We start from the raw sequence: 55,028 nt of genomic DNA, 5'->3' as shown, positions 1-55,028 counted from the left end.
AGCACGTTCAACCGGACCGCGGCACGGTCCCGGTCGCACCGCTCCAGCAGCCTTCGCAGCACGCCCGAGCCGATGCCGCGGCCCTGGAGGCGAGGCTCCAGGTAGAAGTGCTCCAGCCAGTGGGAGTCGGCGGCCGGCCGCAAGGCCACGCAGCCGGCGAACACCCCGCCCACCTCGATCACCCAGGTGTGCGCCGGATCGAACCCGTCGCGCAGCCGCTGGCGCACCCGCTGCGCGTCGTAGCGCCCCAGTCGCTCCAGATCGGCCCGCAGCACCGTCGCACGCAGCGCGGCGACGGCTTCCACGTCCGCCGCTGCGGCCGGCCGCACGACCCAGTTCCCCGCAATCCCTGCCATCCCCGTGATCCTCACGGTACCGCCGAGGAACGGGCGGACCACGGGGCGGTCTGCCGACGGGGCGGTCAGAAGGCGAAGACCGGACTTCCGTTCAGGGTCTGGGACATGGTGCACGCGTTGGAGAAGGTGTGCTTCCAGGAGATCCGGGTGCCCTGCCAGACGCCGTCCGCGGTGACGGTGACGGGGTCGTAGTGCATCGGGCAGGCGCGGTCCGGGTCGGGGGAGGCCAGGAGTGTGTCGAGGGCGCCGGCCGTGGTGGCGAGGGAGGCACAGGCGGCCCGGGGGTCGGGGTGGGTCCCCTGGGCGGACGGTGCGCAGCTGAGCGTGACCGCCCGTACCGCGGTGGCCTCGTCCTCGCCCTGGTAGACCGCGAGGACCACCGCGGAGGGGGCGTACAGGCTGGACGGCTGAGCCTGGGCGAGGCCCGTGGCGCCGGCCAGGGCCAGGAGGGCGGCGGCGGAGACGGTGGCGATGCGGTGACGCACGACAGACTCTCTTTCAAATCGAAGGTGAATTCCGGCAGTTGGCTGCGAAATGCCGACTGCATGTCCCTGATTCTGGATGCTGCGTAGGGTGTGCGCACATCGATGACCGATTTACAGACAAGCCGTTCGATTATCGGAGTCCGTACGGTCGTTCGGGCAGCTCAGGGGAGGGGTGCACCGCACGCGAGCGCGCACCGATGCCGGGCGACACCCGGCGCGGCGGCCCGCAGGAGGGCCGCTGACCTGCTGCCGGCCGCGCGCGGTTCACCGGACGTCCATCCAGGCTGACCGGATTGCGCGGGTCCGGCTTCCGCGGCGGCCGGGGGCGGGTGCCGACGAGGGTGCCGGCGTGCGTGCCGACGAGGGTGCCGGGTGCGGCGACCGACCACCCCCGCGGCAGCAGGTGACCCGAATGGCCGTCTCGTCATGATGGAAAGCGCCTGCCGTCCGGTCCCATGCTGAAAGAGTGATCAACACCAATCCGGCCCCCGTCCCCCTCGGCCGCGTGCCCCGCAACCTGGCGATGTCGACCGACGGGCGGTCCCTGTACGTCGCCTGCGAAGGCGGTACGTTCAGCGTGGTTGACACCCTCACCCGCGCGGTGGTGGGCACGTTCGCCTGCTCGGCCCATCACGTCGAGCCCGCTCCCGACGGCAGGCGCCTGTACACCATCGACGGCAGCACAGGCACCGTGTCCGTCGTCGACACCGGGACGAACACGGTCATCCGTACGATCGGCACCCCCGGCGGTCCGGTGTCCCTGCGCATCACCCCCGACGGCCGACGCGTGTACGTGGCCCTGCGGGACGCCCAGGGCGTGGCCGTGATCGACACCGCATCCGACACGGTGATCCGCACCGTGGCGACAGGAGGCCACCCCTTCGCCCTGGCGATGGCGCCCGACGGCCGCAGCCTCTACCTGGCCGACGGGGGCGCGAGCACCGTGTCGGTCATCGACACGGCCACGGACACCGTGGTCGGCACCCCCATCCCCGTGGCCAAGGCCCCCATGAGCCTGGCGGTCTCCCCGGACGGCCTGCGGGTCTTCGTCCCCGGTACCGGCGCGAACGCGGTGTCGGTCATCGACACCGGCAGCCGTACGGTCATCGGCACCGTCCCGGTCGGCGGCTTCCCGGTGCACGTGGCGGTGACGCCCGACGGACGGCACGTGCTGGTCGCCAACGTCCAGTCGGACACGGTCTCCGTCCTCGACGCCGGCACCCTGACGGTGAGCCGGACCGTGGGCCTGTCCGGCGCGCCCTTCCGGCTGGTCCTCAGCCGCGACGGGCGGTGGGCGTACGCCCCCGCGTTCAAGGGCCAGTCCCTGCTGGTCCTTTCCACCCGTGCGCTGACGGCCCCGGTGGGTGCGCGGCCGGAGTCGGCCGTGGTGGCACCCGACGGGCGGCACGTCTTCGTCACGGCCGGGGGAGCGGACGCGGTGTCCGTCGTGGACACCCGCGACGCCGAGATCCCCACCGGCGCCGGGCCCGCCGCAGTGGCCGTCTCCCCGGATGGACTGCTCGCCTACGTGGCCGAAGCGGGGGCCGCGAAGGTGAGCGTCCTGGACCTGCGCACGGAGCGGGCGCTGGGATCCGTGACCGTGCCCGGAGCCCAGTCCCTCGCACTCTCCCGCGACGGCAGGACCGCGTACGCGGTCGGGGGCGGGGTGCTCTCGGCCATCGACACCGCCACGCGCCAGGTCACCGGGAGCCTGCCGGGGCTGCGGGCACCGCAGGGCGTGGCCCTGTCCCCGGACGGCCTGCGGGTCTACGTCACCGAAGCCGACGCGAACACCCTGTCCGTGATCTCCACCCGGCCGTTGGCCATGGCGGGACCGGCGGTCCAGGTGGGTGCGCGGCCGCTGGGAGTGGCCGCTTCCCCCGACGGCCGGTTCCTCTACGTTGCCCTCACCGACGAGCACGCGGTGGCGGTGCTGGCCACCGCCACGCTCCGGCCGGTGGCCCGCGTACCGGTGGGCAGCTTCCCCGAAGCGCTGGCCGTCAGTCCCGACGGGCGACACGTCTACGTCACCAACACCGATCCCGGATCCGACAGCGTGTCCGTCATCGACACCGGCACGCACACCGTGAGCGGCGACCCGATCCCCGTCCGCCGCCGCCCCCGCGGCATCACCGCGAGCCCCGACGGACGCCTGCTGTACGTGTCGGCGTCGGACTCCGGCACCGTCTGTGCGGTCGACCTCGCCGCCCGGGCGGTGGTCGCGCGGATCCCGGTCGGCCGCACCCCCACCGGCCTGGCGCTGACCCCGGACGGCGGCCGGCTCCTGGTCGCGGCCTCCGGATCCGGGCACGTGACGCTCGTCGAGACGAAGCCGCGGTCCGTCCCGGTGGGGAAGGCGCCCTCCGGGGCGGCCCTGTCACCCGACGGGAGACGCCTCTACGTGGCCAATTCCGGCTCCGGCACCGTATCGGTGATCGACACCGCCACCGGGACCGCGACGGGCGGGCCGGTCGCCCTGGGCGGCCGCCCGCAGATGCTCGCCCCCACCCCCGACGGCCGGCGCCTCTACGTGACCGACCCCGCCGGGGCGGTCGTCCACGTCCTCGACACGTCCACGCTCGCCCCCTCCGGACCGCCGGTCCCGGCCGGCACCCGTCCCTCCGGCCTCGCCGTGGCCCCCGACGGCCGCCGCGTCTACGTGGCCGACTCCGACGCCGCCGCCGTACTCGTGATCGACACCGCGGCCGACTCCGTGACCGGCACTCCCATCGGCGCGGGCATCTCCCCCTTCGGCCTGGCCGTTTCCCCCGACGGGCGCCGCCTCTACGTGGCCGACGCCGGGGCGGACGCGGTGCTGGTGCTGGACACCGCCGAGGGCAGGGTGAGCGGCACCGTCGCCCTCCCCGGAGCTCCGCACGGACTGGCACTCACCCGCGACGGGACCCGTCTGCTGGTGACGGTGCCGAACGAGAAGTGCCTGGTGGCGGTGGACACGGCGGCGCTCAAGGTGACGGGTCCCCCCTTCCCGGTGGGAAGCGCCCCGCACGGAGTGGCCCTGACCGCGGACGACCGCCACGCCTGCGTGGCCAACGCGGCCTCCGACACCCTGACGTTCGTCGAGGTGTGAGGCCGCGGGCGGCGGCGCGCCGCTGCTGCCGACCGCGCCCGGCGACCCGGCTGCCTGATCTCCCGCCGCGCGGGCAGACGGGCTGGTGGGCGGAGGAAGGTGGTGCGCCGTGCCCGTCATCCGCAGTTGGGCCGGTCGTCTCAAGGGCGGCGCTGCCGCATTCGGCGAGCGCCGGGCGCAGGCCCTGGCACGCCACGACGCGAAACTGGAGGCCGAACGGGTCCGGGACGAACTCGCCGCGCAGCGGGCCGTCCCGAGGTCCGCCGCCCCCGCGCAGGCGGTGCCCTGGGGCATACGGGTCGCGGCCGAGGTGGGCTGGCGGTTCGTGGTGATCGCCGCCGCCCTGTGGATCGTGATGCGGGTGATCGGGTCCGTACGACTGGTCGCGCTGGTGTTCATGGCCGCACTGCTGGTCACCGCCCTGCTCCAGCCGACGGTGGCCCGCCTGCAGCGGAAGGGCCTGGCCCGCGGACCGGCCACCGCGCTCACGGCCGTCTGCGGGTTCATCGCACTCGGTCTGGCGGGCTGGTTCGTCGTATGGCAGGTGCTCGACAACCTCGGCGACCTGTCGGACCGCGTCCAAGAGGGCATCCACGAACTGAAGCGCTGGCTGGTGAACAGCCCGCTCCACGTGACCGAGCAGCAGGTCGACGACATCGCGGGCCGGCTCAGCGATGCGATCGGCACCGGCGCCGACACCATCGCCTCCACCGGCCTCCACGGGGTGACCGTCCTGGTCGAACTGATCACCGGCGTGCTCCTGACGGTCTTCTGCACGCTGTTCCTGCTGTACGACGGCAGGCGCATCTGGGAGTGGACCCTGCGCCTGGTACCGGCTGCGGCCCGGCCCGGAGTGGCCGGTGCAGGCCCGCCGGCCTGGCGCACCCTGACGGCGTACGTGCGCGGGACGATGATCGTCGCCATGATCGACGCCGTCTTCATCGGCATCGGCATCTACTTCCTCGGGGTACCCCTCGCCGTGCCCATCGGCGTGGTGATCTTCCTGACCTCGTTCGTCCCCCTGGTCGGAGCGGTCGCCTCGGGCGCGCTCGCCGTGATCGTCGCCCTGGTCACCCGGGGGCTGTTCACCGCGGTGATGACCCTGATGGTGGTGCTGCTCGTGCAGCAGATCGAGGGCCACATCCTCCAGCCGTTCATCCTGGGGCGCGCGGTCCGGGTCCACCCCCTCGCCGTGGTCCTGGCGGTCTCCACGGGCGGACTGGTCGCCGGCATCGGCGGAGCGGTCGTCGCGGTCCCGCTGGTCGCCGTCACCAACACGGTCGTCGGCCACCTCCGCGGCCGTGGCGGCGGCGGTGACGGGGAGGGGGCGCCGGACTCCGGCGGGGGCGATGGCGGTGACGGCGGCGCCCGTGCCGCCGGCGATGCCGAGGGCCGGGCTGGTGAGGAGGGGGCCGACCGCCGGGACCTGGCGGCGGAGGGCAGAGACGGGCACGGGGAGGAGGGCCGGGACGGGGGCGAGCGCGACGCGGGCGCGCCCCCGTGACCGGTGACCGGCCGGACGCCGCCGACTACGCCGCCGCCCCGCGCCGCCCGCGGTGCGCCTGCCATTCCGGGGCGAGGACGGCCCAGACCTGCTTGTCGTGACGGACGCCCTCGAAGGGCCAGGTCGCGCGGTGTACGCCCTCCAAGGTCATGCCGAGACGGCGGGCCACCGCGCCGCTGCGTGCGTTGTCGGCCCGGCAGTGCCACTCCGCACGGTGCAGGCCCCGGTCCGTGAAGGCCCAGTCCAGCAGCAGGGCGCAGGCCTCGGTGACCAGGCCGCGGCCCTCCGCACCCGGTTCCAGCCAGCAGCCGACCTCGCACACGCCCCCGGCCGCGTCGAAGGCCGTGAACATCACCCCGCCGACGAGCCCGCCCTCGGCGTCGCGGATGCCGTAGAGCCGGGCCCCGTCCGCCGCCTGCCGCTCCGCGTAGCGCCGCAGTGTGCCCCGCGCACCGTCCACGTCCCGGGTGATGAATCCGGCGCCCACCCACGGCCGGATGTGCTCGCGGGCCCGCTCCATGTGCGCCGCGAACTCCTCGGCGTGGCGGAGTTCCAGCGGGCCGAGCCGCGAACCGTCCTGCAAGGGCAGGGAGAACATGGGGCACCCCATTCACACAACAACCGTTATGACTATTACGGTAGCAGCATGCCACGCACCAAGGGGGACCACGAAGCCCGGCGCCAGGACGTCTCGGAGGCCGTGTGGCGCGTGCTCTCCGCGCACGGCTTCGGGGGGCTGACGATGCGCGCCGTCGCGGCGGAACTCGGTGCCACGACCGGCCTGCTCACCCACTACTTCGCCACCAAGGGCGACCTCGTCGCCTACGCCCTCGACCTGCTCGGCCGCCGCCGCACCGCCGAACGCCCGCACCCGGACGGCGCGGCGGGGCTGGCCGCCGTACGGGCCGCCCTGCTCGACATCCTCCCGCGGACCGCCGAGGCCACGACGAGCAACCGCATCTGGGTGTCCTCCTGGGACACGGCCCTGGCGGACCCCGCGCTGAGCGCCGACCACGCGGCCCGCTACGCCGAGGGCCGCGAACGGCTGGCGGTCCTGGTCGCAGCGGCGCAGCAGCTCGGCGAACTGCCGGCCGGGGACCCGCAGTGCGTCGCGGCCGGCGCCCAGTCCTTCGTCCTGGGCCTGACCGTGCAGGCGCTGCTCGACCCGGCGGCGTTCCCGCCCGCACGCCAGACCGAACTGCTCGACGACCACCTCCGGGCCCTGGCCGCCGGAGCCCCCGCAGCCGGGCGGGAGCAGCGTACGGGCGGCTGACGGCGCCCGGCGCGGGCCGGGCCCGACGCCGCGTCAGCAGATCCGTACGGCCACCACGTCGTCGGAAGCCGGTCCGGAGCCGGGGAAGGTGGACGTCGCGCCGGCCGGCACCGTGCGGCAGTCGCTCAGGTCTCCGCTGCGGTGCTGGACCTGGAGGGGCAGTGCGGCGCCGCAGCCGTTGTGGACCGACGCGTACCGCCAGGTCGTGGCCACGGAGGCGCAGGCGGGCGCGGTGCCCGGGGCGGGAGTGTCCGGTCCCGTGCGGAAGGCGTCGTGCGGCGTGAGGAAAGAGGTGCCGGACGGGGTGCTGACCAGCCGGTCCGCCCCCTGCTCCCACACGACCTGGCCGTCGGGCCGCTTCAGCAGGTACTTGAACAGCACCGGGGAGGACGGCGCGGTGACCGCCGTCGCGCTCCACTGCGGGTAGCCGGCCGCGGACAGCGGCACCGCCTTGTCCGGGTCCCACGACCCGAGCTCGGGACTGCTCCCGGACACGTACACGTTCTCCCCCCACACGGTCGTCGCCCGGACCTCGAAGCTGACGACCGCATGGTCCTGCGGGCCGGTTCCCGCCTGCGCCTGCCCGGCCGGCACCAAGCCGCACGCCGCGCCGAGCACGGCGAGGCCTGCGATCCGGGTACGGGTGACCCGGGCGCGGGGCGCGCCGCACGCGGCGGCTCCCGGGCGGTGCGGGTGCGTCTGCTGGGGCATCCGGTGTCTCCTCGGTGATGGCCGGCCCGGGACCGCTGCGCGGACGGGGTCCGCGGCAAGCCGGCAAGTTCTTGCGCAAGATTCTGCAAGAACTTGCAACGCGAGGGTGGCAAAGGGTGCTTTCTCGCCACGGTGACGTCGAGGGATGGCCGGATTGCGTTCCCGCGGCCCTCAAAGGAGCCGCGATCGCCGGGACCGCGAGGCCAGCCTGCGCGGCCGCCGCCACGGGGGCGGCCGCCCCTCCCAACCGGACGCGGCTGCCCGCCGGGCGTATCCGGGGCCCTCAGGCCGGCCAGCGCTGCGTGCGCCGGCCCAGGGCCGGGTCCGGCGATGCCCGGGCAGGCGCCCAGCCGCTCCAGCGCGGCGACTCGCCGTGGTGGAGGACCACGCCGACCACCCGCTCGCCGTGCGGCCGGAGGAACTCGAACCGCACGTCCCCGCACAGCGCGGCGTCCAAGGCGCCCAGGGGGGACGTCGTCGGCTCCATCCGGACCTCCGGACCTCCGGACCTCCTGGCCTCGTGGCGTCGGGCCGCGTCGCCGCATCGTAATCCTGCGCGCGGACGCTAAGCGGTGACCGTGAAGCCGTGTGCCTTCCCCAGGGCGGTCAGCGAGGTCGCGCCGGGCACGCCGTTGCAGTCGTCGGGGCCCCAGCCCAGGCCGTGGCGGTCGGAGTGCCGGCGCTGGAACCGCGCGTACGCGGCCACGGTCAGGCTCCCGTACGAGCCGTCGTGGGCGTACGCGTCCGCCAGCAGCCCTTCGGCGGCCAGGGCCACCTCCACCACGTTCACCTCGGCCGGATGGGTGGTGGCGCCCTGCCGGCCCCCGGGATCGCGCCGGGCCGCGTCGACGAGGTGCGCGAGCAAGACCCGAGGCTGCTGCGGCCGCGGGGCCGGGACGGAAGCCTTCGCCGTGCCGCCGAGCGCGGGATCCGCGCAGACGGTGCCCTCGGCGAACGCCGGGACGCCGTAGCCGTACGGACTCCCCGGCCCGCGCCGCGGCCGCACCCGCAGGTACACGCCGTCGCCCTGCGGACTGCCGTTCGCGTTGGTGTTGCCCTCCACGGTCCAGATCGAGTCGGCGTCGTAGGCGTAGACGACACCGACGTGGTCCTGTCCCGCGCTGCCCAGGTAGAACGGGCCGCCGAGGACCGGGTAGTCGGTCCACCGGCCGGCGTGCTTCCACCACCGCACGGCGGTGCTGCAACTGGCCGTGATCGGCCATGAGTTGCGCTCGCCGAGCTCGTCGGCACCCCACGCGGTGAACACCGCGCACCACGGCATGCCCTGCGACCACTCCAGGCCGGCCGTGGCGGGCGAGAACTTCTGGACGTTGTTCCAGTTGCCGTCCGCGTCCCGGCCCTCGTGGTATCCGGCCTGGCTGCGGAGGAGGTTGACGTACTCGGTTCGGGACAGGGCCATGGCGCCTCCTGGGCGTGCCGAGGGCCCGCGCGAGGCGGGTCCCGGTAAGGGGTGGGCCGGAGCCGGGTCCGGATCCACGGGTGTCGGGTGGTGCCGGGGGAGGAGGGGGATGGCCGCAGGGCGACGGCGCCGATGCCGGGGGCGTGCCGTCGGTGGTGCGGTGCCGTCGATCGCTGCCGTTCTGCCGGACGAGGAGGGTCTACCCGTTCGCGCCCGCGCCCCCACCTGAATCCTCGTACCAGGGACGGGGGAAACGGACCGGACCACTGCGCGCCGCCCTGCACACCGGGCCGGCGGGGGACACTGGGGAGCGCACGGCACATGGCCCACACGCCACATGACCCACCACGTCAGGCACCGCACCTCCGACGACTCCGAGGAGAGCCGCACATGACCACGGCGACCGACCTGTTCCTCCTGGCCCTGGACCCGCAACCGCACCCGCAGGACCCCGTGGGGCAGGGCGACCTCTCCCTCGCCCTCGCGGCAGCCGAGCTGATCGACCTCCTCGGCGCCCAGGCCGTGGTCCTGGACGCCGGGCGGATCGTCCCCGGCGGGCAGCCGGCACTGGACGACGCCCTGCTGGACGCGGCGTCCTCGGCAGTCGTCAGGCAGGCGCCCCACGAGCCGGTGGAGGACTGGCTGTGGCGCCGGGGCCGCGACCTGGCGGCGGTCTACCAGCGCGCCCTTGAGGAGGACGGGCAGCTGGCCCCGGCGCGGCGCGGCCGGCTCTCCTTCGGGGCCGAACGCCTGGAGCCGGTGGACTCACCCGCCCGTCAGCGGGCCCGCAGCCGCTGGGAGGCGGACGAGCCCGTCCTCGCCGCCCTCGCCGAGGTCCTGGGCATCCGCGGCCCGGGCCGCCCCGACGGGCCGGCCGCCCCTGCCGACGAAGCCGTCACGACCGTGCTCGCGTGCGTCAACGACGCCGTGATGGAACTCGAAGCGGTACGCCAGCGGCGCTCCATCGAGAACGCGGCCTTCGCGAACATCTGGCGGGGGTGACACCCCGGCGCCGCCAGGGACGCGCCGGTTCCCGCCATCCGGCCCGCTGCGCCCACCCCTGAGCCTCGACGCGCGATGGAAAGGGGCAGGCCGCCCCTCCCGAAGGAGGGGCGGCCCGGGGCTTGCTCTGCAGGGACGCGGTGCTACTTGGGGCAGACGTCCTGGGTGACCTTGCCGCTCGTGGCGGAGGCGGTGGCCGGGTCCATGGACAGGCACAGGCCCGTCCAGTTGTTGATGAAGTAGTACGCCGGCCGGGACCCGGTCGGGGTGGCGAGCTTGGTCGGCATGACGTTCCACATCTGGCTGCCCGAGAACCAGCGGGTCTCGCACGGCCACCAGAAGAGCTGGGTGCCGGCGGGCGGGGTGACCCCGTTGTTGTACGGCATCGTCAGGCACTTGCCGTTGCTCGCCTTGATCCAGAAGTAGCCCTTGCCGTCGAACGTGTCCGGCTTCGTGGCCACCCACTGGTGGCTGCTGGGCGGGCTGGACTGGCACGGGCGCTGGGTGACCAGGCCGCCCTCCTTGGAGCTGTCGAACTCCGGACCGCGCACCATGCACCGGTCCTGGTGCAGGCTGTTCACGTACGTCTTGTCGGCGGTGACCAGCCAGATCGACCGGTGGCCGCCCTTGACCATGTTGCCGGCGTTGTGGTCGATGATCGCGTTCACCAGGCCCCAGCCCGGGAAGTCCATCATGACGATGCCGACCCGGCCCACCGTCCCGTTGAGGTGCCTCATCAGGCCGTAGTTGACCGCGGCGATCTCGACACCGGCGAACTTCTGCGGGGACAGGTCGGGGAACTTGGAGGCGGAGGAATACGTCAGGTACAGGTCACTGGCAGAACCCGCCATCGCCCTGTTGACGTTGTCCCGGACGTAGCCCCACTTCGCCGGGACGCTCTCCGCCTCGTAGTGGTCTTCCTTGTGGTCGTTGAAGCCCTTGAGCCCGTACGTGTCGTCGGCTCCGGCATTGTCGAAGCTGCCCAGGACCACCTTGCCGCGGACCTGCCCGAGCGTGGGCACGTTCGCCCGCCCGCCACCCGACACCGAAGGGGCGTAGAAGAGGCCGGGGTACTTCCGCAGGTACTCGCCGAAGATCGCCCGGACGGTCTCCGGGGTCGCCGTCTTCGGGTCGTTCGCGCAGGCGGTGGCGGAGGTGTCGTCCCCGTATTCGCACTCGGCCCGCAGGCGCATCACGATCGCCTCGGTCGGGTGCGCGCGGAGGAACGACTGCGCCTTGGTCAGCACGTCGTCGAAGTTGGCGTTCTGGTAGTAGACGCCGTGGTGGATCGTGAAGGAGGCGTTCCCGGACACGCGGGCCCGGATGTCGATGGCCCGGATGCCGCGGTCGAGCTGCGCCGCCAGGGTCTCCGCGCTGTCGCCCCAGTCGTCCTGCGTCTGCGCCCAGATCCCGTGGAGGGCGAGCGTGTCGTGGGTGCCGGGGATGGACATGTTCGAGAGCGGAGTGTCGCTCGCGATGCCCCACATCCACTCGGCGCGGTCCGGCTGGCCGAGGTTGGACACCGCGTGCTCGTTGGTCGAACCGGCCGCCCCGGCGGGAGCGGGGCTGAGCAGCGCGGCGCCCAGGGCGAGGCAGGCGGCCGACACGAGACCGGCCAACCGGCGGGAGCGCCGGAGCGGTCGTACGCCGTCGGCGTGGCGGGGGGTGGGGCGGGACATGGGACTCCTGTCCGAGTACGGATGGCAGTGCGGAACCCACCTTGCCCCCCACCGCTTACGTCCCCCTTACGTTCCGCTGGCGTCCGACGCACGCCGTGCGCGAGGCACCCGGCAGGAACCCGCCGTCCAAGCCGTAGGGGGGGCGGTACCGGCCGGGGCCCGCGGCCGACGGGAACGGCGGGCACAGCCCTGCTCTGACCAGCCAGATGTCACAACTCGCGCCTCCTGCCGCTCTGTTGCTGCACATTCGATGCGCTGCATGGTGCGAGTAGGGAGTGACCAGAGTGGATCCGGTTGTGGCAGGGGCGGTGGCGACCGTGCTCGTCAGTGCCATCAGCGGCGTGGTGAAGATCGTCCACCGCCGCTTGATCGCAGATGTCGAACTGGCGCGGATCGCCGACGAAGGGGCGACGGCCCGGGTGCGGTACGCCGCCCGGCACGGCGCGATGCAGGAGTCGGCCGGCCCGCGGCGTTTCCGGTTCGCACCCGAGTCGCAGGGGATCGGGGGTGGTTGTGATGGAGGATGCCGGCACTCCTGAACTCCTCGTCGAGGCGGTACCCGACACCCCACCCCTGGAAGCGTCGGCCCCGGCACTGCCGGGCCGCCAGTTGGCGGAGGCCCTGCACCACGAGCAGTACCCGGCGCTGGTCCGCTTCCTGCTCATGTCCGGAGCGTCATGGTCCGAGGCCCAGGACGCCGCCCAGGACGCGTTCACCAAGATGTGCACGCCGGGCCTGGCCATCACCTTCCCGAAGGCATGGCTGCGCAAGGTGGCTTGGCGGTCCTGGGTCAGCCAGCAGGTCCGCCCCGAGGAAGCGTGCGCGGAGCTGCCCGAGCCGCACCACACCAGCTTGCGCTGGCAGACTCCGGCCCAGGCTGCCGAGATCGGTGAGGAGGAGCGGCAGGTCATCGCCCAGCTCCTCAAACTCCCCTCCAAGCAGCGAGCCGCTCTGGCGTGGACGCTCGACGGCTTCACCACCGAGGAGAGCGCCCGCGCCATGGGCACCACCCAAGCAGCCGTCCGCCAGAACCTGACCCGGGCCCGCGCCGCGCTGAAGGCAGGGCTCGGCCTGGAGAGCGAAGACCGGCACGAGGAAGCGCCGAAGGGAGAATCATGAGCGCCACCCCGACCCCCAGCAACGCCCCCGGCCCCACCGACCACCTCGACTCCCTGCTCGCCTCGGCGCACCGGTCCCTGGGCAGGGCCGTAAGCGACCGGATGGCGGCTCAGGGAGGCACTCCCGAGCTCCGCGACCCCGAGCTCGCCCTGGACCGCCTGCTGGCCGCCGCCCACCGGGCCACCGGCTCCGCGGTGCGGGAACGGCTGCACCAGCCCTCCGGTCACGCCGGCGAACGCCGTCCGCTGCCTTCCGAGGCGGCATTCGCGCCCTACCGCCCGCTGGCCGGCCGCCGTGCCTCCGTTCGCCTGAAGTACCGTCGTGAAGCGCTGCACCTCGCCGGGATCTACTGGCCGCGCGACCTCGCCCTCGCCGTGCGCACCGCACTCTCCACCCTCGGGAAGCTCAGCCAGTTCCTGGAGGCCGGGGAGGTTCCGCCGGGTGCCGGCTGGCTCATCGAGAAGCTGACCGAGCAACTCGCACACGTGGAGGCCCTGCCGGCCCCGCAGGACCGGCCCAGGCCCGACCTGGTCGGATCCGACTACCTCACCGAGGTCCAGACCCTTCTGGAAGCCCACGTCGAGCAACTCCTGCGCGACGTGCACAACGCCCAGCACCTCATGGAGGAGGAGCTCGTCCCGCTCCTCGGCCCCGCCGTCCGCGACGGTGGCGAACCCGACGGCCTCCTGGGGGCCGACGTGATCACGCAGGACCTCACCGAAGACCTGGAGCACGCGCACGACCAGGCTCTGGCCCTGCACCGCGTGGTGGCCGCCGTCGAGCGCGTCAGCAGCGACTTCGTCGGCGAGGACCTGAGCCAGGCCAACCTGGACGACGTACCGCTCAAGGGCATCCGCTGGGATGCGGCCACGCTGTGGCCAGTGGAATGGGAGGCCTTCATCCGCCAGGCCTCCACCCCGGCCAGCGGTGAACACGGCGTGCTGATCGTGGCCACCGAACCGCACGACACCGCCGTATCGGCGGACGTCTGACCGGGCACGGTCCACGCGGGCGATGCATGGCGCAAGGCGCTCGCGAACCCCCGAGGGGCCCGCAAGCCCGGGGAGGCGTACGCCGTCGGCTCGGGATGCACGGTGCCTCCCGCTGCGGCGGCACCCCTTCGCGGACGCCGGGAGGCCAGTGCCCCGGCCCGGCACGCGGCGGGCGCCGAGGATCGGAATCCGAGGCCGCCGCCGAGCCGGTGCGCAAGGGCTGAGCCGAAGGGCCCGCGAGCCGGTCACACGGCTCGCCGGGCGGCCGCCTTCCACCACGCCACCAGCCACGCTGCCTCCTTGGCGGCGTCCAGCAGATAGGTGGCGGGGATGCGCCGGCGCGGGACGTACACGAGGTCGATCGCGAGGAAGGTCAGTGCCGTGCCCATCCCGGTACGACGGGCGTGGCGCACCCCCCGGGGGTCGCCGCCCGCCAGCAGCATGCTGATCCCCGCCGAGGCCAGCAGGGCCCCGCTCGTCTTCTGCAGCCAGCCGTCGGCCTTCGCGCCGTAGACCCGTTCGAATGTCCTGAGCGAGAGCACCGGCCACAGGCCGCCGACGACGTTGAACAGTCCCTGGGCCCGAGCCAGGGCCACCTCACGGTGCATGACCGCCTCCTTGCTTCTGCTCCGGGTCTTGCTCATGGCTTCTCGGAGGCACGGACAAGCCGGGCGTAGGCCAAGTGGAGGGCGTCCGCGGTGGCCACCGCGGCGAGGGTTTCCTCCACCGCTCCGACTTCGCGCGGCCAGACCCGTCCCGCACCGATCAGGGTCGTGGCAACCCACACACCCAGGCAGAACGGGCAGCCGAGCAGGGCCCCGAGCACCCGGTGGGACTCCCTCGGGACCTCGTTCAGCTCCGCCGGGCCTCCTGCCCCCTCGACCTCCGTGAACGGCTCGCGCAACGGTCGCGTGATCTTGGCCTTGCTGATCAGCCGGCTGAGCCGGAACGTCGCGACCCCGGTCAGCAGTACGGCCGGCACGCGGCCCGTGCGCGTGTGCACGTGGCCGCGCCCGGCAGACCCCCCGCGGGTCCTCAGCGCCCGGCCCCAGGCGGCCGCGTAGGTGCCGAAGACGGCCAGGGCCACCAGGTGCGCGGCCCGCTCGCCGCGGGCTTCGGTACTCGGAATCCCCGTCATGAGCTGCGCCTGCCCGTCCCGCCGCGGGGGAACCCTGCCGTCGGCGCCGCGGAGGCGGCGGTGAAGCGGTCCGGGCGTCCGAAACCGCGCGGTCATTGCCGCGACGGGGTTTGGCCGGGGGTGGGGTGGACAGGCGCCCGGACCGGGCACCGGTCTGCCGAACCGCACGGCGGCCCGGACACCGTGTCCCCGGGCCCGGGCACCCCGCCCGGGAAGTCCGTCGAAGAGACGGAGAAGAGACGGAAGAGCAGAGGTGCGCAGAAGTGCCCGTGTACAGGTCCCATTCGGTCGGCCGGAGCCCGGGAAGCCGGCTCGTCGCGGCCCTGGTGTTCCGCATGGCGCGGGCGGTGGCGCGCCGCCGGGGCTGGCGGCCCGCACTGCATCCGCACGGGGCCGTGTTCACCGGCCGCCTCGTCGTCACCGCCCCCCGCGCAGGCCCCCGCGGCGGCTCGTGGGGAGTGCCGTGGCTCGACGAGGCCGGGGTTCATGCCGTCACCGTCCGGTGGTCGCGAGCGGCCGGACTGCCTCCCGTCCTGCCGGACGGGCTCGGGCTCGCTCTGCACATCGAGGACGTCGACGCAGCGGGGAAGGGCCTCGACCTGCTGCTCACCAGCAGTGGCAGCAGCCGCCTCGGCCGGCATCTGCCGCTGCCCCGCGCCCACGCCACGCGCGGGCCGTACTCGACCCTCCTCTCCTACGTCGTAGGGCGAAGCCAGGGTGTCGTCGCCGCATTCCCCGTGCCGGGCACCGCCCGAGTGGCGGCACACCCGGCCGCCCTGCGGACTGCGATCGCGCGCCGTCCCCTGGCCTTCGACCTGCGGTTGGCGACGGAGGGAGGCTGGCGAACCCTGGCCGAGCTGGTCCTCCAGGAAGAGCAGCCGCCCGACGGCCTCATGTTCGACCCCTACCTCAACTCCGTGCCCGGCTTCAGGCCCGGCGCCCGCCTGCGCACGGTGCGCACCGCCGCGTACGCGGGTTCCCGCTCAGGCCGCCGCACCCCGGGTCCGGGCGGCCGGTAGGTCTACGGTTTGCGGGTCACCCAGAGCAGTTCCGCCGGCCAGCGGTGCGCCCAGTCGGGCGGGTCGGTCTCGTTGTAGCCGTTGAGGGTTCCGCGTTCGGGTCGCGGTTCGATGAGGTCGTCGATGACGAGGCCCGCGCCGCGCAGGACCCTGACCCAGCCGCCGTACGTGAGCTGGTAGCTGGTCGCGTCGTCCCCCTCGGCGATGGCGTCCAGCCCGAAGTAGTCCCGTTGCAGCGTCGTGGTCACCCGTCGGGCGGGTTCGTCGTAGCAGGCTTCGAACCACGGGCTGGCGACGTTGAACACCAGGCGCCCGCCCCCGCGCAGGACGCGTGCGGCCTGGGGGACGGCCAGGTGCGGAGGTGCCCAGCTGAGTCCGCCGAAGTCGCAGAACACCAGGTCGAAGCTGCCGTCGGCGAAGGGGAGTTGTTCGGCGGCGCCCTGCACGAGCGGGTAGCGGACGGCTCCCATCGCGTGGCTCGCTGCGGCGAGTTGGGCTTCGGAAAGGTCGAGCCCGACCACGGTGGCGCCCTCGGCGGCGAGCGCCCTGGACCACTGGCCGGCGCCGCAGCCGAGTTCGAGGACCCGCTTGCCCGCGACCTCGCCCAGGGCGTGCAGGTGCGCGTCGGGGATGGAGTACATGCCCCACAGCCGTGGGGTGGCGCCGATGCGCGGGTCGTGCGCGTGCTGGTAGTCGCTGCTGATCCGGTTCCAGAACCGCCGGTTCGCGGGGATGCTGTCCACGCGCCGACTCCAGCACTGCCCGCCGGGGGTGGTCAACGGGATTTGGCGGCTGGCCGGCCGGCCTGTCGGCGGAGGCGCCGCACCCGTGCACTTTCCGTCGAGCGTTATGCACCGAAGTTGCAGTATCTGTCCCTTTTATTCCTTTCTTATCTGGGTAGGGGCGGTTTCGGAATCTTGGTCCCAGAGGAGGTCGTGATGGCATCAACCCACCGTGCACCGATCGAGGAGCACCCCGACCTGATGGAGCTGCGCGCCCGGCACGACCGTGCGGTCGCCACTCCGAAGGCGCAGATGATCGAGGCCCTCGCGGTCCTGACCGGGCTCTACCTGGCCGCCTCTCCCTGGATCGTCGGCTTCAACGACTTCACGACCCTCGCGGTCACGAACCTGATCGCCGGGCTGGCGTACATGCTGCTGTGCGGCGGCCTCGGCACCTCGTACGAGCGCACCCACTCGATGGCGTGGGCGGCAGCCGCCCTCGGCATCTGGACCTGCGTCGCCCCGTGGGTGGTGGCGGGCGACGTCGCCCACACCCGCTCGATCACCAGCAACCTCATAGCCGGCGCGATCGCCTTCATGCTCGCCCTCGCCGCGGCCTCCGGCGCCCGTGACCGGAGCACCCGTCCGCGGGCCCGGATGGCGGACCGGCCCATGTCCAGCCCCCGCTAGTCGAGCCGTATGCCGCCAGAGAGTTGCGGCGCAGCCGACCGCCCTCGCGCACCATCGGAGTGCGAGGGCGGTCGGCTGCGCGGTCCACCCGGGGCCGAACGGGTCCTTCGGCCCCAAGCGGCCGCGGTGCACGCGGGGCTGACGCCTGCCCTTCCGCCGGCACCGCGGGCCGGCCCGCGGCACGCCCGCCCGGGGCGGGCCGGGCGATGCGCCCCGCGCCCCTCCACGGCAGTGCGGCCTATGCCGCATCCCCGGGGGACGGGGCCCGCTGAGAACCCTCCGCCGACGCACCCTTTCCGGTGCCCATGACCTCCCGCGCTGCGTCCTTGAGCTTCTGCGCCGCCTCCTCGATCCGGCCCTTGCCGTCCGACCCGGAGACGCCCCGCCCGCGCTCCTCCTCGGGGGACACATCGCGCTCACCGGTCACCTGCTCCAAAGGCGACCGGCCGTCCTTCCTCTCCTGCGGATCAGGCATGACAGTGCTCCCATGCTTCCGTTCCTCGTACTGCTTCGTACTGATTCGTACTCGGACCTGGCACCTGTCCCCTCCACGGCACTTCAATCACGCGCTCCACGGCACTCCCGTCGCGCGCGGCGGGCTCAGGCCGGCCGGGCGGGGCCGAGGGCGACGGGCCCGACGCCGGGAGAGGTGTGGGCCAGGGGTTCACCGCAGGGATCGGGCAGTCCGGCAGCGCGGGTCAGTCCCTGCCCGACCTTGGCCGCCGTGCCTCTGACCAGGGGCCAGGGCTCGTGCCGGACCGGGGTGCGCCAGAGGCGTCCCGCCCGGGCCGAGTAGGCGTGGAAGCGCTGCGTGAGCCACGTGTCCAGGGGGCCGGCGGCTTCCGCGCCTTCGGTCCGTACGACGAGGTCGTAGCCGGTGCCGGCGGATCTGCGGCGGCCGGTGTAGCGGCAGCTCATGCCGCCGGGCGCGACGGTGAGCCGGGCGAGGCGGTAGGGCACGCCGAGGGTGCAGGCCGCGAGGAGCAGCGGCTGGGTGACGTCGAGCGAGAAGAACCACAGGCCCGGGGGCCCGCCGCGGTGCCGCACGTACGTCCGCAGATTCGTCTCCGGGAACGTGTCCGGGACGAGCGGCAGCCCGAACACGCGCACCCCGCACATGACGAAAGGCGTCAGGCTCACCCAGGCCCGCCCGCCGAACAGGTCGGCCTCCAGCCCCGCCGGCAGCAGCGCCTGCACGTCTCCGGGACGGTAGGACCAGTGCACGAACGCCTGCTGCCGCCAGTGCATCGTCATCACCGGCACCCGGACGGCCGGCGCCGCGGCAGCAGCACCGTCGTTCGAGGGCACCCAGTCCACCAGCCCACCTGCTTCCGGTCCTCCGGTCCTGCCGTCCTTCGGTCCTGCCCCCACCCCGCGTTCGCGAGCACGCGCAGGCGCGACCCGGCGCTGCGGCCCCTGCGCCCGACCTGCGTCTCGCGCCGTCACCTGCTCTTCGCTTCTCACCGCTCCGCGGCCTTTCATCCGGAGTCCCGGCAACCCGCCGCCGCGTACCGGGCCCATGCCGATCCCGGGCCCCGGATCCGGCAGGCTCTGGGGGCTCGCCGGGCGAGCCGGGGCGTACGGTGGTAACACCCCCGCCCGGGGCTGCTGACCGGCGCACGGACGGCCGGAACCACGGCGGCGACCGCCGGCGACGGCGCGGGTGTGCGGGACAGCAAGGAGGCGGCGGTCATGAGCACTGGCGCTGGAGGCCTGCCGATGCCGGCACCCGGACTGAAGACGGACACGGTCCGGGTCGGGGACGCCCTGGTCTGCGTCCTGTCCGGCGATCTGCACACCGGCACCAGGACCATCGCAGAGCCGGCCCTGCGCGAGGCCCTCGGGGCCCGGCCCCGCCTGCTCGCGATCGACCTCGATGCGGTGGAACTGTTCACCGCGGAGGGCCTGAACCTTCTCCTCGCCGTACGTGACGCCGCCCGCGCCCAGGGCGTCGCGCTGGCCCTGATCGCCCCCAGCCCGGCGGTCGAGCAAGTGCTGCAGGTGACGGGAACCTCCCGCTCCTTCGTCGTCCACTCCACCCTCGCGGAAGCTGCCGCCCACAACCCGCACTGACCGCGTCGGCCCCCCGGGGTGTGACCCGGCGCTCGATGGGCAGGCGCGAGGACCAACCCGCCGGCCTGCTGGGGACTGCCCATGGGTGTTCCGCCCTCGGCCATGCGCCACCAAGAGCTCGACCTGGACGAGTCCTCGGCGGCGGAGGTGTGCAGTGCGGGCATCGCCTGGGTGCGCCGGACCATCGCGGATTGGAACCTGCCGGCCGGAGACGGGGACGCCGTCCTCGTCGCCGCGGAACTGCTCTCCAATGCGGTCAAGCATGCCGGCGGCGCCACGCGCCTCGCCCTGGACCAGCACGAGGGCCTGCTGCGGATCGCCGTCAGCGACCGCAGCCCCGCCGCACCCCGCCTCACCGCACACCACCCCGGAAGCATCGGCGGCCACGGCCTGTTCATCATCGACCGCCTCGCCCGGCACTGGGGAACCCGGCCGGAGCCACGCGGCAAGACCGTCTGGGCGGACCTGCCCCTGCCCACCTGACGGGCGCGGACACCGGCCCCCCCGCGTGACCACCACCCCATCGAGCCCGGCCGGCACAGGGGTTTCATCCGCCCGGCACGAGGCAGTGGCGGTGTCAGGCATGCAGTCGTGATCCGTCCGGGACACGTGGCACATCAGCCTGGGAAGCCGGTGACCGTCATGGCCTTCAATCCGCTCGAACAGCGTGGCATCCCCCTCGACCGCCAGCTGCGCAGTTGGCGTGAACTCGACGTGGCCCCGATCGACCCCGACGCAGCCGACCCGTACACCCGCTGCCGCATCATCACGATGAACGGCATCGAGGTGGAGGCGATCCTCTTCAGCCACACCCTCGCCCGCAATTGCGTGGACCCGGAGGTCAAACGGCAGCTGGCCCGCACCCGCTACATCGAGTCACAGCAGCAGAAGGCCGTGAACTGGCTGCTCCCGGGGGTGTCCTCCGTACTGGAGACGACGATCGCCTATGAGCAGGTGGCCGTGGACCTCACTGCCTGGATCGCCCGCATGGAGCCCGACCCGTACCTCACGCAGGCCTACGAATTCGGGGTCCTGGAGGACTTCGACCACCTGTACCGGTACGCGAACCTCTACGAAATGATCGAGCACCGCAAGGCCGACGCGATCGTGAACGGGTTCACCGAGGTCATGCCCGGCCGCCCCACGGCGATGCACCACCGGGACCCGGTGGACAACGTGCGCGATCCCTACGACAAGGCGGCCACCGAGCCGCTCTCGAAGCTGCACGCGCTGACCATCCTGTCGGCCGAGCAGCAGACCATGAACTTCTACATGAACACCGGACCCACCTACATGGAGCCCATCGCGCGCCGGCTCTACCAGGAGATCGGCCTCATCGAAGAAGAGCACGTGACCCACTACGAGTCACTGGTCGACCCCGGAGAGACTTGGTGGGAACAGCTGGTCAACCACGAGTACAACGAGTGCTACCTGTACTACTCCTTCATGGAGCAGGAGACCCACCCCAAGGTGAAGGCGCTGTGGGAGCTGCACCTGAACATGGAGCTGGAACACCTCCGGATCGCGTGCGACATGATGCGCCGCCACGACGGGCGTGAGCCGGAGGAGGTGCTCGCCCCGGAACTCCCCGACCCGATCACGTTCGAACCGAACAAGGGATACCTCCGGGAGCTCCTGGCCACGCAGATCGACCTCACCACCCTCGGCGCCGGCTACGTCCGGGACGCGCACGAGCGCTTCGAGAAGATGCAGGCACAGATCCACGGCGGTGAGGCGCCTCCCAGCGACCGGGTCGTACAGCAGCACCAGGAGTTGTTCGGGAGGGACTACCGCATCGAGAGCGACGGCCCGCACCCCGACCCCCGGCTGCGCGCCTGACCGGGCCCGCAGAGCCCACCCATGCTCCAGGAGGACCCCGTGACCACGATGCGAGAGATGCAGGGCACGCCCGGCACCGCGGACGACGCCAAACAGCCCGGCGATCCCGCCGCCGGAGAGGACGTGGTGGCGCTCCTCATGCGCCAGCACGGCCGGATCCGCAGCCTCTTCGAAGAAGTACGACTCGGCAAGGGCGAAGCCCGCCGGGAAGCCTTCGGCCGCCTGGTGCGGCTCCTCGCCGTCCACGAGACCGCGGAGGAGGAAGTCGTACACCCCCACGCGCGCCGCGCGTTCGACGGCGGCGATGACGTCGTGCAGGAACGCCTCGCCGAGGAGAAGGAGGCCAAGCAGGTACTGGCCGCACTCGAAGCGACCGACACCGGCGACCCGAGGTTCATGCCGCAACTGCTCGCCCTGCGCGACGACGTCCTGGCACACGCCAGAGCCGAGGAACGCTACGAATTCGCCCAGCTGCGCCGCAACGCCTCCCCGGCCAGGCTCATGGCCATGGCGAAGGCGGTCCGGGTGGCGGAGAGGATGGCTCCGACCCACCCCCGCCCCGGAGTGGAAGACGCCGCGGCCAACCTCCTGCTGGGCCCGGTGGCCGCGCTGATGGACCGCACCCGCGATGCCATCCGCAAGGCCATGAAGGACCCCGACGGCCCATCCGGAGACTGAGCGCCCGCCCGGCCCTGGCCGGACCGCCAGCAGGACGCTGCGGCAGCCGCGACGGCCTGCGCGCGATGCGCGCTTCGAATCGCCCGTGGTTTTCGGGGTGACGAACGGAAAGGAGGGCAGGCGCCCGCTGTAATGCCCGATCGCCCTTCACCAGGAGGAGCTTTGAGTGACGTCGAGGACGTGGACCGCCGGCCGCAGAGCACGACGGCGGCGGTGGCACAAACGGTTCAGGACACGGCAGGCGGCGGGGCGGCCCTGGTCGGCAGCAAGGCCGCGGAAGTCGGCGGTGCGGCCAAGGAACAGGCCGCTCAGGTGGTGGATGAAGCCGCCTCCCAGGCCCGGGACCTCGTGAGCGAGTTCCGCAGCCGGCTCGCCGACCAGGCCGGGACGCAAACACAAAGGCTGGCACAGAACGTACGCCGCCTCTCGCACGAGCTGAGCGAACTCGGAGGGGATGGCCAGGCCGACTCCACCATGGCGCGCACAGTCCGGCAGATCGCCGACGCCGGCCACCGGATCGCCGGTCACCTGGAGGAACGCGGTCCGGACGGTCTGGTCGGCGACCTGCAGTCCTTCGCACGGCGCCGTCCCGGCGCCTTCCTCGCGGGGGCGGCACTGGCCGGCTTCGTCGTGGCGCGCGTCGGCAAGGGAGCCGGTGCAGCCGCAGGACGGCCACCGGCCGGCTCTGCCTCTGCCTCTGCCATGGCCACCCGGTCCGGCACCCGGACGGACAGCACACCGTCGACCGCCCCCCGCCCCGAACCGAGCGGCATACCCCCCGGCTATGACGACCCCGTCGACACCTACGGACAATCCCAGCCCCCGCACGTCTCCCCGACGCATGCGGTGTATCCGCCGTCCGGCTCGCAGGCCGCCGGCGCCCCGTCGCATCCCGGGGGAGGCGTCTGAGCATGGCGCTCTCCTCACAGGAACGATCCCCGGCGCCCGCGGCGCCCGTACGGCAGGAGACGCGGCAGCCGTCCCTCGGGGAACTCGTCGGTGAGATCGGCGAGGACCTCTCCCAGCTGGTCCGCGACGAGATCGAACTGGCGAAGGCCGAGATCAAGCAGGACTCCGCCAAGGCCGGCAAGGCGTTCGGCCTGCTCGGCGGAGCCGGGTACGCCGGGCACCTCGTGCTCGTGTTCGGCAGCCTGGCGGTCGTCTTCGCCCTGGCCCACGTGATGGACCCGGCCTGGGCAGCACTCGCCGTCACGGCCCTGTGGGCGGTGATCGGCGGGGTGCTCTACACGAAGGGCCGCGACCGCCTGCGCACCGTCGACCTCAAGCCGCGGCAGACTCTGGAGACTTTGAAGGAGGACGCGCGATGGGCGCGACACCCGACCAGTTGAAACGCGACATGGAATACCGGCGTGCTCACCTGTCCCGGACCGTGGACCGCCTGGCGGACCGGGTGGCCCCCGGCAAGGTGGCCGGCCGGAAGGTCGAGGCCGTGCGCGGCCGAGTGAACGCAGTGAAGGAGCGCGTGATGGGCACAGCACAGGACGCGGCGCACGGCACCGCAGAGACCTTGCAGGAAGCCGCGGGTGGCGTGAGCGCAACGGCCAAGGAGCTCGGCGGCACCGTGCAGGAGGCCGTGCAGCAGGCCCCGGCGCGGATCAGCCGGCAGGCCCAGGGCAGCCCGCTGGCGGCAGGACTGATGGCCTTCGCCGCCGGAATGCTCGCAGCCGCCCTCCTGCCGGTCACCGAGGCGGAGGAGGCAGCGGGACGGCAACTGCGCGAACACGCCGACCAGGTGCTCGAACCGGTCAAGCAGACCGCCCTCGAAGCCGCGCAGGAAGTGAAGGAGGAGCTGAGGGAACCGGCCCAGGAGGCCGTGGAATCCGTGAAGGACACGGCCAGGGAGGCCGCTGCCACGACCACCGGCAGGGCGCAGGCCGCCGGCCGGGAAACCGCCGAAGAACTGCGCCGGCTCGGACAGGACGCCGCAACCGGGTTGCAAACAGATCCAGACGGCCCGCCGACTCCCGCCTGATCCCCCGCGCCTGAAAGGCAGCAGTCACATGACCGTCCACCAGCACCGTGCCCCGGTGCCGCCGGCGCAGGCACACGCCTTCCGGCAAGGCCTTCACGACCAGGTCCTCGGCGCCGTCATGCTCGCAGCCGCCGCAGCCTTGTGGATCTTCCCCATGGCCACGCACGACGGCCCCAAGGACGCACAGGTCAACGAGGCACTCGTCGGCGTCGTCGTGATGCTCCTGGCCGGCGCGCGCCTGTACCGGGGCAGTACCTGGCGCTCCGACGTGGCCGTGGCACTGGCAGGCGTCTGGATGATCGCCGCCCCCTTCGTGCTCGCGCTGCAGAACACCGCCCACGACACCGGCAGCCGCATCCTCGACCTGGTCGCAGGCATCGTCCTGACCTCCGCGGCAGCCCTCTCCCTCCTCGTCCGGCGCGCCGACCGGCGCAGCACGCCCACCCCACCCGCTCCCGGCCCCCGGCCGGCTGAACCGGGGGCCGCGAGGAAGCGGTGAGTGTTTGCGAGTACCCGGGGGCCGGGTCTGAAATCAGCGCGCGGCAGCGGCTTGCTCGAGCTGGGCGGTGATTCCCTGCCGGTCGATCTGGATCCAGTACTCGGCGATCAGGCCGTCCTCGACGCGGTAGACCGCACTGGTCATCGCTGTGAGCTGCGCACCGGTCGGCGGGTACTGGTCGACCGGTCCGACGTGACGCCCGGTCTGGGTCCAGCGGGCGTAGACGCGATCGCCCTCGGCGATGAGCTCGTCCACGGTCAGCGTGAAGGCGCCGTACGCATCGACCATCTCCTGGACGTGCTCGGTGTACTGCTGCGGTGTTCGCTCCACGACCACCGGCGCCTCCGAGACGACCTGGTGGGCTTTGACGCGGTCGGCCATGAAGCGACCGGCCCGGTCGGGGTGCAGCCCCGATCGCACCTGCAGGAGGAACTCGCGGACTGTGTCCTTGGCGTTGATCATCAGCACAGTCTGACACTCCCTTGGTGCCGCGTGCCCCTCGGGGCGTTCGGCGAGATGCCGCGCTCGAACCGGCCTCCGGCACGGGCCAGGGCAAACGAGGAAGGTGCCGCTGCCGGATCTGGCCGCGAGCCCCGGCGGCGCCACGTCAGTTCATTACGCGGATCCACGCCGCGGCGGTGACGAGGGTGATGGCGGCCAGGGCCAGGGCCAGGGTGCGGCGGCGCAGGAGGTGGTAGCGGCTGCTGTACTCCGCGCGCAGCTCACGCGCTCGGCCCGTGACGGCGCGCAGCATCTCGCGGCGCAGGGCCAGGTACTGGTCGGCGTAGCGGCGGGCGATCTCGGCCTGCTCGGCCGGTCCCAGCCAGGTCAGGTCGCGGGCGAACGCGTCGCCGGCCGCTGCGGCGTCGTGGAGGGCGGCGCGGCTCATGAGGTACCCCTCCAGGCGCGCGATGCCTGCGGTGGTGTCCTTGCGGTCCATGACGCCCTACCTGCCTGCCGGGTCCTGGCCGCCGCCGGGAAGTTTCCGCGCCCCGGGGTCGTCGACCACGTCGCGGGCTCCGTGGTCTCCGGTCCACTCCGTCGCGGCGATCTCGGGGTGGTGGAGGTCGAAGGCGGGGGACTCGGAGCGGACGCGCGGCAGGGTGACGAAGTTGTGCCTCGGCGGCGGGCAGGAGGTGGCCCACTCCAGGGAGCGGCCGTAGCCCCAGGGGTCGTCGACCTCGACCCGGGGAGCGAACTTGGCCGTCTTCCATACGTTGTAGAAGAACGGCAGGGTGGAGATGCCCAGCAGGAACGCGCCGATCGAGGAGATCGTGTTCAGGGCGGTGAACCCGTCGGTGGCGAGGTAGTCGGCGTACCGGCGGGGCATGCCTTCGGCGCCGAGCCAGTGCTGGACGAGGAAGGTGGTGTGGAAGCCGATGAACAGGGTCCAGAAATGGATCTTCCCGAGGCGTTCGTCGAGCAGCGTGCCGGTCATCTTCGGCCACCAGAAGTAGAAGCCGGCGAACATCGCGAAGACGACCGTGCCGAAGACGACGTAGTGGAAGTGCGCCACGACGAAATAGCTGTCCGTCACGTGGAAGTCCATCGGCGGCGAGGCCAGGATGATGCCGGTGAGCCCGCCGAAGAGGAACGTCACGAGAAAACCGATCGACCACAGCATCGGGGTCTCGAACGAGATCGAGCCCTTCCACATCGTGCCGATCCAGTTGAAGAACTTCACTCCGGTCGGCACGGCGATGAGGAAGGTCATGAAGGAGAAGAACGGAAGCAGCACCGCCCCCGTCGCGAACATGTGATGGGCCCACACCGTCAGCGACAGGCCCGCGATCGAGAGCGTGGCGGCGATGAGGCCGATGTAGCCGAAGATCGGCTTGCGGGAGAAGACGGGGATGATCTCGGTGATGATGCCGAAGAACGGCAGCGCGATGATGTAGACCTCGGGATGGCCGAAGAACCAGAACAGGTGCTGCCACAGCAGGGCCCCGCCGTTGGCCGGGTCGAACACATGGGCCCCGAACTTGCGGTCGGCCTCCAGCACCAGCAGCGCTGCCGCGAGCACCGGGAACGCGAACAGCACCAGCACGGAGGTCAGCAGGATGTTCCAGGTGAAGATCGGCATCCGGAACATGGTCATGCCGGGAGAGCGCATGCAGATGATGGTGGTGGCGAAGTTGACGGATCCGAGGATCGTCCCGAACCCGGAGAGCGCCAGCCCCATCGTCCACATGCTCCCCCCGACATAGGGCGTGCGTTCGCCGCCGCTGAGCGGCGTGTACGCCGTCCACCCGAAGTCCGCCGTGCCCTGCGGGGTGAACAGCGAGCCGATCACGATCAGGCCGCCGAAGAGGAACAGCCAGAACGACAGCATGTTCAGCCGGGGAAAGGCCACATCCGGCGCGCCGATCTGCAGCGGCATGATCGCGTTGGCGAAACCGGCGAACGTCGGCGTCGCAAAGAACAGCAGCATCACCGTGCCGTGCAGGGTGAACAGCTGGTTGTACTGCTCGCTGGAGACGATCTGCATGCCCGGCCGGGCGCCAGCTCCGCCCGCAGCAACAGCGCGAGGATCCCGCCGAACACGAAGAACAGGAACGACGCGATCAGGTACAGGTGCCCGATCTTCTTGTGATCGGTGGTCGTGATCCAGCTGACGATCACCTGGCCCGGCGTGCGCCCGGCCATCGGAATCGGTGCCACCGGTTCGGTCGACGTCGCTGCCATGAAAGACCTCTTCCTCGGAGAACGGCCACCCCGCAGCACTGCCACAGGCCTGCGTCATCCTGTCTACGCGCCCCGATCGCGAGCCGCGCAAGAGATCCGGCCGGGCATTCGTGTGAAAGCACCCCCACCGGATGGCGACCGACACCCGCACGCCCCTCCCTCACCTCATCGCGCGCCCCCGGCACGGCGGCCACGGGCAAGGGGAGCAGAGCACCGGGAGGGTCACAGCGTGGGGCCCGGACGGCTGCCGCCCCGCCCTGTGCGCCCGGGCCCGGGACCGACCTCCCTCAAGCCGCCCCCGTCCCGCCCCGGCTGGGTGACACTGTCTGCTCAGCACACCCGTACGCCCAACTCACCCACCAGGAGCGCACGATGCCGCACATCACCGTCGACCATTCCGCGTCGCTGTCCGACATGTTCGACCGCCGCGGTTTCGGGCTCGCCCTGCACACGCTCGCCGCCGACCTCGTCGACGCGCCGGTGGCCGCGTGCAAGACCCGTTTCCGCACCGCGGACGAGACGTTCGTCGCCGACGGCTCTGCGGAACACGCCGTCGTGCACGTCGAGATCGCCCTCCTCGCGGGCCGCACCCAGGAGACCAAGGACAAGCTGAGCCAGGCCGTCCTGGACCTCCTGCGCACCCACACCTCGGGTGCCGCCAGCCAGACCGTCCACCACTCGGTGGACATCACCGAGCTCACCCCTGCCTACCGCCAAGACACCACGTCCCGGTGACCGGTTGAGCATCCGCACACCCACCGGCTGAGTACGCGCACTCAGTCCCGTTCGGTCGTCCCCCGCCACAGTGGGGAACGACCGAACGACAGGAGAAGAAGATGTCCCCCGCCGCCCCCCGCCGCACCCCCCTCCGGGCCGCCGCCCTCGCACTCGCCGGCGCCGCCGCAGCCCTGGCGCTGACGGGCTGCAACCTGGACTTCCAAGAGGACGTCTGCAACAGCGGCGAATACCCCGTCCTCGCCATCGGCGGCTCCGGCTCGGCCTGCATGCCGAACGGCGAAGAGCCCGCGCCGGGCTACACCCGCTACCCGGACGGCAAGGTGCCCAAGCAGCTCGACGACAAGTGGGACGTGTACTGGCACACCCACACCCTCGACAAGGACGGCAACGTCATCGACACCCCCGACACTCCGTAAGAGCCGCACTCGGTCCGCGTCGACAACCGTCGTACGTACGGGTGGTCGGGCGCGAGGACGAAGGCGAGCGGGCGGCAGCGGCTCCGGCACCGCCCGCTCGCCGTCCGTCGGATCCCCCGACTCAACTTGGCGGGCCCCGGGTCTCCCGCGCGCAGTGCCGCGGCTATTCGATGACCGCGGTGGCTTCGACTTCGACCAGGAGGTCCGGTTCCCCCAGCGCCGCAACGCCCAGCAGGGTGATCGGCTTGACCGGATCGATGCCCAGCTTCGCTGCCGCCCGGCCCACGCCCTCACCCAGCAGCGGCATCTTTTCGGGACTCCAGTCGACGACGTAGACGGTCAGCTTTGCCACGTCGTCGAAGGAGCCGCCGATCCCGGCCAGGGCGGTGGCGACATTGAGATAGCACTGCTCGACCTGAGCGGCGAAGTCCCCCTCGCCCACGGGCCGGCCGTCGGCATCGCGGGCGACCTGCCCCGCAAGGAACACCAGCTTCGATCCGGTGGCGACCGACAACTGCCGGTAGACCTCGGGCTTCGGCAACCCCTCGGGATTGACCAGCGTCACGGACATGAACGGCCTCTTCCTCTCGGCGTCAGGAGCAGCAAGATCAGCCCCCGTGAAAGCATAGCGATGCTATGTATTGTGGGGCCATGGCGAGGACGAAAGATCCAGCGGTCCGCTCCCTGTTGCTCGACCGAGCCGCACAGATGCTGCGGACGAGGCAACCGGTCACGCTCCGCACCCTGGTCGCCGGAACCGGCGTGTCAACGATGGCCGTTTACACCTACTTCGGCGGCATGGACGGCCTGTGGCAGTCGCTGCGACAGGAAGGCTTCACCCGCCTGACCGCCCAACTCGCGGCCGTCGAGATGTCCTCGGACCCGGTACGAGACCTCGCCGCACTGGGCGCCGCCTACCTGGCCAATGCCATGGAGAACCCGGATCTCTACCGCGTCATGTTCGACGCGGGCTTCGACCTCGAAGACGCCGGCGCCGCGGACGAAACCCTGAACCGCCTCGTCCGCGCCATCGACCGGGCCAAGGTGAGCGGCCGCTTCCGCGACGAGATCGACCCGCTGGAGCTGGCGACACAGAGCTGGGCCATCGGACACGGACTCGTCTCACTTGTCGCCACGGGTCCGCTGCCGCGCCGGACACTCGATTACGGCGTGCCCATGCTGACCGCACTGTTCACCAGCGCAGGAGACGAGCCCGACCGCTGTCGCCGGTCGGTGGAGCACGGCTGGGCCATGCCCGGACAGCCGCTCCCGGATCCACTCCTCGGCCTGGACCGTGGGCGGAGCCGGTGAGGGGAGATCTGCTGAGGGCGTTCGGTGACGATGCGGCTACGTTTCGCTCTCCGGGTGCCACTTCGACGGCGTTTGGGGCGTTGTGCCGGACATGGTTGATGTTCATCCGGCTGCTCGGCTCGATGCGTTCTGGCTCGACAGCAGCGACTACCTCGGCCCCCGTAGAGGCGGTCCGGCAGCCCGCCCGCGCCCGCTCGGCCGGTCCTCCGTAGTGGTCCATCACGGGATGGGGGTGGTGGCCGCAGCTTGTGTTGTGGCCGCGCTCACCGCGACCTGCAGCGCCCCTTCGACCGGCCCGGCCAGCCCCGTGCCGCCGCACGGCCTGGCGAGCGCGGCGGGTCAGAAGTAGGCATTGCCCCAGCCCGGCGTATTGATCGCAAACCCGACAGCGCTTTTGCGGTTTCTTCTTGGCGATGCTGGGCACACGATTGGTCTCAGGACTTTCTCGAGGGGTTGCAGCAGGCGGTTTCCCCTGACCGCGCTGCGCAGCCAAGGTGGGGCTTCCGGCCAGCCCCACCTTCTTCTGTCCGCGACCCCCTGGCCGGCCCTCTTCACCCCGGAGCCCCCTGTTCATGACAGTCGCGGAGGGCCCTTGACGATGTGCGCCAGGCGCAGCGCTCTGGCGCAGACGAGACGGGAGCCTGCTGCACGGCGGCCCGCCGCGGAGCGCTCAGCAGCTGCGCGGTCACCCGTCCGGGCGATGAGGGTGTGCGGGGGAAGCGGAGGGTGTGTGAGGGTGTGGGGGAGTCGTGGCGGGCTCTGCCGCACGGATCAGGTCCGATCCTGATCGTGTTCACCGTGCTGGGGCCTTCGGCGCCGCCTCGTGGCTCCCCTTCTCTCCCTTGTGTCGGCGGCGGTGGCCATCGAGAGCCAGAGGTGTGGCTGTCCGGCGCGGGTGACAGGGTCGGCCGAGGACATGGGTCGGTCGGCGGTAAGAGCGGGTGGAAGGTGTGGTGGTCATGCTCACCTGGGATCACGAGGGCTGCTTGGTGGTCGGTGTGGAGGCCGGGGTCGGTACGTCGCAGCGTGCCGAGCTCGCCCGGGCGCTGGATACGCTCATCGCCGACCAGCGCCCGTCGGGTCTGGTCGTGGCGCTGGCGCGTACGGCGGGTACGACCGCGGTGGTCTCCGTCGTGCTGCGGGTCTTCCGGCACTGCGTCGAGCATCGGCTGCCGATGGCAGCGGCCTGCCCGCTGGCTGCGACCCGCCATCTGATGAAGGTCAACCAGCCTGCGCTGCCGGTCTTCGCCGCGGTGGAGGACGCGGTCGCCGCGGTGGGGATCCTGCAACGCCGCTGACCCCGTTCGCCGGCCGTGCTCCCGGAGCAGGTCGTCGCTTTCCTGGCCGGGAGCGAGGTCACCCCTGCCGCCCCTGGCCCGAGGTCCGCGAAGTGGGGGACTCCCGGTCCCCAGTGAGTGCAGCCGCCGACGTTCGGCGCCGGCAGGTTCGCAGGACTGCCTGTACCTCGACGGCACCGTTCCCACCTGCCCGGCGTGCACGGGCCCCGCGTCCACGGCCCCCAAACCAGGGCAAGGACGGCGGCCCGTCATGGTGTGCCTGCACATCGGCGGCGCCCGGTACGGTGTGGGGTCCGCCGAGACATGTGAAGGGAAGGCGCTGTTCGATGGACGCCACGGAGCCGACGGAAGCCCTGATCGAGGATTCGGGCAACATCTTGGTCGCGCCTTCGGCCATGCACGACAATGGCCTGATCAGAGACTTCTTCGGGTCCGCGGTCACCCCGGGGGGTCTTGTTTCCGATCCGCCCGACCTTGCGCAGAAGACCGTATACCTGTGCGGCGACATATCCGCGATCCGCGGCCTCCAACTGCACACGGCTGCACGGGTGTTCGTCGTCCGAGAGCTGTCGCACGGCTACCGTCCGCAGGGCAGCGAACCTTGGACCCTCGTCGACAAGGGCCGGGTTCCCGTCCGCGTGCACGGCGTCGGTGTGATGTACCGCCGCTTCTTCGAACCCGGCGCCGACCACTTCGGAAGGATCCGCGCGGAGCACGCCTTCCAGTCCCTGACGGAGTCCACCAAGCCTGGGACAGCACATCGCAGCGGAATCTATCTGACGCCTGTCACGCGGAGCGGTGACGAACTGAATTTCCGGCTGCTCCGCTGTTCCACGAACCTTTCGGGGCCCACCGAGAACTTCGGCCCGACCGACGCGCACATCGTGGAGGCTTTGAACCGCGAGGCCGCCGCCGTCTTCCGGAACCAGGCACCACTGAACCACGTCCTCGCCCAGATCTACCACAACACCCTTGCCGCGGCCGGGCGCAAGCAGTCGAAGGCCAAGATCTCGGCCCACGCCGACAAGACCAAGGACATGCCCGTCAACGGCATCATGGCCTTCTGCACCTTCTACGACGGGCTCGACCGGCTGCAGCCCCTCGACGAAGACGGATTTGACCACGGTGTGAAGGGCGTCAGCGGACTGACCAGACTCCACTTCCGCCTGAAAGAGCCGACAGGGGAACCCGGCGGCGGGGCCGTGCTTCCCCCGCAGTTCGCCGTGACGCTCTACCCCGGCTCCGTGTTCTTCATGCCGCTGTCGACCAACCGCCTGTACACGCACGAAATCCGCCCCGCCGGGTTGGACGCCGAGCTGCTCCCGACCCGCCTGGGGTACGTGGTGCGCTGTTCGAACCGCGAAGCCGTCCACAAGGAAGGCCGCACGTTCCTCAAAGCAGGCGGAGACCTGCGGGAGTTGGAGCCGCCCACTCCTGCCGGCATGGAAGAACTGCGCAGGCTGTACGCAACGGAGAACAGGACCTCGTCCTTCGTCGACTACGGAGACGGATTCCCCTTCAGCATGAACGGAGGAGACTATGCGGCACCCCGAGTCTGAGACCCAGGACAGGATCCTCTCGTGCGCCCTGCCGCCCGAGGAGGATCTCTTCGCCGAGCTCTCCGCGTCGGTTTCTTGGGAAGACGTGGGCAAAGGCCGACGAGCCGCCGTGCTCACCAGGATCGACGATGCGGGTGCGGTACCTCTCGTACGGACCACCACGCGATACCGCACCCCGGCCCAGCGCTTCAGGGCCGTGCACGAACGGCTGGCGCAACGGGTCCGGGAACGCGCAGCCGTTCCGGTCGGGTTCAACAACGCTCTCATCGAGATCTACACGAACGCCTACGCGACCATGGGCGGCCACTCCGACCAGGCCCTCGATCTGGCCGACGGTTCGTTCATCGCCGTTTTCTCCTGCTACCAACACCCCGAAGCGAGCCCGCCCAGAAAACTGGTCTTCGAGCCAAAGGAATCCGGTGGCGAGAAGTTCGAAATCCCTCTTCACCACAACGGCATCGTCGCGTTTTCTCTGAGCTTGAACCAGCGGCTCAGGCACAGGATCGTACTTGGCAATCCGGCCCGGGCGGCAGAAAACCGATGGCTGGGCGTGACGTTTCGAACGTCAAAGACCCTCGTCCGGTTTCGCGACGGCCATGCATACCTCCCGCAGGGGGCGGAGCTCATGCCCGCCGACGACGAGCAGAGCCGCGAGTTCTACCGCCTGCGTCGCCGCGAGAACGGCGAAACGGACTTCACCTACCCTCCTCTGCCGTACACCGTCAGCGAGAGCGACCTGATGCCCCCCGTCTGACGGGCAGGTGAAGAACAACCAGCGGCCGACATCCGGGCCCTGCCGCACCTCACGGTGCGCAATAGGCGATGGCGCGACCGTCGTTGGGGGTGCCACGGTCATCGTTGGCCGGGTGGTACATCAAAACGTGCCATGTGTCATCGGGGGTGTTCGTGCTGACCCGGTTGGAGGCAGTGGCGACGATCCCGTCGCCCAGAAGGTAACCGCCGGAGACCGCCGTCTGGCCGGGGGGACAGACGGCGAAGCTGGAACGGGATTCACCCAGAGGCACCGTGACGATGTCTCCGAAAACCGGGGTGGTCTTGACGGACCCTGCCGGCCCGGTCTCCCCCTGCTGCCCCTGCTCGTTCCAGGTAACGGTGATCTCACGGGGCCGGCATCGCCCGCCGCCCTCGTAGTCGATGACCCGGAGGCTGCCGTCGTTGCGGCTGTAGCAGCCGGTGTAGACGCCGTTGGCGTCCGGGATGTCGGCATGCGCCACGCCCGCCAGCACGCTGACCGTGAGACTCAGATTGGCGGCGCCGATCACGGCGATCCTTTGGGGGATTCTCAACTCGTTTCCCTTTCCTCCGTCGCAGGCGGCAAGCGCACGTGCTCTCAGAGGATGTACACCGAACCGGCATCGGGGCCCCGACTCACGGCAGCAACCCGGCAGATTCCCCGGATCGCCGTAGTGTGCACTGCGCCGAACACGGGCCACACCGCCCAGCCGCGGGCTGCGGTGGCGTGCGGAGCGAATAGCGCGGGGAGGATGTCAGCTCTTCAACCAGCGGGTCGCCGACTTCCTTGAGGCGGTCGAGGACTCCGGCACTGCGTGAGGTGACGTACGCGTCGTCCGGGTTCCCCGCCTCCGGCAGCAGCCGGGCCGGCAGAACCCGGACGGGGTCCGCGCTCCCCGCCCACGCGGGGGTGTGCCCACCGCCGTTCGTGGCCCTTCGGCGGGACGGAGACCGGGTGGCCCGGTCGATATCGGATCGTGTGAGGGGGCTGTCCGGTGGGACGCTGCCTGCATGGATCGTGCGGAGGTACTGCTGATCGGTGGACGGGCGGGCGTCGGCAAGACGTCGGTGGGGTGGGAGGTTTCGGCCCTGCTGCGTAGGGCAGGGGTCGCTCACGCGGTCATCGATGGTGACTTCATGGGTCAGGTTCACCCGGCTCCCCGGGGAGATCCCCACCGCGCCGAGATCACCGAGAGCAATCTGACTGCGGTGTGGGCGAATTTCGCCCGGCGCGGTTACCGGCGCCTGATCTATACGAACACCATGTGTGTGGTGCCGGAGGCGACGGGCATGTTCGAGCGTGCCATGGGGCCCGGGCTGGTGATCGTACGGGTCCTGCTGACCGCCTCCGATGCCACGGCCCGCGAGCGGCTGGTGGGGCGGGAGCTCGGTTCGGAGCTGGAGCAGGAACTCGCGGGAAGCATGCGCAAGGCCCGCCTTCTGGACCGGCAGGCTGTCGCGGGGACCGCGCGCGTGGCGACGGACGGGCGGCTCGTCGCCGATATCGCGAGGGAGGTAATGGCTGCCACCGGCTGGGCCGGTCCGCACTGTGCACGCAGGGCGTGACTGCGCTGAACAGCGGTACGGCCACTGGCGATCCCCAGGGCGTGCACTGAACGCCTCGTGTACGGGGACGAGCTCCTGGACATCCAGGAGGCGGCCGCGGTCGCCCGACCGGGCCGGCCCCTTCTGACGCAGCCGGGCCCGCCCGCCCAGCGCCCGCCCAGGCGGGCCGCCATCCCTGCACGGTGAACCGGGAGACCTGTCGTGAGCCTGCACGGACTGACCAGGCCCCGCCTCGGGGCGCCCCGAACCGAGGACATCAGGAGCTGCGGTCCGGCCGTTCCTCACGGGGTGCGAAGCGAGCCTGGGCGGTCAGGACGGCTCCTGCGTAGCGTCCGGCCCACGCGCCCATCGCGCGGATGGGACCGAGCAGCGCCGTGCCCGCCTCGGTGAGGGAGTAGTCGACGCGTGGGGGAGCCTCGGCGTACACCTGGCGGGCGACCAGGCCGTTGTACTCCAGGCGGCGCAGGGCCTGGTTGAGGACCTTGGGGCTGATCCCGCCGATGCGGGTGATCAGCGCGCGCGGTCTCATGGGCCCGCTCTCGCCGAGGACGTACACGATCACGCTGTCCCAGCGATTGGACAGGACTTCGAAGGCGACCCTCGCCTGGCAGTCCGCGGCGTACTCGCCGCCGCCCAGATCCCCGCCCAGGCCCTGTTCGCCTGCGTCCACCGCCGCTTCACTCATCCGACCATCCTGCCCGGGCCGATGCACACCACACGGTGTGCATCGGCGCGCCTAGCGTTCCGTCCGTCACACCTCGCACACCTCGCACACCTTGCGACACGGACGACAGGAGCGAACGCATGCGCATCGGCATTCTCGGTACAGGGGCGATGGCCACGGCCCTTGGCGCGGCCTGGGTACGCGCCGGCCATGACATTCGGGTGGGCGGTCGGGACACCGAAGCGGCCGCCCGCACCGCCCGGCTCACCGGCGCCTCCGGGCACGGCACCCTCGCCGAGGCCGCGGCCCACGGAGACGCGGTACTGACCGCCGTACCGGCGGACGCCGCCCCGCAGTTGGCCGAAGAGCTGGCCCACCTCCTCGCCGGACGGACGGTGATCGACTGCACCGTTCCCATGGCACCGGGCGCGGGCGGCCCGACCCTCACCACGGCCGGCAGTACATCCATCGCACGGCTCATCGCGGACGCCGCTCCCGGGACCCGGGTGGTGAAGGCATTCGGGGTGTGCCACGAAAGCATCTGGACCCTGGACCGGCCGGCATTCGAGGGGGCGCCGCTGGCCGTGCCTTTCTGCACCGACCATCCGGACGCCGCCGCTCGGGTGACGGAGCTCATCACCTCCATGGGCTGCGCGCCGCTGCCCTGCGGTGGGCTCGATCGCGCCGCCCTGCTGGAGGCCACTGCCGTCTTCGCCGTCGGTGTCTGGTGGTCGGGCGATGAGGCACGCCATGCCTTTCCTGCCCCGGCCCTGGCACCGGGGGCCGTGGATGACTAGCAGTTCTTTGCCGGCTGGTGTCGTGTGTGCGGCGGCCACGTCCCGATTCACCGGCAATTACCAGGCAGGGTCGGACGGCTGACCCACCACGTGAGAAACCCTCCTCTTCAGGTCAACTTGCATGACGGCCCGGAATTTTTGTTATCCGGGCGGGGTGTAACGCGCCGGAAATCAAACTTGTCGAAAAGCGTTGACGGAACCTCGGCTCGAAACCTATCTTCTGCTCGAAATGCCGCGCGCTGTTCGCGATGTCGAACAATCAGGCCCTTCGCGGCAGGGGATCGGCCGTGCGGAACGGCCCGGGTCCGGAGGATGCAATTGGACGGAACCGCAAGAACGCTGCTCGCCCCCCGGGACACCCGGTTCCTCATCCCGCCGGGTGGCCCCGCCTTTCAGAGGTGCTGCCTCCGGCACCGCGCCACCGGAAAGGCGGGCCACGCGGACCCGGCGACCGCGTTCACCCGCCATGGGCCGAGCACGTACGCCTACGACTCGCCGGACGCCCACCGCCCCTTCTTCCGGAACTCCTCCGGCCGCCATCCGCGCCACTGCGGCAACGCGCCGTAGTCGAATCCCTGCCAGGCCGAGCCCAGGGGCCTGACCTTGTCCGACCCGCCCTGTCCTTCGTGAGCCGCCACCAGGGCGGCGCGGCGTGCGCACTCGCCCTACGCCCGATAGGGCCTGGTCCGGCGGCCCCGCAGAACGCGGTCCACCTGCCGTCGCCTCCCTTCGGGCGACCCGGCTCCGGGCCAGGACGCTCGAACCCCCCACTCAAGGATGTGAGAGCTCACCATGAGCAGACGCCGACTCCGCCGCGGATACCGGTCCCTGACGTTCCCCGCCGTGCTCGCGGCCCTGGTCTCGGCGGCGGCGATGCCCGTCGCCGGCCCGGCCCAAGCCGCCACCAGCGGCGCCTTGCGCGGTGTCGGTTCCGGCCGGTGCCTCGATGTGCCGGGCGCCGGCCAGACCGACGGCACGAACCTGCACGTCTGGGACTGCCACGGCGGGACCAACCAGCGGTGGACCCTGACGGACGACGGCCGGCTGACCGTGTACGGCGACAAGTGCCTGGACGTTCCGGGCCATCCCACCACGGCCGGTACCCGACCGGTGGTCTGGAGCTGCAACGGCGGTACGAACCAGCAGTGGCGGGTCAACGCCGACGGCACGGTCGTCGCCGTGGAGTCCGGGCTGTGTCTGGACGTTGCGGGCGCCGGTACGGCCAACGGCACGGCGGTGCAGCTCTGGGCGTGCCACGGCGGCAGCAACCAGAAGTGGACCGGCTTGTCCGAGCCGGGCAACGCGTGTTCCCTTCCGTCGACGTACCGGTGGACCTCGACGGGCCCGCTGGCTCAGCCGGCGAACGGGTGGGTCGCGCTGAAGGACTTCACCACCGTGCCGTACAACGGCCGGAACCTGGTCTACGCGACCACGTCCGACGGTTCGTCGTGGGGCACGATGGCGTTTCGTCCCTTCACGAACTGGTCGGACATGGCGACGGCCACCCAGACCGGGATGAGCGGGGGACTGGCGGTTGCGCCCAAGCTGTTCTACTTCGCGCCCAAGAACATCTGGGTACTGGCCTCGAACGGGTGGGGCACCGCCTGGCCCTTCGCCTACCGCACGTCCAGCGACCCCACCGATCCCCAAGGCTGGTCCGCCCCGCAGCCGCTGTTCACCGGCAGCCTCCCCGAGGGCGGCCCGATCGACCCCACGCTGATCGGCGACGACCAGAACATGTACCTGTTCTTCGGAGACGACAACGGCAGGATCTACAAGTCGACCCTGCCGATCGGGAACTTCCCGGGCAGCTTCGGTTCGTCGTACACGACGGTCATGAGCGACACGGCGAAGAACCTCTTCGAGGCGCCGGAGGTCTACAAAGTCCAGGGCCGGGATCAGTACCTCATGATCGTCGAGGCCCGGGGGGCGAACGAGGACCGCTACTTCCGGTCGTTCACCGCGTCCGGCCTGAACGGCCCGTGGACCCTCCAGGCCGGCAGCGAGAGCAGCCCCTTCGCGGGCAAGGCCAACAGCGGTGCCACCTGGACCAACGACATCAGCCACGGTGACCTCATCCGTGTCAACGCCGACCAGACCATGACCGTCGACCCCTGCAACCTGCAGTTCCTGTACCAGGGCCACGACCCCGCCACACCGCAGGGGACCCCCTACCAGCGACTGCCGTACCGGCCCGGCCTGCTCACCCTGCAGCGCTGATCCGCCGCAGCTGATCAACCGCTCCCGACCTCCGTCCATCCGGGTCCGCACCGCCGCTTCCGCTGCGCGGGCCGGAAAGGAATCCTCATGGCACCCCTGCCACGACGATTACTGCGCCTCCTCGCGGCCGGCGCGCTGACGCTCACGGCCTGCGTCACCGCCTCCGCCCCCACGACCGCCGAGGCCGCGCCGGGCAGCCCGGCACTCACCCCGCCGATGGGCTGGAACAGCTGGAACAGCTTCGGATGCGGGATCACCGAGGCCCAGGTCCGCCAGGCCGCCGACACGATGGTGTCCTCGGGCATGAAGGACGCCGGCTACCAGTACGTCGTCGTCGACGACTGCTGGTTCGACCCGCAGCGCGACGGGGCGGGCAACCTCCGGGCCAATCCGACCACGTTCCCGAGCGGCATGAAGGCGCTCGGGGACTACATCCACGGCAAGGGCCTGAAGTTCGGCATCTACCAGGCGCCGGGCGAGCGCACCTGCGCACAGGGGGTGGGCACCTACCCCGGCTCCACCGGCAGCAAGGGCCACGAGGCCCAGGACGCCGCCACCTTCGCCTCCTGGGGCGTGGACTACCTCAAGTACGACTGGTGCTCCGGCAGCGGCACCCTCGGCGAACAGGTCGAACGGTTCACGATCATGCGCGATGCCCTGCGGGCCACCGGCCGCCCGATCGTGTACAGCATCAACCCCAACAGCTTCCACGCCCCCACCGGCGCCACCCATGACTGGGGCCAGGTCGCCGACCTGTGGCGGACTACCGAGGACCTGCTCGACATCTGGCAGAACACCAACACCAACAGCTACCCGATGGGCGTCGGCAACGTCCTGGACATCACCGCACCGCTGGCCTCGCAGTCGGGTCCGGGTCACTGGAACGACCCTGACATGCTGGTCGTCGGCCGCCCCGGCCTGTCCCTGACCGAGTCCCGCAGCCACTTCGCGCTCTGGGCGCTGCTGGGCGCCCCGCTCATGGCCGGCAACGACATCCGCACCATGTCCGTCGACGTGAGCGCCATCCTGCGCAACCCCCGCCTGGTGGCCGTGAACCAGGATCCGCTGGGCGCGGGCGGACGCAGGGTGCGCGACGACGGCAACACCGAGGTGTTCGCCAAGCCCCTGGCCGACGGCTCGGTCGCCGTGGGCCTCTTCAACAGGGGAGGAAGCACCGCGAGCATCACTGCCACGGCCGCACAAGTCGGCCTTGCCGGCGGGCCGTTCACGCTCACCGACCTGTGGACCGGCGGCACGTCCACCACCCCCGGACAGATCTCGGCGAGCGTGCCTGCGCACGGTGTCGCCGTGTTCCGGATGACCGGCGGCAGCCCGCAGGCTGCGACCACCTCGCGCCTGCGCGGTACCGGATCGGGCCGGTGCCTGGACGTGGACCGCGCCTCCACCGCAGCCGGGACGAAGGCGCTGATCTGGGACTGCCGCACCGCCGCCAACCAGCTCTGGACCACGTGGGCCGGAGGCGAGATCCGCGTCTACGGCGACAAGTGCCTGGACGCCTCCGGCCAGGGCACCGCCAACGGCACGCCGGTCGTCATCTGGCCCTGCAACGGCCAGGACAACCAGAAGTGGACCAGGCAGGCCGACGGGTCGGTCCGCAACGTCCACGCCGGTCTGTGCCTCGACGCGAACGGGGCCGCCACCGCCAACGGAACCCCCGTCGTCCTGTGGACCTGCAACGGCCAGAGCAACCAGAAGTGGACCACGCTCCCGTGACACGCCACCCCAGGAAAGGCAACCCCATGACAAGGTCCTGGATCCGCCCCCTGATCGCGCTCGCCGCCGCCGTGCTCGGGCTGACGGCGGCAGGGGCGGCCCCCGCTTCCGCCGCCTCCGACACGCCCTTGCGGGTCATGCCGTTGGGCGACTCGATCACCTGGGGCGTGGGAAGCAGTACCGGCAACGGGTACCGGGGGCCCTTGCGGGACAGGCTCGCGGCGGACGGCCACCCGGTGGACTTCGTGGGCACAGGGCGGGCCGGTTCCATGTCCGACCCTGACAACGAAGGCCACTCCGGATACCTCATCGAGCAGATCGCCGCCCTGACCGATGCCTCACTGACCCGTTACCGGCCCAACGTCGTGACGCTGCACATCGGCACCAACGACCTCAACCTCTCCCACCAGGTGTCCACCGCCACCGACCGGCTGAAGGCCCTGGTCGGCCGGATCACCACCGCCGCACCCGACGCCACCGTCCTCGTGGCCTCCCTGGTGGTGTCCACCAGCGGGTCCGAGGAGCAGTACCGCGCCGCGTACAACCAGGCCATTCCCCGGATCGTGAGCGAGGCGCAGGCCGCGGGCAAGCGCGTCGCGTACGTCGACATGAGCGGCCTGACCACGGCCGACCTGGCCGACGCCCTGCATCCCAACGACGCGGGCTACCGGAAGATGGCCGACGCCTTCCACCGCGGCATCCGGGCCGCGGACAGTGCCGGCTGGCTGAGGAATCCCGCCCCCGCCCCCGCACGTGTGCAGTCCGCCATCGCCGGCAAGTGCCTGGACGTCAACCGTGCCGGTACCGCCGACGGGACCGCCGTGCAGACGTGGAGCTGCGGCCACGGTGCCAACCAGTACTGGTCCGCCTACACCGACGGCACCCTGCGCTCCATGGGCAAGTGCCTCGACGCAGCCGGCGCCGGCACCGCCAACGGCACCAAGCTGCAGCTGTGGGCCTGCCACGGCGGCGCCAACCAGGTCTGGCAGCCCTACAACGGGGGCTACCGCAACCCCGCCTCCGGCCGCTGCCTCGACGTCCCGGGCTCCTCCACCGCCGACGGCACGCAGCTCCAGCTGTGGGACTGCCACGGCGGCTCCAACCAGAAGTGGACCACCCTGATCGCCCGATAGCGACCACTCCCGGGATCCGAAGCCCTGCCGGGCCCGGATCCCGGGAGAGCCCCGCTGTCAGGCACCGAAACAGTCAAGACGGATGTGGAGCCGGCCTGTTCGACAGCCGTCGCCAACGCGACGCCCGCCGGCAGGCGTACGGCCGCGGGAAGACTCCGTACAACCATTGGCGCGGCTCGCCGGTCGGACCCCGTGATCGCCGATCACTACGGGGGAAGAGGAATCCGCTCCATGAACGCACACACCCGCGCACACAGCGGCCTGGCCGTTGCCGTGGCCACTGCGGCACTGGCCGTAGCCGGCGGTGTCGCCCCGCCGCTCCTCGCGCTCCCGGCCGCTGCCGCACCCGCACCGCTGCCGCCGTGGAACGTGGCCTCACCCGTGGCGAGCATCGAGGACCGCTCCTGGGTGCGGGAGTCGTTCGGGGAGATGGAGGTGGCCGTCGCCTCCGACGGCACCGCCGTCGCCCTCTGGAACGAGATCGAGGACGGCGGCCGCACCCTGCACGGCGCCGTGCGCGGGGCGGGCTCGGACGACTGGGGGCCCGGCACGCGGCTCGCCGACAGCCCCTCCGCGCACGGTGACATCCGCATGGTGGCCGGCCCTCGCGGCACCGTCACCGCCGTGTGGACCGAGTACCCGGAGGAACAGGGCGAGGCTCCCGGTCCCACCGGCACGGCGGCCCGTGTGAGGGCGGCCACGGTCTCCCGCGGTGTGTGGTCCGAGCCGCAGCAGGTGTTCGGCACCGAAGCCGGCAAGGCCGTGTCCGACCTCAGGATCGCCGCGGGCCCCGGCGGCACCGTGATCGCGGTCTGGGCCTCCCGGCCCGCAACGGCGAAGGCAGGCCAGGCGATCGAGACGGCCACGCGCGCCGTCGACGGCACCTGGTCGGCACCGGTGAAGCTGACCTCTGCCCCCGCCGCGGGAGGGTCCGTCACCGCCCCGGACGTCGCCGTCGACAGCCTTGGAACGGCCGTCGCCACGTACGTGCGCACCTCCCCGCAGGGCACCGCCTCGATCGAGACGGCGACCCGCACCGATACCGGGACCTGGGGTTCCCCCGTGCCGGTGACCGCACCCTCCGACAGCGTCGGGGCACCCCGCATCGGCGCCGGGGCGAACGGCACCCTGGCCCTCGTCTGGACCCGTCGCGACCCGGAAGCCGCCGTCGCCGTCCTGTACGCCTCGGTCCGCCCCGAGGCGGGTGGCTGGGGCGCCGCCCAGCGCATCACGACGGCGCAGCACGGGGTGCCCGGCCCTACGCCGGAGCCGTTCGTCTCGCCCGACGGGGACGTGACGCTGGTGTGGGGGAACGACGCCGAATCCCACCCCGCTGCCGGGAACTCCGTCTACTCCGCCTCGCTCCCGGCCGGCGCCACCGCGTGGACCGCGCCCGCAGCCGTGTCCACCGGCGGTGACAACGACCGGCCCCACGCGGCGATGGGGCCCGACGGCACCGTCTGCGTGGTCTGGCAGCTGTCCCGCACCGTGGGCGGGAAGACGCACCCGACCCTGCTGGAGGCCGCGCGCACGCCGGGCGACGACACGTGGACCAAGCCCCGCCCGCTGCCCGAGGAGCCTTCGCCCGGCAACGGCCTCACGGCCGAGATCGCCGTGGGCGAGAGCGGCGCCGCCACCGTCCTCTGGCAGGACCCCGCGGCTGCGGACAAGCGGCTGTGGGGCACCCGGACGGAGGCCGGACTCGCCCTCACCCGCCCCGCGTACGCGCCCGGCTCCGCATGGCTGGCGTACGTCCCGCCCGGCCGCAAGCCCTGGGAGGCCTCGTGGTGGCTGAACCGCCCCGTGTCCTCCTGGAACCTGGTGCTCCGGGACCCGGCCGGCCGGGCCGTGCGCACCCTCACCGGAGGCCTGACCAACTCGCCGGTAACGGCCGAATGGGACGGCCGCACGACCGCCGGGGCCCTGGCCTCGAACGGCCCGCTGACCTGGACCCTGAGTGCCACCGCAACGCACTCCCGCACCCTGGTCGTCCTGGCCTCCGGCAAGGTGACCGTCGGCGGCGGCACCCCCGTGTTCCGGGACTTCGCCGCCCGGCCGGGGCCCGCGGATCCCCACCGCCCCGGCACCCCGGACGGCACCGGGGACCTGCTCACCACAGCCGCGGGCACCCTGCGCACCGTCTACGGCGACCGGGCCTCAGGCACCTTCACCGGCAGCACGGCGGCCGCGGGCTGGCCCAAGGGCTTCCGCCCGGTCCCCTTCGGCGACACCAACGGCGACCGCTGCAACGACACCCTGGTCCGCCTCCCCGACGGCGAGATGCGGGTCTACCTGCCCGCCTGCGGGGTGACGGAGATCCGGCCCGTGACGAAGCACCGGGTGCTGGGCAAGGGCTGGAACGCGTACGACGTCATGACCGGGGTCGGCGACGTCACGAAGGACGGCCGCCCGGATCTGGTCGTCCGGGATCCGAAGACCGGCGGCCTGTACCTCTACGCGGCCACCACGGCGGGCGTGCTCGCGCCGCGCGTCCTGCTCGGCACGGGCTTCAGGGACTACAAGAAGATCGTCGGTGCCGGGGACCTGAACGGGGACGGCATCGGGGACCTGCTGCTCCAGGACAAGGGCAACGAGCTCTGGCGGTCGTACGGCACCGGCACCGGCAAGTTCGGCCCCCGCGCTCTCGTCGCCAAGGACTGGGGGTCTTCGTACAACGCGGTCATCGGCATCGGCGACCTGACCGGCGACGGGCGGGCCGATCTGATCGCCCGGGACACGGCAGGCGCCCTCTGGCGCTGGAACGGCACCGGCAAGGGCACCTTCACCGGCCGGACGAAGCTCGCCACCGGCTGGCAGGCCTACGACGGCATCCACTGACCGCCATGGCGGCTGCGCGGCGCCGGCCTCACCACCGTCGCAGCGGTACGACGACAGTGTTGCCGAGGACCCGCGGCGGAACAGGCTCGCGGGCGGCGGGCAGGGCGCCCGCTTTGACGGTCACGAGCGTGACGTCGACCGGTTCGCGCAGCAGCGTGTCGGCTTCGACCGGAGCGCTGAAGTCGCCGTACTGCGCGCTCCGGACGCACAGACCGTCGCGGCGCAGCACGGCAGTCGTCTCCATCGGTGAAGGCGGCGGGCCGGGTCGTCGGCGAACGCGCGACGAGGCGTACGGGTGGTGGAGCCGGGGCCCCGGCCGCATGTGGTCGTGCCGGTCATCGGCGCGCACCGTCGGCCAGGCGGTCGCGCCAGGCCGGGACGAGGGCGGTGAGCATCAGCGCGGCGGTGAGGGTGAAGGCCCACGGGTAGCCGGTCCGGGCCGCCAGGATGCCGAAGCCGACGGCGCCGACGGCCATGCCCGCGTCGTAGGCGACGTTCCACAGGGCGCTGACCGTGCCGTAGCCGGACTCGGGGACGCGCGCGTACATGAGCGACAGCGTCGCGTTCTGGGTGGCTCCGAATCCGACCCCGAACAGGGCGACGCCCACGACGACGGCGACCGGGCTGTGGGTCGGTGCGGTCAGCAGCGTCCCTGCGGCCGAGACGACCAGGCCGGGCACGACGAGTGCGGCCGGTCCGTGCCGGTCGCCGTGCCGGCCCGCGACCCAGCGTGCTGCGGTCGCTGCCGCGGACTGGGCGAACAGGGCCACGGCGACCGCTCCGGTGGAAGCGGACGGGACGGCGAGGGGCAGAAAGGTGACGATGGTTCCGGCAGCGAGCGCGGTGGCGGAGAAGACGAGGACGGGCCGCAGAAGAGCAGCCGTCCGGAACCCGCTCAGCACCCCGATCGGCCGCCCCGAGGCCGGTGCGCGGTCCGGCACTCCCGGCACCGAGGCGACGGCGGCCAGCGCGGCCACCGCGGCCGCGGCGCACACCGGCCCGTACCCGGTGTGCGCCGCCCACCACACCCCCAGCGGCAGGGCCGCCAGCGACGGAACCCCGGACACGATGCCGACCAGCGCCAGCCCTTCACCCCGGCGCTCGGGCGGGATCAGCGACGCCGTCAGAGCACCGCCCGCGACGACCGCGACCCCGAAACCCAGCCCGCGTACGGCGCAGACCACCGCGATCCACACCGTGCTCCCGGACACGGTCAGCACCAGCGCGGGCGCACCGAGCAGGACCAGCCCTGCCACCAGGGGCGGGCGGTAACCGAAGCGGGCCGTGAACCGGGGCGCGGCCAGCCCGCCTCCGACCGTCGCGAGCAGCAGCGCCCCCGAGGCCAGTCCCGCGGCATGACCGCCTCCGTACGCCTCGGCGTAGCGGGGAACGACGGAGAGCAGAAGGTAGAAGCTCGTCGATGCACCGACGATCGAGACGAAGCGCAGCAGCAGGGGCCGCGTCACCAGCCTCGGCCGCGAACGAGCATCCTCGGCTTGAGAGTTGATCATCCTGGTCACACGACGAAGCTAGGGGTGGGGCGGACCGGCAGTAAGATCCAATTCCATGCCTCTGGAGTGGTCCGGTCTGTCGCCCGAGCTGTTGTTGGTCATCGACCGGGACGGCGGTGAGCCGCTGCGATCCCAGCTGGAACTACGGCTGCGGGACGCGGTCCGGACCGGACGGCTGGAGATCGGCGAACGGCTGCCCTCCTCCCGTGAACTCGCCCGGATGCTGGGGGTTTCGCGCGGCCTCGTGCAGGAGTGCTACGCGCAGCTCCAGGCCGAGGGATACCTCGTGACACGCGTCGGCTCGGCCACCCGCGTCGCCGCAGGAGCGGGCGTACCGCCGGCGCGCACGCCACCACCTCCTCCGCCGTCCCCCCTGGTCGCCGATTTCAGGTACGGAGTCCCCGACCTGAGCAGCTTCCCGCTCGCCGACTGGCTGTGGGCCACGCGCGAGGCGGCACGCACCATGCCCACGGCGGCGCTCGACTACGGCGACCCCCACGGAAGCGCGGTACTCCGCGAGGTCATGGCCGGATACCTGCGGCGGGTGCGCGCCGCCGCGCCGGATCCCGAACGGATCGTGATCTGCTCCGGCTACGCGCAGGGCCTCGGCCTGGCCCTGTCCGCACTGGCCAGGACAGGAATCCGCACGGTGGCGTACGAGGACCCCGGCTCACCGGCCACGCTCTCCTCCGCCGCGGCCTCGGCCGGCATGTCGGCCACCCCCGTGCCGGTCGACGCGCACGGGATCGACGTACAGGCACTCGCCAGGACCGACGCCCGCGCCGTCGTCCTGACCCCCGCGCACCAATGGCCCACCGGCGTCGCCCTGGCGCCCGAGCGACGGCACGCGCTGATCGAATGGGCCAGGAGGCAGGACGCCGTCGTCATCGAGGACGACTACGACGCCGAATTCCGGTACGACCGGGAGCCGGTGGGCGCCCTGCAGGGACTCGCCGCGGACCGCGTCGTCTCCATCGGCACCGTCAGCAAGTCCCTCGCGCCCGCGCTGCGCATCGGGTGGATGCTCTGCCCGCCCGCGCTCACCGAACTGATCATCGAGCACAAGCAGTCGAACGACCGCGGGTCGCCCACGCTCGATCAGCTCGCCCTCGCGCGACTGATCGAGTCAGGCCGCTTCGACCGGCACCTGCGCCGGATGCGGACGACCTACGCGGCACGGCGTACCGCCCTGCTGGCAGCGCTCGCCGAACACGCCCCCGGCGTCGCGGTGACCGGTCTTGCGGCAGGCTTCCACGCGGTGGCACACCTCGACGGGCCGGCCGACGAACGGGAACTCCTCTCCGCCGCCCGCGCGCGGTCCGTCGGCCTCTACGGAATGAGCACCTGCCGCTCCACCCGTGCGACGGAGCCGGTGCAGCTGATCCTCGGGTTCGGCAACGTCGGCGAACGTGCCGTCACGGCAGGCATCGCGGCGGTAGGCGGCCTGCTCAGCGGCCGATAGCCCGCGTCACGTGTCGGTGCCCCGCCGTCACGGTACGTGGACAATCGACGTACTCGAGGTCCCCGCTCCGCTGCCAGGATCACCGACACCCTCGACACGCGCCCAGTCCAGGTGCGATGCCACCGAGCAGCTCGGTCAGGACGATTCCGGGTCGTCGGCCCCTGAGGACCGGCGGTCGTGGGTCGCCTCCCGGTTCAGCGGTTGCGGAGGTGGCGCAGGAGTCGTGCGCGTTCGGGGGAGTCTGCTCGGACATCGGTGCCGGGCTCGGGCATGCCGGTCGGTTCGTCGGTGTGTGCGGCGAGCGATGCCTCGATGCTGGGGCTGCTGCGCAGGATGGTCTGTTCGGTCCAGGGCTGCGGCCAGGCTTGGACGAGGTAGGTCTCGAGGGGGTGTTCGTCGGTGCCGTCGGGGTTGTGGCTGCGTCCGCGGGCGTGGACGCGCAGCCGGTACCAGCCGTGTCCGCGGCCGGCGAGGTGGGGCCGGTCGTCGGTGGGGTGTCCGGGGTCGAGGGCGAGGGCGCCCTCGGGGGAGTGGACGCTGGCTTCGACGATCTCTTCCCAGGGTCCGGGGTCGAGGGGCGGGGCGTGGTGGTGGATTTCGGTGCGGACGGTGGCCTGGCCGGTGTGGATGCCGGTCTTGATCCAGGCGCCGTGGTCCATGGGGGCGAGAAGGCCGTTGGACCAGCGGGTCGTTCCGGTCTCGGTGGCCTCGCCGTCCCAGATGCGCAGGAGTCCGTCGTTCACGAAGACGACCACAGACGTGTCCATACTGCCGAGCGTAGTGCGGCGGCGCGTCCCATCCGGACGGGTCCGTCTCGTGAGGGCTTCTCTGAACGAGTAGCCACGGCCCGTTGAGGCAGTCGGCAAACCGGTGGCACTGCCTACCGTTCCGAGCCAGGATGGGGCCGTGCGTGATGTCCGGAGCGATCCCGAGTTGCAGCTGCTGGTTCGGCGGTTCGTCACGCCTGACCGGCGGTATCTTCGGTTGGGAGGGGGCGTTTTCCGGTTGAGCCCGGTCGAGCGCTCCGCGTTCGTGCGGAATCTGGCTCGGGCTGCGTACGAAGTCACTCCGGCGGAGCTCGGCATCCTCTTCGAGGGCGGATGGCGCGAGCGCAAGACTGCCGCCTGGATGGTTGCTGTGGCCCGGAAGTCCGAGTTCCGCGACCTCGTAGGCCGGCTCCTGCTGGCCAGCGAGGGGCCGTACGCCGGCGCGGCATACTGTGTAGCCCTGGCGAGGTTCGGCTCTGCAGCGGACGCCCACCTGCTCAGCGCATACCTTGATCACTACTTGGCGCGCCCCGACCTCGACTACGACCAGGCGGTCGTCCTTGGCACGCTTCTGTACCTCGATGAGACGCTCGGCTCCGCGTACACGACACGGTTCCTCGTTCCGGGCGGTCCCTGGGAACGATGGCTCGAGGTCCGGGGCGTGGCGGCCCGTGCCCCGCATGACTGCCGGCAGGCCTTGAAGCAACTGTGTGCTTTCGCCGATGAGACCGCTGATGCCTTCGAGCTCTCGAACGCCAAATCTCCTCCTCGGGTCTGACCTTGGCGTTCAGAACCCGTCGCCCCATCCGAAAGTGGCGTGGTAGGCGCGTCGGAGTGCGTGTCGTCCGTGGTCCCCGTCGGCCTGGGCCCGTGCGAGGGCCGCGGAGAACCAGAGCAGAAAGACTCCTCCGACGATGCCCAGAGCTACCAGCTTCCCGTTCCGGATGAGGAGGACCAGGGCGACGGTCACGATGGCGACGCAGACATGGGCTCCGCGCGAGTCGAGCAGTGCAGCCTTGCGTGCCTCCCGGCGTTCGGCCCGTTCTACGGCACAGCGTTCCTCGCGAACAGACTGCGGTTCGTTTTCGTCGAATTCCGTCTCGCCCGCTTGGCCCTGACGCTGCATGGACACGGACCACGTCGGCACAGGAGCACCGATGGGCCCAGGGATCAGGTACCCGCCTCCTGACGGACTCATGAAGCCGCGTGCCCCGGGCGGCCGCACCGGGCGCGTGTGGCCGGCCCGGCCGAGGCCGAGTTCCTGGCGATCGACCCGGGGCGCCGGACCGGCTGGTCGAGGCGAGCGGCGAGCGGCTACCGGTGTCCGACGGATGCGGGCGAAGGCGGCCGGCACGGTCGCGCTCGCCGAGCTCTACGGGACCGCCGGCGTCGACCGCGCGCTCGGCGCCGCGGCCACGATCGGACGGTTCCCCGACGGCGGTCCGCTGTCGATCCCGGATCACCCGGCGAGCACGAAATCCGCCGGAGCCAGGCACGGAGGCTGCAGTCGGGCCGGGCACTTCCGCCTGGTCAGGCTTCGGCCCGCCCTGAGCGTTCCTGCTCTTCGACCAGGCCGCAGGAGAGCGGGAAAGCCGTCAAGAACTCCCGCTGGTTCTGCGGCAGCCGTCTGCAGAGGCGGGCCGAAGGGCGACGCTGATTGCAGCGGAGCGCGGGCACGTGGCTGCGGTCCGTCACCCGATGAAGGTCGATCGGCCGGAGCTCCAGGATCCTCGCGGCGATTGCGGACGCGGCCGTGCTGGACGGCGAACCCGCACCCCGCCCTGTCACACGGTCGCCGAAGCCTGCCACTCGGCTGCGTAGCCGTTGAAGATCTCGCGCAGGTGATGTCCGATCTTGAGGTAGTCGAGGTCGTCGAGGTTGGCGAGGGAGACCCGTACCGACCATTCGGGCCCCTCGAAGCCGCCGCCGTTGAGCAGGACGACGGAGGTGTGCTCGGCGAGGCGGAAGAGCGGGTCCACGGGCTCGTAGCTCTTCTCCAGGAAGTCGGCGAAATCCTTGCCGTGGACGCGTTCCGCTTCGGCGAGCAGGTCGAGCTCGATGTAGTAGGCAGCCCGCCGGTCGTCGGCGGCGATCTTCATCTGGGCGCCCTCCAGGAGGAGGTCGAGGCGTCGGTGGACGATCTCCCTCAGCTTTTCCTTGTACGCCTGCCCCTCGTCCAGCAGGGCGAAGAGCGAGAAGAGGCTCATCATGGTCTGCTGGGGCAGGGAGAGCCCGGCGGTGTGGTTGAGGGCGACGGAGCGGGAGTCGGCGACCATCCGGTCGATGAACCGGATCTTGTCGGGTTCGAGGGTGAGGGTCCCGTACCGCGCGGCGAGGCGCGCCTTCTGCTCGGCCGGGAAGTTCGAGATCATCTCGTCGATGACGTTGTCGTCGTGCAGCCCGATGACGCCCAGGCGCCAGCCCGTGCAGCCGTAGTGCTTGGAGTACGAGTAGACCAGCAGGGTGTTGCGGGGGATGTCGGCGGCAAGGGAGCGGAAGTTCGGCACGAACGTGCCGTACACGTCGTCCGTCACGATGATCAGGTTCGGATTGGGGCCCGCGACGATGTCCTTGATCTGGTGGGCGACCCGCTCGCTGAGCGCGAGCGAGGGCGGGTTGGACGGGTTGACGAGGCAGACCATCTTGATGTCGGGGTCGGCGAGCTTGGCGACCTCCTCGGTCGGGTACCGCCACTCCCGGACACCCGTCTCGGCGAAGAGGCTGGCTTGGATGTGCACGACCTCGAACTCGAAGGTGTCGAGTTCGGGAATCTCCAGGTAGGGGGTGAAGACCGGGGTCATCAGCGCAATCTTGTCCCCCTTGTGGAGGATCCCGTTCTTCATCAGCGAGTCGAAGATGTAGCACATGGCCGCCGTGCCGCCCTCGGTCGCGAACAGGGAGTACCCGCCCTGCGGGGGACGCCCGTCGAACAGCTCGTCGGCCAGGTAGCCGTGCACCACCCGCTCGGCGTGCACGAGCATCCGGTCCGGCACGGGGTAGTTGTCGCCCGTGATGGAGTCCGTCAGCTCGTGGATGTACGCGTCCCGGTCGAAGCCGAACCGCTGCACGGCGTACTCGACGCACTTCTGGAGCAGTTCCACGCCGGGGAGGTCGGGGTGCCGGCGGCACCAGGAGTCGAAGCGGCGCCCGATGTCCTTCCGCTCCGGCATGCCGCCGAGGTTGTCGGCGGTCCACACCCGCCGCGACTCCGACAGGGCGAAGTACCCGAGGGCGTAGAAGGCCTCGCGGGGTCCCGTGGCGATCCAGTTCGGGTTGCCGCGGCCTGCGTTGAGCATCGCCCGGGCCGTGGTGTCCTTCTGACCGGGCTTGTCCGCCTGGGCGGCGGTGGCGATCTGGATGAACTTGTCCTTGAGCTCGAACGGCGAGAGCTGGGCGAAGGCCTGGATCTCTTCGCGGGTGAAGCTGGTCCTCATCGGGGTGGCTCCTTGTCGGGGGCGGGACGGCTGGACCGCAGTGGCCCGTGGTGGGGTCGGTCGTGGAGGGAGCGGTGGAACGGTGCCGTGGTCAGTGCTCAGTGCTCAGTGGTCATTGGTCAGTGATCAGCGGTCAGCGGTCAGTGGTGGAGGAGGACGATGACCGCGCCCCAGATGGTCAGGAGCACGTTGGCGACGGCGTAGGGGACGGTGTAGCCGAGGACGGGGACGGTGCTCCTGGCCGTCTCGTTGATGGCGCCGATGGCGGCCGTGGTGGTCTGGCCGCCGGCGACGACGCCGAGCAGGATCGGCATCCGGATCTTCTGTACGTGGTGTCCGAAGAGGAAGCCGGTGAGGAGGGGGATGACGGTGGCGACGGCGCCCCAGAGCAGCAGCCCCCAGCCGGCCTCCGAGAGGCCGGAGGTGAACGACGGGCCCGCGTTGATGCCGACGACGGCGACGAACAGGCACAGACCGAGGGTGTCCATGAACCACTGGGCGCCCGGGGGCACGTTGCCGAAGGTGGGGTATTTGCTCCGGATCCAGCCGAAGACCAGGCCCATGATGAGCGCGCCGCCGGAGGTCGACAGCGAGATCGGGACGCCGCCGGCCTTGAGGGCGGGGATGCCGATGCAGCCGCCGAGGAAGATGCCGAGGCCGACCCAGATCATGTCCGTGGCGAAAGAGGTCGGGACGGGCTTGCCGATCGCCTTGGCGGCCGGGACGACCAGTCGCGCCGGGCCGGTCAGGACCAGCGTGTCGCCCCGCTCGATCGGGGTGGAAAGCCGGTAGGGGAACTCGGCCCCCGCCCGGTACAACGTGTCGATGTACACACCGACCATGAACGGTTCGGCCCGCAGCGCTGCCACGGTCTTGCCGAGCTGCTCCTTGTCGGAGGCGACCACGTGCAGGGTTTCGGTCTGGTAGCCGAGCAGTTCGACGTCGTCGGTCTCCGGGCCGATGCGGGCGCGGGGGTCGAAGGAGACCAGGGAGCCCCGCAGCGCCGAGACCGCTACGACGTCCCCTTCGCGCAGGACGGTGTCCTGGGTGTGGTCCAGGATCCTGCCCTCGCGCCGGACCCGGGTGAGGTAGATCCGCCGGTCCAGGGCCTTCTGCTGCTGCTCGAAGTCCTCGATCGTACGGCCGACCAGGTCGGGCTGCTCGATGGTGTAGGCGCGCAGGACGACTTCGTAATAGCCCTCGTGCAGGTCGGGGTTGTCCTGGGCGGCGTCCATCTCGGCGGCCAGGGCGGCGGATTCGGCGGCGATGTCCCGGCGGTAGAGGCGGGGCAGGACGGAGGACAGCAGGAGCGCGGCGAGGACGGTGCCGAGCGGATAGGTGACGGCGTAGGCGACGGCGACGAGGTTGGACTGCTCCTTCGCCTGGGTCGCCGTGAGGCCGGGCAGGCTGGAGATGGCGTCGCCGGCGACGCCGATGACGGCGGACTGGGTCAGCGCGCCGCCGAGCAGCCCGGCCGACAGGCCCGGTCCGTAGCCGAGCATGCCGGCGAAGCCCCAGCAGACCAGCAGGCCGGTGACGCAGACGACGACCGCGTTGAGGACCTGCGGCAGACCGTCCTTCCGGAGCCCGCGGAAGAACTGGGGCCCGACCTTGTAGCCGAGGGCGAAGAGGAACATCGTGAAGAAGAGGCTCTTGACGGTCCCCTCGATCTGGATGCCGAACTGGGCGCCCATGATCAGGCCGACCACCAGGCAACCGGTGACCGAGCCCAGGGCAATGGCCCGGTAGCGGATCTTCCCTGCCAGGAAGCCCAGGGCGACGGCGAGGAAGACCAGGAGTTCCGGGTGGGGAGTGAAGATGTTCCGGTCGAGGAATTCGATCATGTACAGGACCTGTCGGGGGTGGGGGAGGGGAGCCGCGCCGTCACGGGAGCGCGTGCGGCGGTGTCCGTGGAACCGGCCGTGCCGTCCCTGTCAGGCGCCGAGGATGCCGACGAGGACGGGCCCGGTGAGGGGGAGCAGGAAGTTGGAGAGGGCGTAGGTGATCGTGTAGCCGAGCATCGGTACCGAGCTGCCCGCGGACTGGGTGACGGCCGTGATGGCAGGGGTGGAGCACTGCTGCCCCGCGATCGCACCGATCAGCAGCGGCGGGTCGATCTTCAGGACCAGGCTGCCGAGGAGGAGGGAGAGGGTCGCCGGTACGAGGACCATGGCGACGCCTGCGACCGGCAGCAGCGCCCCGTACTGCTTGAGCAGCGGCCACGCCTGGGGCCCGGCGGTGAGTCCCGTACAGGCGATGAAGACGGCCAGACCCATGTCCTTGATGGTGGTGGCGGCCTGGGGAGGGAAGGCACCGAAGGTCTGGCGGCGCGAACGGAACCAGCCGAAGACAAGGCCCGATACGAGGCAGCCCCCGCCGGTCCCGAGAGCCAGCGGTGCGCCGCCGAGGCGCACCGAGAGCTGCCCGATGAGGGAGCCGGCCGCGATGCCCAGCCCCAGGTAGATGAAGTCGGTGGCGTCGTTGCGGGCGATGGTGCCGATCTTCGCCACCAGCTTGGCGAGTCCGGAACGGCCACCGACGAGCGTGACGACGTCACCGCGGGCCAGTACCGTCTCGGGGCTCGCCGGCAGCCGCTGGTCGCCGCGCACCACCTCGGTGACGTACACGCCGTTCGCTGCGAACTCCGGGTGCTCCCTCTGGATGTCGCGGATGCTGCGGCCGACGGCTGAGGCGTCGGTGACGGCCATCTGGGCGGAGGCCAGCGGGGTGTCCACCCCGGGGATCCCGGGGGTCTCCGGTCCGATGACCCGGGCCGCCTCGACCATTTTCGCGCGCCGGCCCACCACGAGGATGAGGTCGGAGAGGACGAGTTCGAGGGCGGGATCCGGGGTCAGGTCCTTCGACCCCCGCCGGACGGCCTCCACCGTGATCCTGCCGTCGAAGGACGCCTGGAGGTCCTCCACGGTGCGGCCGTCGGCCCGGGTGACGAGGAAGGTCCGGCCGACGAGCCCGGGCAGGGCCTCCCGCTCGTCGTTCTGCAGCCCGGCCGCGCCGCCCCGCATCCGCTCCCACAGCTCGCGGCAGGCCGTGCGCAGGTCGATCCGGAGCAGCATGGGCATGATCTGGCTGGTGTAGATCACGATGGTGATGAGGCCGAAGAGGTAGCAGACGGTGTACGCCGTGGCCACGTGCCCCTGATAGGAGCTGACCTGATCGGCCGACAGGCCGGGGAGCTTTCCGATGGCCTCGGTGGCCGTGCCGACCACGGCCGACTCGGTGGCCGCGCCCGCGAGGATGCCGGAGGCCGTGCCCACGTCCAGGTCGAACCACTCGGCCAGCACCCAGGCCAGGCCCAGCACGGAGGTCAGTTCCACCAGACTGAGGGTCAGGAAGCGCAGGCTGCCCCGGTTGAGGTTGGCGAAGAACTGCGGCCCGGCGAGGTAGCCGAGGGCGAAGATGAACAGGGCGAAGAAGACCGTCTTGACGTCGGCGTCGATCTCGACGCCGGTCCAGGCGCCGAACAGCAGCGAGACGATGAGGGTGCCGCAGATCCCGCCGAGGGCGATCGGCCCGCCCTTGGCCTTCCCGACGAGGTACCCCAGCGCGAGGCACAGGAAGAGCACGAGCTCGGGGTGGTCACGCAGGACGCCCAACGGGAGTCACCCCGCCCCGGAACGGAACGGGCCGCGGCCGTGCGGCATCCACCGCCGGACCGCCGGTCCCGCACAAGTGATCAGAGCTCACCCTCGACCTCTCCGCTGACGGCCCCGTGCAGCAGACGAAGGGGCCACGAGGGAGTTTTATAGCCGAATTGCGACAAATCTCGCAGCCGAGGGGTACCGGCCGCACGGGTGATCGCCGGGCCTCCGCCCACTCGAAGGCGCAAGTCGAAGGGCGGGTG

55 protein-coding genes and 1 pseudogene (1 of these 56 only partly in view) are annotated in these 55,028 nt (G+C 71.5%); 31 read left to right on the top strand and 25 right to left on the bottom strand.

Translation table 11 applies throughout. The features are described 5' to 3' along the window. Both ACZ407_RS08985 and ACZ407_RS08980 read right to left on the bottom strand, forming a co-directional pair. On the bottom strand, positions 1-356 hold the 5' portion of the coding sequence (locus ACZ407_RS08985) for a GNAT family N-acetyltransferase (protein ID WP_468126757.1). Its footprint begins 133 nt before the window's first position; only the first 356 of its 489 coding nucleotides appear in the window; its start codon is at positions 354-356; its stop codon lies off the left edge, out of view. A 65-nt stretch (positions 357-421) separates the two neighbouring features. After that, positions 422-841, bottom strand: a complete 420-nt coding sequence (locus ACZ407_RS08980; RefSeq protein ID WP_468126755.1) for a subtilase-type protease inhibitor — start codon at positions 839-841, stop codon at positions 422-424. Positions 842-1,307: 466 nt separating this feature from the next. Here ACZ407_RS08980 and ACZ407_RS08975 point away from each other — a divergent pair, with 466 nt between their 5' ends. Beyond that, a complete protein-coding gene (locus tag ACZ407_RS08975) occupies positions 1,308-3,929 on the top strand; it encodes a YVTN family beta-propeller repeat protein (RefSeq protein WP_468126753.1) in 2,622 nt (873 codons plus the stop codon). 109 nt (positions 3,930-4,038) lie between these two features. Continuing rightward, positions 4,039-5,433 (top strand): AI-2E family transporter, encoded by a 1,395-nt coding sequence (locus ACZ407_RS08970; RefSeq protein ID WP_468126751.1) that lies wholly within the window; start codon positions 4,039-4,041, stop codon positions 5,431-5,433. A 25-nt stretch (positions 5,434-5,458) separates the two neighbouring features. On the opposite strand, the gene ACZ407_RS08965 is transcribed toward ACZ407_RS08970, so the two are convergent. Beyond that, positions 5,459-6,031 carry a GNAT family N-acetyltransferase gene (locus ACZ407_RS08965; RefSeq protein WP_468126749.1) on the bottom strand — a complete coding sequence of 191 codons (573 nt, stop codon included), beginning with the start codon at positions 6,029-6,031 and terminating at the stop codon, positions 5,459-5,461. 48 nt (positions 6,032-6,079) lie between these two features. On the opposite strand from ACZ407_RS08965, the gene ACZ407_RS08960 reads away from it, so the two are divergent. After that, the gene (locus ACZ407_RS08960; protein ID WP_468126747.1) at positions 6,080-6,706 is read left to right on the top strand and encodes a TetR/AcrR family transcriptional regulator; all 627 of its coding nucleotides are present in this window, start codon (positions 6,080-6,082) and stop codon (positions 6,704-6,706) included. Positions 6,707-6,739: 33 nt separating this feature from the next. On the opposite strand, the gene ACZ407_RS08955 is transcribed toward ACZ407_RS08960, so the two are convergent. From ACZ407_RS08955 to ACZ407_RS08945, 3 genes are all read right to left on the bottom strand, one after another. Beyond that, positions 6,740-7,417 carry a carbohydrate-binding module family 20 domain-containing protein gene (locus ACZ407_RS08955; RefSeq protein ID WP_468126745.1) on the bottom strand — a complete coding sequence of 226 codons (678 nt, stop codon included), beginning with the start codon at positions 7,415-7,417 and terminating at the stop codon, positions 6,740-6,742. A gap of 283 nt (positions 7,418-7,700) precedes the next feature. Next, positions 7,701-7,904, bottom strand: a complete 204-nt coding sequence (locus ACZ407_RS08950) for a hypothetical protein (RefSeq protein WP_468126743.1) — start codon at positions 7,902-7,904, stop codon at positions 7,701-7,703. Positions 7,905-7,982: 78 nt separating this feature from the next. Next, positions 7,983-8,837, bottom strand: a complete 855-nt coding sequence (locus ACZ407_RS08945; RefSeq protein WP_468126741.1) for a CHAP domain-containing protein — start codon at positions 8,835-8,837, stop codon at positions 7,983-7,985. Between the two features lie 390 nt (positions 8,838-9,227). Here ACZ407_RS08945 and ACZ407_RS08940 point away from each other — a divergent pair, with 390 nt between their 5' ends. Continuing rightward, entirely contained in the window at positions 9,228-9,839 is a 612-nt protein-coding gene (locus ACZ407_RS08940) for a GPP34 family phosphoprotein (protein ID WP_468126739.1), read from the top strand. Between the two features lie 143 nt (positions 9,840-9,982). Here the strand turns inward: ACZ407_RS08940 and ACZ407_RS08935 are convergent, their stop codons facing one another. After that, on the bottom strand, positions 9,983-11,518 hold the full coding sequence (locus ACZ407_RS08935; RefSeq protein ID WP_468126737.1) for a phosphatidylinositol-specific phospholipase C domain-containing protein: 1,536 nt from the start codon (positions 11,516-11,518) through the stop codon (positions 9,983-9,985). Positions 11,519-11,802: 284 nt separating this feature from the next. Here ACZ407_RS08935 and ACZ407_RS08930 point away from each other — a divergent pair, with 284 nt between their 5' ends. Genes ACZ407_RS08930 through ACZ407_RS08920 form a run of 3 tightly spaced genes read left to right on the top strand, consistent with a single transcriptional unit; the run spans position 11,803 to position 13,629 of the window. Then, the gene (locus tag ACZ407_RS08930) at positions 11,803-12,057 is read left to right on the top strand and encodes a hypothetical protein (RefSeq protein WP_468126735.1); all 255 of its coding nucleotides are present in this window, start codon (positions 11,803-11,805) and stop codon (positions 12,055-12,057) included. Beyond that, positions 12,035-12,637 (top strand): RNA polymerase sigma factor, encoded by a 603-nt coding sequence (locus ACZ407_RS08925; RefSeq protein ID WP_468126733.1) that lies wholly within the window; start codon positions 12,035-12,037, stop codon positions 12,635-12,637. Before ACZ407_RS08930 ends, ACZ407_RS08925 begins: the two co-directional genes overlap by 23 nt. Further along, on the top strand, positions 12,634-13,629 hold the full coding sequence (locus tag ACZ407_RS08920) for a hypothetical protein (RefSeq protein ID WP_468126731.1): 996 nt from the start codon (positions 12,634-12,636) through the stop codon (positions 13,627-13,629). Before ACZ407_RS08925 ends, ACZ407_RS08920 begins: the two co-directional genes overlap by 4 nt. A gap of 245 nt (positions 13,630-13,874) precedes the next feature. On the opposite strand, the gene ACZ407_RS08915 is transcribed toward ACZ407_RS08920, so the two are convergent. Further along, positions 13,875-14,237 carry a hypothetical protein gene (locus tag ACZ407_RS08915; protein ID WP_468126729.1) on the bottom strand — a complete coding sequence of 121 codons (363 nt, stop codon included), beginning with the start codon at positions 14,235-14,237 and terminating at the stop codon, positions 13,875-13,877. A 32-nt stretch (positions 14,238-14,269) separates the two neighbouring features. Then, positions 14,270-14,767 (bottom strand): DUF1360 domain-containing protein, encoded by a 498-nt coding sequence (locus tag ACZ407_RS08910; protein ID WP_468126727.1) that lies wholly within the window; start codon positions 14,765-14,767, stop codon positions 14,270-14,272. A 269-nt stretch (positions 14,768-15,036) separates the two neighbouring features. Between ACZ407_RS08910 and ACZ407_RS08905 the strand changes: the two genes are divergently transcribed. Next, the gene (locus tag ACZ407_RS08905; RefSeq protein WP_468126725.1) at positions 15,037-15,786 is read left to right on the top strand and encodes a phosphodiesterase; all 750 of its coding nucleotides are present in this window, start codon (positions 15,037-15,039) and stop codon (positions 15,784-15,786) included. A gap of 2 nt (positions 15,787-15,788) precedes the next feature. Here the strand turns inward: ACZ407_RS08905 and ACZ407_RS08900 are convergent, their stop codons facing one another. Then, the gene (locus tag ACZ407_RS08900; protein ID WP_468126723.1) at positions 15,789-16,529 is read right to left on the bottom strand and encodes a class I SAM-dependent methyltransferase; all 741 of its coding nucleotides are present in this window, start codon (positions 16,527-16,529) and stop codon (positions 15,789-15,791) included. A gap of 195 nt (positions 16,530-16,724) precedes the next feature. On the opposite strand from ACZ407_RS08900, the gene ACZ407_RS08895 reads away from it, so the two are divergent. Then, positions 16,725-17,198: an SPW repeat protein gene (locus tag ACZ407_RS08895; RefSeq protein ID WP_468126721.1), complete on the top strand. Its 474-nt coding sequence runs from the start codon at positions 16,725-16,727 to the stop codon at positions 17,196-17,198. 238 nt (positions 17,199-17,436) lie between these two features. Here the strand turns inward: ACZ407_RS08895 and ACZ407_RS08890 are convergent, their stop codons facing one another. Continuing rightward, positions 17,437-17,673 (bottom strand): hypothetical protein, encoded by a 237-nt coding sequence (locus ACZ407_RS08890; protein WP_468126720.1) that lies wholly within the window; start codon positions 17,671-17,673, stop codon positions 17,437-17,439. Between the two features lie 125 nt (positions 17,674-17,798). After that, on the bottom strand, positions 17,799-18,515 hold the full coding sequence (locus tag ACZ407_RS08885; protein WP_468126718.1) for a YqjF family protein: 717 nt from the start codon (positions 18,513-18,515) through the stop codon (positions 17,799-17,801). A 375-nt stretch (positions 18,516-18,890) separates the two neighbouring features. Here ACZ407_RS08885 and ACZ407_RS08880 point away from each other — a divergent pair, with 375 nt between their 5' ends. The 8 genes from ACZ407_RS08880 to ACZ407_RS08845 all read left to right on the top strand — a co-directional run bounded on the left by ACZ407_RS08880 (position 18,891) and on the right by ACZ407_RS08845 (position 24,280). Further along, positions 18,891-19,271 carry an STAS domain-containing protein gene (locus tag ACZ407_RS08880; protein ID WP_468126716.1) on the top strand — a complete coding sequence of 127 codons (381 nt, stop codon included), beginning with the start codon at positions 18,891-18,893 and terminating at the stop codon, positions 19,269-19,271. 81 nt (positions 19,272-19,352) lie between these two features. Further along, positions 19,353-19,754 (top strand): ATP-binding protein, encoded by a 402-nt coding sequence (locus ACZ407_RS08875; RefSeq protein WP_468126714.1) that lies wholly within the window; start codon positions 19,353-19,355, stop codon positions 19,752-19,754. Between the two features lie 159 nt (positions 19,755-19,913). Then, the gene (locus ACZ407_RS08870; RefSeq protein WP_468127110.1) at positions 19,914-21,110 is read left to right on the top strand and encodes a hypothetical protein; all 1,197 of its coding nucleotides are present in this window, start codon (positions 19,914-19,916) and stop codon (positions 21,108-21,110) included. 48 nt (positions 21,111-21,158) lie between these two features. Further along, positions 21,159-21,788, top strand: a complete 630-nt coding sequence (locus ACZ407_RS08865; protein WP_468127109.1) for a hemerythrin domain-containing protein — start codon at positions 21,159-21,161, stop codon at positions 21,786-21,788. 162 nt (positions 21,789-21,950) lie between these two features. Continuing rightward, the gene (locus ACZ407_RS08860) at positions 21,951-22,697 is read left to right on the top strand and encodes a hypothetical protein (protein ID WP_468126712.1); all 747 of its coding nucleotides are present in this window, start codon (positions 21,951-21,953) and stop codon (positions 22,695-22,697) included. Positions 22,698-22,699: 2 nt separating this feature from the next. Further along, entirely contained in the window at positions 22,700-23,137 is a 438-nt protein-coding gene (locus tag ACZ407_RS08855; RefSeq protein ID WP_468126710.1) for a phage holin family protein, read from the top strand. Then, positions 23,113-23,781: a DUF3618 domain-containing protein gene (locus tag ACZ407_RS08850; protein WP_468126709.1), complete on the top strand. Its 669-nt coding sequence runs from the start codon at positions 23,113-23,115 to the stop codon at positions 23,779-23,781. Before ACZ407_RS08855 ends, ACZ407_RS08850 begins: the two co-directional genes overlap by 25 nt. Before the next feature lie 28 nt (positions 23,782-23,809). Continuing rightward, positions 23,810-24,280 (top strand): SPW repeat domain-containing protein, encoded by a 471-nt coding sequence (locus tag ACZ407_RS08845; protein ID WP_468126707.1) that lies wholly within the window; start codon positions 23,810-23,812, stop codon positions 24,278-24,280. A gap of 33 nt (positions 24,281-24,313) precedes the next feature. Here the strand turns inward: ACZ407_RS08845 and ACZ407_RS08840 are convergent, their stop codons facing one another. From ACZ407_RS08840 to ctaD, 3 genes and pseudogenes are all read right to left on the bottom strand, one after another. Then, on the bottom strand, positions 24,314-24,742 hold the full coding sequence (locus ACZ407_RS08840) for an ester cyclase (RefSeq protein ID WP_468126705.1): 429 nt from the start codon (positions 24,740-24,742) through the stop codon (positions 24,314-24,316). 145 nt (positions 24,743-24,887) lie between these two features. After that, positions 24,888-25,220, bottom strand: a complete 333-nt coding sequence (locus ACZ407_RS08835; protein ID WP_468126703.1) for a hypothetical protein — start codon at positions 25,218-25,220, stop codon at positions 24,888-24,890. A 6-nt stretch (positions 25,221-25,226) separates the two neighbouring features. Beyond that, positions 25,227-26,965, bottom strand: a pseudogene (ctaD, locus tag ACZ407_RS08830) (aa3-type cytochrome oxidase subunit I). A gap of 372 nt (positions 26,966-27,337) precedes the next feature. Here ctaD and ACZ407_RS08825 point away from each other — a divergent pair. Together ACZ407_RS08825 and ACZ407_RS08820 are read left to right on the top strand one after the other, a co-directional pair. Continuing rightward, positions 27,338-27,700 carry a 5-carboxymethyl-2-hydroxymuconate Delta-isomerase gene (locus ACZ407_RS08825; RefSeq protein WP_468126701.1) on the top strand — a complete coding sequence of 121 codons (363 nt, stop codon included), beginning with the start codon at positions 27,338-27,340 and terminating at the stop codon, positions 27,698-27,700. A 101-nt stretch (positions 27,701-27,801) separates the two neighbouring features. Continuing rightward, the gene (locus ACZ407_RS08820; RefSeq protein WP_468126699.1) at positions 27,802-28,119 is read left to right on the top strand and encodes an SCO0607 family lipoprotein; all 318 of its coding nucleotides are present in this window, start codon (positions 27,802-27,804) and stop codon (positions 28,117-28,119) included. A 163-nt stretch (positions 28,120-28,282) separates the two neighbouring features. On the opposite strand, the gene ACZ407_RS08815 is transcribed toward ACZ407_RS08820, so the two are convergent. After that, complete coding sequence (locus ACZ407_RS08815; protein ID WP_468126697.1) at positions 28,283-28,690, bottom strand: RidA family protein; 408 nt, start codon at positions 28,688-28,690, stop codon at positions 28,283-28,285. Between the two features lie 80 nt (positions 28,691-28,770). Between ACZ407_RS08815 and ACZ407_RS08810 the strand changes: the two genes are divergently transcribed. From ACZ407_RS08810 to ACZ407_RS08795, 4 genes are all read left to right on the top strand, one after another. Next, positions 28,771-29,430, top strand: a complete 660-nt coding sequence (locus ACZ407_RS08810; RefSeq protein ID WP_468126695.1) for a TetR/AcrR family transcriptional regulator — start codon at positions 28,771-28,773, stop codon at positions 29,428-29,430. Between the two features lie 959 nt (positions 29,431-30,389). Next, positions 30,390-30,728, top strand: coding sequence for a hypothetical protein (locus tag ACZ407_RS08805; protein WP_468126693.1), 339 nt, complete (start codon positions 30,390-30,392; stop codon positions 30,726-30,728). A gap of 326 nt (positions 30,729-31,054) precedes the next feature. Then, positions 31,055-32,287 (top strand): hypothetical protein, encoded by a 1,233-nt coding sequence (locus tag ACZ407_RS08800; protein WP_468126691.1) that lies wholly within the window; start codon positions 31,055-31,057, stop codon positions 32,285-32,287. After that, on the top strand, positions 32,268-33,041 hold the full coding sequence (locus ACZ407_RS08795; RefSeq protein WP_468126689.1) for a 2OG-Fe(II) oxygenase family protein: 774 nt from the start codon (positions 32,268-32,270) through the stop codon (positions 33,039-33,041). The genes ACZ407_RS08800 and ACZ407_RS08795 overlap by 20 nt, the downstream gene beginning before the upstream one ends. Positions 33,042-33,090: 49 nt before the next feature. Here ACZ407_RS08795 and ACZ407_RS08790 read toward each other — a convergent pair whose 3' ends face one another. Beyond that, positions 33,091-33,570 carry a hypothetical protein gene (locus tag ACZ407_RS08790; RefSeq protein ID WP_468126687.1) on the bottom strand — a complete coding sequence of 160 codons (480 nt, stop codon included), beginning with the start codon at positions 33,568-33,570 and terminating at the stop codon, positions 33,091-33,093. A gap of 481 nt (positions 33,571-34,051) precedes the next feature. Between ACZ407_RS08790 and ACZ407_RS08785 the strand changes: the two genes are divergently transcribed. Then, positions 34,052-34,606, top strand: coding sequence for a DEAD/DEAH box helicase family protein (locus ACZ407_RS08785; RefSeq protein WP_468126685.1), 555 nt, complete (start codon positions 34,052-34,054; stop codon positions 34,604-34,606). 256 nt (positions 34,607-34,862) lie between these two features. Here ACZ407_RS08785 and ACZ407_RS08780 read toward each other — a convergent pair whose 3' ends face one another. Continuing rightward, positions 34,863-35,291: a winged helix-turn-helix transcriptional regulator gene (locus ACZ407_RS08780; protein ID WP_468126683.1), complete on the bottom strand. Its 429-nt coding sequence runs from the start codon at positions 35,289-35,291 to the stop codon at positions 34,863-34,865. A 35-nt stretch (positions 35,292-35,326) separates the two neighbouring features. Between ACZ407_RS08780 and ACZ407_RS08775 the strand changes: the two genes are divergently transcribed. The 5 genes from ACZ407_RS08775 to ACZ407_RS08755 all read left to right on the top strand — a co-directional run bounded on the left by ACZ407_RS08775 (position 35,327) and on the right by ACZ407_RS08755 (position 43,992). Continuing rightward, positions 35,327-36,067, top strand: a complete 741-nt coding sequence (locus ACZ407_RS08775) for an NADPH-dependent F420 reductase (protein ID WP_468126681.1) — start codon at positions 35,327-35,329, stop codon at positions 36,065-36,067. Between the two features lie 792 nt (positions 36,068-36,859). Next, the gene (locus ACZ407_RS08770) at positions 36,860-38,287 is read left to right on the top strand and encodes a non-reducing end alpha-L-arabinofuranosidase family hydrolase (RefSeq protein ID WP_468126680.1); all 1,428 of its coding nucleotides are present in this window, start codon (positions 36,860-36,862) and stop codon (positions 38,285-38,287) included. Between the two features lie 87 nt (positions 38,288-38,374). Continuing rightward, entirely contained in the window at positions 38,375-40,021 is a 1,647-nt protein-coding gene (locus ACZ407_RS08765) for a glycoside hydrolase family 27 protein (protein WP_468126678.1), read from the top strand. Positions 40,022-40,047: 26 nt separating this feature from the next. Beyond that, positions 40,048-41,154, top strand: a complete 1,107-nt coding sequence (locus ACZ407_RS08760; protein WP_468126676.1) for a ricin-type beta-trefoil lectin domain protein — start codon at positions 40,048-40,050, stop codon at positions 41,152-41,154. A 231-nt stretch (positions 41,155-41,385) separates the two neighbouring features. After that, positions 41,386-43,992 carry an FG-GAP-like repeat-containing protein gene (locus tag ACZ407_RS08755; RefSeq protein ID WP_468126674.1) on the top strand — a complete coding sequence of 869 codons (2,607 nt, stop codon included), beginning with the start codon at positions 41,386-41,388 and terminating at the stop codon, positions 43,990-43,992. Positions 43,993-44,020: 28 nt separating this feature from the next. Here ACZ407_RS08755 and ACZ407_RS08750 read toward each other — a convergent pair whose 3' ends face one another. Then, complete coding sequence (locus tag ACZ407_RS08750; protein ID WP_468126672.1) at positions 44,021-44,236, bottom strand: ketopantoate reductase family protein; 216 nt, start codon at positions 44,234-44,236, stop codon at positions 44,021-44,023. Between the two features lie 91 nt (positions 44,237-44,327). Beyond that, on the bottom strand, positions 44,328-45,503 hold the full coding sequence (locus ACZ407_RS08745; protein WP_468127108.1) for an MFS transporter: 1,176 nt from the start codon (positions 45,501-45,503) through the stop codon (positions 44,328-44,330). A 55-nt stretch (positions 45,504-45,558) separates the two neighbouring features. Here ACZ407_RS08745 and pdxR point away from each other — a divergent pair, with 55 nt between their 5' ends. Beyond that, positions 45,559-46,965, top strand: a complete 1,407-nt coding sequence (gene pdxR, locus ACZ407_RS08740) for a MocR-like pyridoxine biosynthesis transcription factor PdxR (protein WP_468126670.1) — start codon at positions 45,559-45,561, stop codon at positions 46,963-46,965. A gap of 194 nt (positions 46,966-47,159) precedes the next feature. On the opposite strand, the gene ACZ407_RS08735 is transcribed toward pdxR, so the two are convergent. After that, entirely contained in the window at positions 47,160-47,732 is a 573-nt protein-coding gene (locus ACZ407_RS08735) for a hypothetical protein (RefSeq protein ID WP_468126668.1), read from the bottom strand. Positions 47,733-47,871: 139 nt separating this feature from the next. Between ACZ407_RS08735 and ACZ407_RS08730 the strand changes: the two genes are divergently transcribed. Beyond that, positions 47,872-48,510: a DUF6000 family protein gene (locus ACZ407_RS08730; RefSeq protein ID WP_468126666.1), complete on the top strand. Its 639-nt coding sequence runs from the start codon at positions 47,872-47,874 to the stop codon at positions 48,508-48,510. A 9-nt stretch (positions 48,511-48,519) separates the two neighbouring features. On the opposite strand, the gene ACZ407_RS08725 is transcribed toward ACZ407_RS08730, so the two are convergent. The 4 genes from ACZ407_RS08725 to aspT (ACZ407_RS08710) form a co-directional block, all read right to left on the bottom strand. Continuing rightward, entirely contained in the window at positions 48,520-48,864 is a 345-nt protein-coding gene (locus ACZ407_RS08725) for a hypothetical protein (protein ID WP_468126664.1), read from the bottom strand. 652 nt (positions 48,865-49,516) lie between these two features. After that, positions 49,517-51,166 (bottom strand): bifunctional aspartate transaminase/aspartate 4-decarboxylase, encoded by a 1,650-nt coding sequence (locus tag ACZ407_RS08720; RefSeq protein ID WP_468126662.1) that lies wholly within the window; start codon positions 51,164-51,166, stop codon positions 49,517-49,519. Between the two features lie 140 nt (positions 51,167-51,306). Further along, on the bottom strand, positions 51,307-53,010 hold the full coding sequence (gene aspT, locus ACZ407_RS08715) for an aspartate-alanine antiporter (RefSeq protein WP_468126660.1): 1,704 nt from the start codon (positions 53,008-53,010) through the stop codon (positions 51,307-51,309). Between the two features lie 90 nt (positions 53,011-53,100). Further along, a complete protein-coding gene (gene aspT / locus ACZ407_RS08710) occupies positions 53,101-54,780 on the bottom strand; it encodes an aspartate-alanine antiporter (RefSeq protein WP_468126658.1) in 1,680 nt (559 codons plus the stop codon). Positions 54,781-55,028 lie beyond the last annotated feature (248 nt).

Source organism: Streptomyces sp. NPDC030809 (assembly GCF_055572195.1).
The sequence above is the reverse complement of the archived record's forward strand: the minus strand, read 5'-3'. Positions and strand labels throughout refer to the sequence as shown.

Excerpts from the sequence above, each read along its gene's own strand:
- ACZ407_RS08965 (WP_468126749.1), bottom strand. The coding sequence starts at position 6,031 with ATGTTCTCCCTGCCCTTGCAGGACGGTTCGCGGCTCGGCCCGCTGGAA.
- ACZ407_RS08960 (WP_468126747.1), top strand. The coding sequence starts at position 6,080 with ATGCCACGCACCAAGGGGGACCACGAAGCCCGGCGCCAGGACGTCTCG.
- ACZ407_RS08955 (WP_468126745.1), bottom strand. The coding sequence starts at position 7,417 with ATGCCCCAGCAGACGCACCCGCACCGCCCGGGAGCCGCCGCGTGCGGC.
- ACZ407_RS08950 (WP_468126743.1), bottom strand. The coding sequence starts at position 7,904 with ATGGAGCCGACGACGTCCCCCCTGGGCGCCTTGGACGCCGCGCTGTGC.
- ACZ407_RS08945 (WP_468126741.1), bottom strand. The coding sequence starts at position 8,837 with ATGGCCCTGTCCCGAACCGAGTACGTCAACCTCCTCCGCAGCCAGGCC.
- ACZ407_RS08940 (WP_468126739.1), top strand. The coding sequence starts at position 9,228 with ATGACCACGGCGACCGACCTGTTCCTCCTGGCCCTGGACCCGCAACCG.
- ACZ407_RS08935 (WP_468126737.1), bottom strand. The coding sequence starts at position 11,518 with ATGTCCCGCCCCACCCCCCGCCACGCCGACGGCGTACGACCGCTCCGG.
- ACZ407_RS08925 (WP_468126733.1), top strand. The coding sequence starts at position 12,035 with ATGGAGGATGCCGGCACTCCTGAACTCCTCGTCGAGGCGGTACCCGAC.
- ACZ407_RS08920 (WP_468126731.1), top strand. The coding sequence starts at position 12,634 with ATGAGCGCCACCCCGACCCCCAGCAACGCCCCCGGCCCCACCGACCAC.
- ACZ407_RS08915 (WP_468126729.1), bottom strand. The coding sequence starts at position 14,237 with ATGCACCGTGAGGTGGCCCTGGCTCGGGCCCAGGGACTGTTCAACGTC.
- ACZ407_RS08910 (WP_468126727.1), bottom strand. The coding sequence starts at position 14,767 with ATGACGGGGATTCCGAGTACCGAAGCCCGCGGCGAGCGGGCCGCGCAC.
- ACZ407_RS08895 (WP_468126721.1), top strand. The coding sequence starts at position 16,725 with ATGGCATCAACCCACCGTGCACCGATCGAGGAGCACCCCGACCTGATG.
- ACZ407_RS08890 (WP_468126720.1), bottom strand. The coding sequence starts at position 17,673 with ATGCCTGATCCGCAGGAGAGGAAGGACGGCCGGTCGCCTTTGGAGCAG.
- ACZ407_RS08880 (WP_468126716.1), top strand. The coding sequence starts at position 18,891 with ATGAGCACTGGCGCTGGAGGCCTGCCGATGCCGGCACCCGGACTGAAG.
- ACZ407_RS08875 (WP_468126714.1), top strand. The coding sequence starts at position 19,353 with ATGGGTGTTCCGCCCTCGGCCATGCGCCACCAAGAGCTCGACCTGGAC.
- ACZ407_RS08870 (WP_468127110.1), top strand. The coding sequence starts at position 19,914 with ATGGCCTTCAATCCGCTCGAACAGCGTGGCATCCCCCTCGACCGCCAG.
- ACZ407_RS08865 (WP_468127109.1), top strand. The coding sequence starts at position 21,159 with ATGCGAGAGATGCAGGGCACGCCCGGCACCGCGGACGACGCCAAACAG.
- ACZ407_RS08855 (WP_468126710.1), top strand. The coding sequence starts at position 22,700 with ATGGCGCTCTCCTCACAGGAACGATCCCCGGCGCCCGCGGCGCCCGTA.
- ACZ407_RS08850 (WP_468126709.1), top strand. The coding sequence starts at position 23,113 with ATGGGCGCGACACCCGACCAGTTGAAACGCGACATGGAATACCGGCGT.
- ACZ407_RS08845 (WP_468126707.1), top strand. The coding sequence starts at position 23,810 with ATGACCGTCCACCAGCACCGTGCCCCGGTGCCGCCGGCGCAGGCACAC.
- ACZ407_RS08840 (WP_468126705.1), bottom strand. The coding sequence starts at position 24,742 with ATGATCAACGCCAAGGACACAGTCCGCGAGTTCCTCCTGCAGGTGCGA.
- ACZ407_RS08835 (WP_468126703.1), bottom strand. The coding sequence starts at position 25,220 with ATGGACCGCAAGGACACCACCGCAGGCATCGCGCGCCTGGAGGGGTAC.
- ACZ407_RS08825 (WP_468126701.1), top strand. The coding sequence starts at position 27,338 with ATGCCGCACATCACCGTCGACCATTCCGCGTCGCTGTCCGACATGTTC.
- ACZ407_RS08820 (WP_468126699.1), top strand. The coding sequence starts at position 27,802 with ATGTCCCCCGCCGCCCCCCGCCGCACCCCCCTCCGGGCCGCCGCCCTC.
- ACZ407_RS08815 (WP_468126697.1), bottom strand. The coding sequence starts at position 28,690 with ATGTCCGTGACGCTGGTCAATCCCGAGGGGTTGCCGAAGCCCGAGGTC.
- ACZ407_RS08810 (WP_468126695.1), top strand. The coding sequence starts at position 28,771 with ATGGCGAGGACGAAAGATCCAGCGGTCCGCTCCCTGTTGCTCGACCGA.
- ACZ407_RS08805 (WP_468126693.1), top strand. The coding sequence starts at position 30,390 with ATGCTCACCTGGGATCACGAGGGCTGCTTGGTGGTCGGTGTGGAGGCC.
- ACZ407_RS08800 (WP_468126691.1), top strand. The coding sequence starts at position 31,055 with ATGGACGCCACGGAGCCGACGGAAGCCCTGATCGAGGATTCGGGCAAC.
- ACZ407_RS08795 (WP_468126689.1), top strand. The coding sequence starts at position 32,268 with ATGCGGCACCCCGAGTCTGAGACCCAGGACAGGATCCTCTCGTGCGCC.
- ACZ407_RS08785 (WP_468126685.1), top strand. The coding sequence starts at position 34,052 with ATGGATCGTGCGGAGGTACTGCTGATCGGTGGACGGGCGGGCGTCGGC.
- ACZ407_RS08780 (WP_468126683.1), bottom strand. The coding sequence starts at position 35,291 with ATGAGTGAAGCGGCGGTGGACGCAGGCGAACAGGGCCTGGGCGGGGAT.
- ACZ407_RS08770 (WP_468126680.1), top strand. The coding sequence starts at position 36,860 with ATGAGCAGACGCCGACTCCGCCGCGGATACCGGTCCCTGACGTTCCCC.
- ACZ407_RS08765 (WP_468126678.1), top strand. The coding sequence starts at position 38,375 with ATGGCACCCCTGCCACGACGATTACTGCGCCTCCTCGCGGCCGGCGCG.
- ACZ407_RS08760 (WP_468126676.1), top strand. The coding sequence starts at position 40,048 with ATGACAAGGTCCTGGATCCGCCCCCTGATCGCGCTCGCCGCCGCCGTG.
- ACZ407_RS08755 (WP_468126674.1), top strand. The coding sequence starts at position 41,386 with ATGAACGCACACACCCGCGCACACAGCGGCCTGGCCGTTGCCGTGGCC.
- ACZ407_RS08750 (WP_468126672.1), bottom strand. The coding sequence starts at position 44,236 with ATGGAGACGACTGCCGTGCTGCGCCGCGACGGTCTGTGCGTCCGGAGC.
- ACZ407_RS08745 (WP_468127108.1), bottom strand. The coding sequence starts at position 45,503 with ATGATCAACTCTCAAGCCGAGGATGCTCGTTCGCGGCCGAGGCTGGTG.
- pdxR (WP_468126670.1), top strand. The coding sequence starts at position 45,559 with ATGCCTCTGGAGTGGTCCGGTCTGTCGCCCGAGCTGTTGTTGGTCATC.
- ACZ407_RS08735 (WP_468126668.1), bottom strand. The coding sequence starts at position 47,732 with ATGGACACGTCTGTGGTCGTCTTCGTGAACGACGGACTCCTGCGCATC.
- ACZ407_RS08720 (WP_468126662.1), bottom strand. The coding sequence starts at position 51,166 with ATGAGGACCAGCTTCACCCGCGAAGAGATCCAGGCCTTCGCCCAGCTC.
- aspT (WP_468126660.1), bottom strand. The coding sequence starts at position 53,010 with ATGATCGAATTCCTCGACCGGAACATCTTCACTCCCCACCCGGAACTC.